Source organism: Paenibacillus sp. GM2, assembly GCF_900069005.2.
Taxonomy (GTDB): domain Bacteria; phylum Bacillota; class Bacilli; order Paenibacillales; family Paenibacillaceae; genus Fontibacillus.
Map to the genome: position 1 here is coordinate 3,491,557 of NZ_LN831279.1, position 57,671 is coordinate 3,549,227.

Consider the following 57,671-nt stretch of genomic DNA (forward strand, 5'->3'; position numbering starts at 1 on the left):
TATCCTGTTTCGTTAGATTTTACAGCAGCTCTTTTTGACCCAAATAACGATACCCTGTTTCGTTAGATTTTACAGCGGTTCTTTTTGACCCAAATAGCGATACCCTGTTTCGTTAGAGAGCTTCTATTGGCCCAACCGATCTCTAATGAAACTACTAATCGCTATTTCCCCCTTAATCGGCAGTAAAATAATTCTAACGAAACTACGGATCGTTATTTGAGGAAAATAGGAAGCATATGCTCAAATTTGGCTCCAATAGCGATATCCTGTTTCGTTAGATTTTGCAGCGGCTCTTTTTGACCCAAATAGCGATACCCTGTTTCGTTAGAGAGCTTCAATTGGCCCAACCGATTTCTAACGAAACTACAGATCGCTATTTCCCCTTAATCGGCAGCAAAATAATTCTAACGAAACTACGGATCGTTATTTAGGGAAAATAAGGGGTGTATGCTCAAATTTGGCTCCAATAGCGATATCCTGTTTCGTTAGATTTTGCAGCGGCTCTTTTTGACCCAAATAGCGATACCCTGTTTCGTTAGAGAGCTTCTATTGGCCCAACCGATCTCTAACGAAACTACTAATCGCTATTTCCCCTTAATCGGCAGTAAAATAATTCTAACAAAACTACAGATCGTTATTTTGGGAAAATAGGGAGCGGTAGCTCAAATTTGGCTCCAATAGCGATATCCTGTTTCGTTAGATTTTACAGCGGCTCTTTTTGACCCAAATAGCGATACCCTGTTTCGTTAGAAAGAATTGGCAGCAGCTTCAGCAAACCCAAGACCTGCATTTTGCCGATTGATCCACAAAGCTCGATAGTTGCGCTATCTTCAGGTTCATCACAATGAGCATGGTTGGCATAAAGAGACATCTCAATTCTATCCCGCTACCTAAACATCCAAACCAGCAACCCCACGATCGTTCTCCATAATCCTGGATATTCCTGATAGATCAACGACCTGACATCGTCGGCATAAATATCGCTAAGTTGACCCTCCTGCGCAATCAAAGTATAGGCTCCCCTCACAGTATCGCCGATAGCTATGTGCCCACTGGCATATCCCCCAATAGCAACCCGGGAAGCGATCGCAGCCCCGCCGAGCGAGAACATTCCCAAAGCCAGGCCTCCAAGGGCAAAAATGCCTAGAGCCAATCCGCCTATTGCAATCGTCCCGATTGCGCCTCCTCCGATAGCTAGCAGCAAGCCGAACGAAAACCCCGCCAATGAAATGAGGCCCGCTGACAAGACTCCGATGCTTATACCTCCCAGAGCAAGAAGTCCCAACGATAGGGCGCCAATGGCAATATTCCCTACTGCAATGATCCCTTTGGCAACATAAGGCTTTCCACGGCCGTAATTAATATGAACTATCGGTACCCCGTTGAGTGTTGCCCTGCTCTTATATTCATAATGGTATGAATATCCTCTTACCCAGCGCATGCTTGAAGATACTCCCTCTTCCGGAACAGGTTTATAGTGCGGGGAAGCATTAGTTTCCTGAATACGGCTATCCTCCACAGCTACTCCCTTCACCAGATGATCAATGCTTACCTGAAACAGTTCGCTGAGCGCAACCATCTTCTCCATCTCAGGGTACGATTGACCCGATTCCCATTTGGACACGGCCTGTCTGGATACCCCGATTGCCTCCGCCAAATTTTCCTGCGACATTCCCCTCTGCTTCCTATAACTTTGCAATTTATCTGCAAAATCCATTATCCATCACCTCAACGCCATCATATAAAGTCAACGGGCCGCTAGCTACCAAGTTAAGCTGACAATATGTCAACCAGCGGTTGCATCCCTTATTCCACAAGCATATCAGGGCATAGGTCTCAGGGCTGTTAAGTAAATCCTGCAGAACGAAAACGAAAAAAGAATCACACGAACAAAAACAACCCGCAAACGGGCCGATCCTCCGGCTTCGCTTGCGGGTATCTTTAATCATAGTCTTGAACCTAGTTACAGACGATATCGAAGCCCATCTATGACCTTGTTATCGGTGAGATAGCGATAGGCCTGTCTTTGATCTTGTTATTGGCGATACCAAAGCTCGTCTTCGACCTAATCACGGCGGTATTAAGGTCGCTCTTAAACCTGGCCATGGGTGATATCGAACCTATCTTTGACCTTATCATCGGCGATACCATAGCCCATCTACAACCTAGTCTTAGACGGTATCAAGGCCTGTATCCAAGCCAGCGTACACCCCAACCCGCTTCCGGACCAGCGGAGCCCGCCGTTAGGTTAACACCTGATCGTTGCTTAATTTTCCTGAATCCACATATATCCGTAAGGGCCGAGCTCCAGCATGTCGCCGGTTTCCTTATTGGTTAGCAGATCCCTGCCTGATTTCGGGGCCTTTATCTGCACCGGTCTGCCCGTCACATTAATGATTGCCGTAACCGTGCAGCCTGTCTTGGCATTATTCCGGCGTACTGCAAATACCCGGCTGTCCAGCTCAAGAATTTCCTGGCTGGCATAAGGGGAGAATGCGCTGGCCTTTCTCCGGGCAGCAAGCATGGCTGTAATGCCGCTGAATATAGTACGTCGCCGCTCATCGCCAGTTAGTTCCGCGGTCAATCTTCCGGCATCCAGCTTCTCGCGGTTTATCCGACGATTAATGCCGCTCTCCTCCAATCCCTTATAATCATTAGAGGAGCCAAACAGAGAATGATAATAAATAGCAGGAACGCCAATGACCGAGCAAAGAATACAGTGAGCGGCCAGCGCTTTTTGCGTGACAAGATGAATATTGTTTTTCTCTTCGGCATTGGCGAGCGCATCAATATAGTTGATATTTAGCTCGTATACCGATTTTGTGCCGTCAGGGTTATTTTTGTAGGAGATGCGCCCGCCGTTGGCAACCGTCTTCTCGGCCAGCAACTGTCGTTCTTGTTCATTCAGAATGCCTTCTGCGGGACGCATACCGATTCCGTCATGGGAAGCCAGAAAATTAAAATAGGTAGCGGTATCGGACACTCGCTTAATCCCTTTCGCCCATTGCGTCAGCTTTGTTGCATCCTCAACAGTGAGGGTAAACAAAACGAGCGGAGGCAGCGAAAACTGGTAGACCATGTTGGCCTCGTTCATGCCATCCCCAAAGTAACTGATGTTATCGGCGTGTGGAACATTCGTCTCGGTAATGATTTGAGTTCCTGGCTTAAAATAATCCAATAGCCGACGCCATGTAGAAATGATCGCATGTGTACGCGGCAAATGCATGCAGGTCGTTCCTGAATCCTTCCACAAGAAACCGATCGCATCCAGTCGAATAGCAGAGGCCCCGCGCCGGGCATAGTCCAGCAATATATCGCTCAATTCGCATAATACTGGAAAATGGCTCGCATTCAGATCCACCTGATCCTCGCTGAACGTAGTCCAGGCTGTTCGCTGTCCGCAGCTTCCTTCATATTCATGGAACAAGGGCGAGGTGCGGGGGCGGATTACCTGCGATACATCAAATTCTTCTTCCCTGGGAATAAAATAGTGCTCATACCGCTGATTGCATCGAAGATAACCTTGAAACCACTCGCTTGATTTCGATACATGATTGGCGACAAAATCAAACATCAGTCGGTAATCATCCAGGAACCCGCCGATATCCTCCCAGCTTCCCAGGTCCGGATGAATCGCACGGTAATCTGTCACCGAAAACCCGTCGTCTGAAGTATACGGGAACATCGGAAGCAGGTGAATATCGGTGATTGCATCGCGGCCAACCTGCTCTTTGAGGAAGGTGTGCAGGGCGGCAAGCGGCGTCTTCCCCGGCATACGGATAGCATCTCCATAAGTAATCAGGAAGGCATTACACTCGCTCAGCTCCCCGCTTTGCCCGAAGTCAACGGATTCCCACCGTTCTACAAGCGAGAGCATCGCTTCATAGGCCGGCAAGCCCTGACTCTCCCCATAGATGAACAGCATTTTCTCTCGCAGGTCCTGCTTCAGCTCCTGTTTGTTCATACGATCTACTCCTTCTCCGTTAGACATTTGAGTGTCATATATCCTCTGGCAGCTATCGAGTTGACGGAATCGGGTGTAGGAAGCTCCGCCAAAGTAGTCCGCTGAATTTCAGCGAAGAGTTCAGAGTGAAGCATAACCGGCTCGTCTTCATCCCCGGGGTTAAATAGCCTTAGTACTATACCGTCCCCCTCCTCGCTCCGCTTCAGCGCCGAGAAGAGAACCTTTCCCTCGACCGACAGTAAGGAAAATTCAACCGGCGCCTGGTTTATCGGCTGCGGCAGCTCGAACCGCTCCAGCCGTTCTTCAAAGGTATTAAGCGTCTGAAGGTGGTATGCCGTAGCGTGTCCGATATATTCCTCCGCCATTTTGCTCCATTCCTCCGCACGGAACGGGCCCTCAGCAATATGAAGCGCATAGGCAAAAGATAGCGGCTTTAGAAGCTGGGCATCCGGGGTTTCTACCACCTTGTTATTAATGCCGGAAGCCCGCCCTGGCCGCCAGGCCAAGTCATCCTTACCCAACTGCCCGACGGAGCGAAACAACGTCAGCGCCAGTTCCTCTTCCAAGAGCTCATACTCCTTGAGTCCTTCGGTAATAACGCCAAGCTGACCATCCTGGCCTTCCGCGACTACATAATTCTCCAAGGGATAAATAGGTACCGGCGCTTCAGCAAAGCCTTTCTCCCGCCAATTCTGCCAATGAGGGTTGACCTTCTCCCGCCGCAGCGCAGTAAATGCCTGATCAGCCCAGGTATGCTCTCCTTGATGCCGGAGCAGCACGCGCAAACGGTGATCGCGCACGGAGTTATCCACTACATGCTTCACGCGTACGTAAGCTTCGCCCTGACGCAGCTCGAAGGCCGTTTCTATAACAAGTTCCTGCTCAGCCTTGCCTAATGCCCGCTCATCGATATGATTCGGGACCTTCATCGTATGGCGGACCGTCAATAAACTGCTTAATGCTCCCTGTTTGACATCCACCAGCTCGCAGGTGCTGCCAAAAAGAGAATCCGCCCCGGCAAGCGGCGAGAAGTCGTAAGAATCGCCGGCATCGCCAGCATCCTCAAAGCGCAGCAATCCGGAAATTCTTCTGCCGCTTCTGAGGTCTTCCAGTATCATTTCACCATTCTCCCATTCCAGCCGATACATCTCGTTCTGGATCACCGGCTCTCTGACCGGCGCCCAATGCTCCAGTCGCTTGCCTTCTTTAACCCGCAGGGTTGTATACCCCATGGCCGGCACCTCGGTTCTAACCAGAAGTTCCGTCCGGTAATAACCGGGGGCCTTCACTTCTTGCTCGCCTTCCGCGGTGACAAGGACCTGACGCCCCCCGTCGATATAATCCTGTCTCACCACCATGGCTTCCAGAGATGCTCCGGACCTGTCCTGTAACCAAAATTGGCTGTCCCTGGTAAATACTACGATCGGCTGGAGTATTTCCCTATGGCGCGGCAACAAATTGAATACCAGGAGGTCTCCGCCTTCCTCATTGTGTAATGCAGCTCTGGCCAGTTGTTTCTTGAGAACGTTGCACAATCCGTCGATCATCCGTTCGCTTTGGATCAGGCGCATTTCGATGCTGCGGTTCGTATCGTCCGAATTGCAGCCGCCGATGGAATCATGAGCATGCACATCAAACAGCAGCTTCCAGATCCGGTTCATCCACATGACCGGGTATTTGAAGCCAAGCGCTGAAGCGATACAAGCTAATGGCTCCAGCACATACAGGAGCTTGTTCTCCACATGGTAGTTAAGCATCTTCAGATCCACGCGCTGCGAACGGATCGTGCTGTGGATTCGAGCCTTCTGGCCCGCGATAAGCTCGCCTTCAAGGCGTTCTTTGAAGCCTGCTCCACACCATGTCTCTTTCATAAACGCCTCATAATCAGACAATACATATTCCCGGCTGGGATCATGCTGGTTCAGCCATTGCACCGTCTCCGGGAAAGCCGCCCGAATCAGCACCTGATCGCCGCCCGCTGGCAGCAAAATTTGATTCGTCGAGGTATTTTTCTGTTCCAGTGCTTCCAGGATCGGGTTTAAACGCTCGGTGAAGTAAGCAGCCGAAGGTTCCAGAAACTTCCCAGGGCCATAACCAAAATAAATATAGTTGGTCTTCACTTCCTTACCGTCCGGCGACACCCACGTAAAATTAAGATCGCGCGGGACTTGATCGTCATAAACCCCCCGCTGCAAAACGCTGTACTGAATACCAAACTCCTGAAAAAAAGACGGAAGGTAAGCATTTTGACCGAAAATATCCGGCAAATAACCCACTTTCATAGAATGTCCCATGGCTTCTGCGCCGCGTACACCATACAGCAAGTTACGGATGACCGACTCCCGGTTGACCAGCAGCGAATCCGTCTGTGTAAACCAGGGGCCAATAAAAATCCTCCGCTGGCTTATTAGCGACTTAAGACGCTCGCGGTTTTCCGGACGAACCGCCAGATAATCCTCTATGACGGAAACCTGGGCATCAAAGACATACCCTGGAAAGGATGTCTTTTGCTCCAGCACTTCCAACAGAGCATCCAGATTCTCAACAAGCAATATATTCGAATCTTCTATTGTAAAATACCACTCTCTGTCCCAGTGGGAGTGCGGTACAATATGGACTTTGGATTTGCAGTTCATGATGCGTACCTCCAATGAAATTGAGAAGGCTGTGCTGCCGCACAGCCTGATGTATCTTGTTAAACAGCTCAGCTATCCTTCAATTCTTCACGTTTGATCATGGCATAACGAATAAAGATGTTGGAAAAAGCGATAATGGCGATACCTACCACCAAACCGATAAAGTAAGCCAGGAAATGTTCCACCAGCGGCCAGCCCCAAATAGCTGGCAGCGGGTACCACTGAACGGCGCCAAGTGCGACCGCAGTACAGGAACCAGCGACCGCTCCAATCAGATTAATCGGGATGGTGAGCAGCGGGTTTCTCAGCATGAAGGGAATTGCCCCTTCAGAAATAGCCAGAAATCCGAGCAGAAACGAAGTATTCCCTGCAACACGCAAATCCGGACTAAATACACGCCGCCCTACAACAAACTTGTCAATAATAGTCGCCAGGCCAATGCCGAGCGGCGGAATAACGATGGCCAGCACGCGTGGGGTAAGCGGAAAAATATGATCTGCAGCCATCCCGATCGCGATCGCCCCGGCTGCCTTATTGACAGGCCCGCCAAGGTCAAAGGCGGTTGCCGCCGCGATAACCGCCGACAAGGTAAGCTCGCCGGTCCCCGTCATACCCTGAATAAAGTCGGCAATCCAGCGGTTCAGCTGGCTGAAGAACGGATCCACCAAGTACTGGTTCAGAATGAATAATAGAAGAATGCTGATACCTGGAATAAGGAGCATCGGCTTCATGGCCGCAAAATTTTGCGATAAGCGGATTTTTTGATTCAAGAAGCGGGCCATGTATCCAGCAGCTAACCCCAATACGAGCGCTCCAAGAAAACCGCTTGGAATTCCACCCTCCACACCCCAAAAGGTGTAATGCATACCGCTGGCGAATACTCCCCCAAGCAGGCCGGACACAATACCAACCCGGTCAGCCAGAGCATAAGCGACAAACATACTGAATACCGGGTACAGGAACTTGAAGATCAGGTTTCCGAAGGCGTCCAGATTGTGCAGGAACTCCTTCAATCCTCCAACTGCCGCGTAGTCCGCGCTGCCGATATCCGCGATTGGAAGCCCCAGACCGTACAGCCAGGTCAATTTGGCGATCCCGAGCATAAGTCCGGCGGCCACCAGCACCGGAATCATATAGGATATCCCGGTCATGACCGCCTGCGCCATTTCACCGATGAGGCCCTTAAATCCCTTCGGGGCTGTTTTGACCGCTGCTTCCTGCACTTCCTCCTTCTCAACAATACCGGAAGGATTCTCAAGCGCCTGCAGCAGCAATTCCTTGCCGTGCCGGAGCGGTTCGGCCACCTTTACTTGAACGTACGGTTTGCCGGCATAACGTCCCCGTTCTTTCACCTTGGTGTCCACGGCAAACAGCACGGCGTCCGCTTTGGCTATCTGCTCTGCCGTATGGCGATCCTCTTGTCCATTGGCTCCCTGCTTCTCAACCAGCACCGTCACGCCCAGCTCATTCCCCGCTTTCTGCAGAGCTTCAGCTGCCATATAGGTATGGGCAATCCCAGCGGCGCAGGAGGTTACTGCAAGCACAGTGCGTTTAGCGACAGCGCTGCTCTGCTCCGGCGTGCTGTTCTCCTCCGTCCCGTCCAAACTGTTCAGAAAGCTCTCCGGCGACTTGGCTGAATACAATCGCGCACGATAATCCTCATCTACCAGTTTGGCTGACAGCTGAGCCAACAGCCGCACATGTGTCGAGCCCGACTCCGCTGCAGGAATCGCCAGCAGGAAGACCAGGTCTACTTTATTATCGGGATCAATCGACTCCCAGCCTTCAATCGGCGCCTTCAATCGGGCGATCGCCACTTTGGCTTCCTTAACAAGAGCCGATTTGCCATGAGGAATAGCAAGACCATGCTCAAACCCCGTCGGCGAATGTCCCTCCCGTTCGAAGACAACCTGTTTAAATTGTTCTTTAGATTCGACAGCCCCGGCATCTGCCAAAGCGCCAACCAGATGATCAATCACTTCCTCTTTGCTTGACCAGTCAACGTCCAGAAACAACAGATGAGATCCTGTCATTGTTTGAAGCTTCATGTCGTTAAACCTCTCTTCCCCGTAAAATCAGTTATATTACGGCTGTTAACAGCGTTTTCATTTATATAATAACCAAATTTGTTTTTGTATAAGATACAGATCATGTATAATTGTACAATCGTAATAAAGTCGAAATAGCAGGGAGGCCAAACAGCAAAAATGGGACAGGTACTGGAGCGTTTTGGGACTTACATTGAGCAGCTCAGCAATGCGGAGAAATATGTACTATACTACATTGATAATCACTTTGAGACGGCAAAAAGACAGTCGCTGGTAGAGATGGCGGAAGCTATCAACGTTTCTACCACCACAGTAATCCGTACCTGCAAAAAGCTCGGTCTGACCGGTTTTGCCGATTTACGCTATATTTTGCGTACCTTGAACGATAATAATGCCTTGGACCACCTTCATGTCGTTCAAAAATACGTTCAGCACCTGCACCAGTCGCTTGATAACATCGATCATGAACGGATCAGTCAGATGGCACAGATTATGCTGCACTCCAAAACCATCGTTGTAGTCTCGGTAGGACTTACTAAAGCGCTTGGTGAATATTTTGCCAAAAGGCTGCTGCAAGTACATAAACAGAATATGCATGTATATGAATCACACATCATTGACTTGCTCCCGAATATGCTGCAAAACGGCGATATTGTCGTATTTATTTCAATGAGCGGACAGACGGCCACGCTGGTTAAAGCGGCGGAGAAAATTCGCTTTACCGGCGCACAGATTTTTACAGTAACCAATAACGCCGGAAGCCGCTTGTCCCAGCTGGCCACCCATAACATCAGCACCAGTCTGCCCACGGAATCGTTCTCCGGCTATGATATAACCCCTCGTTCTCCACTCGTTGTGCTTTTGGATATTTTGCTGGAAACCTATATGAAGAAGCTGGCAGAGCGAAAACCGTCTAACAGATACCCCTAGCTGACCGGAAGTTACTGCGAAGGTGCGGCTTTTATTGGGGGAATCTTCTCAGCACCGCCTTGCTGGCCGGGCCATCCCAGCTCGAAATGATTCGCTGCTGCCGTCAAGCTGTGACCACTAATCACCCGCCATTCCCTGCATAAATGCTGCTTTCATCAAGCTAAACGATTTACGGTTCACAAAAAGCAGTCTTTTCAGGTTAAAAGCCTAAAATCCAAGTATATACATATTAATCCTTGCGTTTTTGCAGGGATTTTGTTTGAGATCGGCAATTTCATTTCAAAAAAACCGCACTTTTACAGATTGGGTCCATCCGCTCCCCTCTCTTCCGGCAAGTAGTGCAGACTCGCTGGAGCTTACATATGATAAGAAACTTACTTCCGACAAAGAGGAACTCTCTCTGAGGCTTACAATTAGTGCTATTGTTGAGGCTCAGTAATATAAATAAATAAAGACAGCCAATACCAACCAATAGGCTGCTTGGGTTTGGTGCATGACTGCCAAGCAGGCTGTTGAGCAATTATCAACAATAGGCAGATTCAAAAGGAAGAATATGAACAAGGCCACATACTTTCTTCATATATTGATCTAAACAGGTGGATGATGATCAAGGGGAGGAGTGTTCAAAATGGAGGCCAATTTTGGCGTTATACTTAAATCGCTGCTGCAGGAGAACTCGCTATCCATGCGAAGGCTGAGTGTATTGACGGGAATTGATACGGCGACAATATCTCGTATTGTAAATGGCAAACAGTCGGCCAAGCCGAGCCACCTGAAGTTATTTGCTGAACATCTGCATGTACCGTTGGCAGTGCTCATCGAAGCAGCCATGCTGGACGGCGAAGAATTGGAAAAGGAACGGCTCACCGATCTTCATCACTCCATTAATACGATTCAAGACGTTCTGACTTCCTCCACTAGCTTCGACCCGCAGTTTACAACAGAACGCGTGCAACAGGAATTAGTGAAATACGAGCAATACGCCCAAACGGCTGAAGGCAAGCAAATGATTCGCGATGACTTTCATTCCAAGGTAGAGCAGGTGAATGGTGCCGGACCCTTCATCGAAAAGCTGAATCGAATGTTCGAGCAATATTGTCATGAGGATATATCTCCGGAGGAACAGGCTGTACTCGGCAGCGGACTATTGTATTTCATCTCTGCCGTCGATATCATACCTGATTATTTATTCCCGATTGGCTACGTCGATGACGCGATTGCAGTCCAGCTCGTAATGGAACGGCTATCGCGAATTGATGATTCTGCTTCTTAAATTTATAGCCCCTAAGATAAGCAATGGCTGACCCTTGTTTATCCTAGGGGCTTATGTCTGCCTAAATCATTAAAGCGGAGAAAATATAAGCAAACAATATTGCAGAAGGCTCAAAATTCGTTGCACTTTTCTCAACACTCCCGAATAGACTGCAACATAATTAACATCCAAGAGGGAGTGAGAACGCTACATGAGTCAAGTTCAAGCGGAAGAGAGTCGTTCCAAGTTCAAAGAAATGGTGGATCGACCAAAAAGAGGACCACGCCGCTTTCTATGGGTCCTATGGGCGCTGCTGGGGCCCGGGTTGCTGGCGGCCATTGCTAATAATGATGCCGGAGGGGTGATCGCCTATGCGGTTACAGGAGCCCACTTCGGCATCGGCCTGTTTGTACCGCTCGTGATTTGCCTGGCCCCGCTGGCATATACGATTCAGGAGATGAGCATGCGGCTGGGGGCAGTCACCCAGGAAGGCTTCTCCAGACTGGCGCTGAGACGGTATGGACGGTTCTGGGGATACTACCATATCTCTACCTTAGCTTTTGAGAATCTGTTAACGCTGATCACCGAATTTATAGGAATGACGGCCGGATTAGTACTGCTGGGTTTTCCGCTATGGCTAAGCTCTCTGGTCTGCCTGGCGCTTATTATTACCTTTGTTCTGTTCACCGGCTATTGGACTAAAGAACGGATGGCCTTATTCATCGGCGCTCTTAATATTATTTTCCTCGTCGTTGCCGCCATGACTCATCCTAGCATGGCCGATATAGGCCGCGCCTTCATCACTTGGAATGTACCTGAATACTTAAAGGATGGACTCGTCTGGTTCATAATCGCTACGATTGGCAATGCAATCGCCCCCTGGATGATCTTCTTTCAAGGCAGCGGGACGATCGATAAAGGCGTTACCGCTAAGGAACTGCGCTTCAGCCGGATCGATACAGCCATTGGCTCAATCATACAGGTGATCATTGCAGCAGGCATTATCATTTGCGGAGCCGCATTGTTCGGTCATGTTCAAAATATGAATGATGCCGGACCGGCCGAGATGATTAGCGCAATAGACCAAGTCGTCGGAAGATGGCCTGCTATTTTATTCGGACTTGGCCTGTTTAATGCAGGGTTCTTAGCCTCTATCACCGTATCTCTCTCTTCATCCTGGAGCATTGCCGAACTGTTCGGCTGGTCCAAGAGCTTGAATGACAAGATTACCGAGGCCCCGAAGTTCTATGCCGTATATATCGGAAGTCTGGTCTTCGCAGCTGCGGCAATTCTGATTCCGAATTTACCGCTGAACCTTATTTCGATTATCACTCAGGTCATCGGCGGCATCCTGATGCTCCCCTTGCTTATATTTATGGTGCTGATGACCAGCGATAAGCGGCTGATGGGAGACTACCGAACCAAGCTGTTCGGGAGAATCTGGGGGTGGTCCATGGTAGGTCTTCTGATCGGCCTGACGGTAGCGACGTTCTGGCAGACCTTCTTCTAAATAAGAAATAAGCTATGAACAGCTTATTTTGCTCAAACTCAAACAGCGCGTACCGTCATCAGGTACGCGCTGTTGTATTGAACATTTTATTAGGTCTACAACGCCTTATCGTCCACTTGGTCCAGCCAATTCTCGATGCTGCCAATAACCGAAGTCACACAACCATCCTCAAATGGAGAGATCAGATCGGCTACCTTGACCAATTCAGTGAAGGATAAGCTGCCGCCTTGACGGCAGAGGCGCAGATAATCCTCCCACGCTTTTTCGCGGTTCTCGTGCATTTTCTTCCAGAATTGAAACGCGCAAATCTGGGCCAACGTGTAGTCAATATAGTAGAATGGGGTCGTATAAATATGACCCTGTTTCTGCCAGAAGCCACCGCGCTCGAAATAATCATTGTCCGCATAATCACGGTGCGGCAAATATTTGCGCTCGATATTGCGCCATGCTTGCTTACGCTCCGCTGGCGTAGCATCCGGATTCTCGTACACAAAATGCTGGAACTCATCGACCGACACGCCGTACGGAATGAAGATTAACCCGCTGGCCAGATGATCGAAGCGGTACTTGTCGGCTTCCTCCTCAAAGAAGAGGTTCATCCACGGCCAAGTGAAAAATTCCATACTCATGGAATGAATCTCACAAGCCTCATAAGTCGGGAAGCTGTACTCCGGTACCTGCAGATGTCTGCTTGTGTACACCTGGAAGGCGTGACCCGCTTCATGGGTCAACACATCGATATCCCCAGACGTTCCATTAAAATTGGAGAAGATGAACGGTGCCCCATACTCGCTAATATACGTACAATAGCCGCCGCTTTGTTTGCCTTTTTTGCTGACCAGATCCATCAGTCCATTATTTTGCATGAAGCTGAAAAATTCATCCGTCTCGGGAGAAAGCTCGGCATACATCTTCTCGCCGCCCTTTACGATCCAGTCCGGATCGCCCTTCGGCGTGGCATTTCCGGACTTGAAGCTGATGTTCTCGTCATAATAGAGCAATTGATCCACTTCAATACGCTGCCGCTGCCGCTCCTTCAGCTTCGTAACGACAGGTACGATATATTTCTGCACTTGATCACGGAAATTAGCGACCATCTCGGCATTATAGTCTGTTCGGCTCATTCTGGCATAAGCCAGCTCAACGAAGTTGTTATAGCCCAGCTTCTTGGCAATTCGCGTCCGTACCTTCACCATATCATCATAGATACGATCGAGCCGATCCTCGTTCTCAGCCAAAAAGCCAGCGCGCGCTTCCTCAGCCCGCTTGCGCAAATCTCGATCCGTAGACTGCATAAAAGGAATCAATTGGGCCAGAGTGCGTTCTTCCCCTTCGAACGGAATTTTCGCCGAGGCGATCAATTGTGTATACTCCGTCTGAAGCTTATTCTCTTGCTGCAGATCCTCAATAATCTCGGGGCTGAATGTCTTAAGTGACAGATCGGCCAGCTGGAATAGCTGCTTGCCCCATTTCTGCTCCAGTTCCGCTCTGAATTTCGATCCTACAAGCGCGCGGTAATAGTCATTAATAAATTCCAGGACGACGGGATCAACCTCGTCATAATAATCGTTCTCCGCCTTATAGAATTCATCGTTCGTATCAATCGAATGGCGAACGCTGGCGATCGTATGCATCGTATCATACTCGCTGCGAAGCTGGTTGATCGCCGTCATCGCCGCATCCTGCTCCTCATAACTTTCTGCAGAAGTGAAGCCGTTCAGGAGCTCCTTGAATTTCACTTCGAACTCTTTGACAACAGGACGCTGATAAGTATATTCGCTGAATTTCATAATCCGACTCTACCCTCTTTCATTATAAGAATAGTGCTATATCTTTAGTTATATTCCACGGTATCCCATGATTTCCTTCACTCGGATTCACCTTACTGGGGCGATTCTGGAAATTAGGTTTGAGACTAAGTTATAATAGATAAAGCTGAGTGATATAGCTAGGCTATCATTATATACGAAAAGGACGACAGACATGATAGATAATCCAATAGAACAAATGAAGCTGATGCAGAAGAAGATAACTCGATTCCTTATGATGTATAAATTTGCTCTGCAGGAAGTAGAGACGAAGATCGATATTTTACAAGAAGAATTCCAGCTGTTGCATGACTATAATCCAATTGAACATACCAAATCCAGATTAAAATCCCCTGAAAGTATTATGAAGAAGCTGTACCGTAAGGGTGGAATCGGCTCATTGGAGGATATCAAGCATACCATTAAAGATATTGCCGGTATTCGCATTACCTGTTCGTTCATATCGGACATTTACCGGATCAGCGAAATGCTGCAAAATCAGCAGGACCTGACAACCGTATCCGTCAAGGATTACATTAAAGATCCGAAGCCAAACGGTTATAAGAGCCTGCATCTGCTGGTAGAGGTTCCTGTCTTTATGTCCGACCGCGTAGAGCCGGTCTGTGTTGAAATCCAGATCCGCACAATTGCCATGGATTTCTGGGCCAGCCTGGAGCATAAAATCTTCTACAAATGCAATGAGACAGTACCCGATGAGCTATTGAAAGACTTGAAGCTTGCCGCCGACACCGCCTTTGAGCTCGACCAGAAAATGGAGCGGCTTCACAATGAGATCAATGAAATCAAGCTGGCTCACCATTCAGAGACAAACGTTCTTAATGAGCTATTTATAAATAACGAAAAGTTCAAAATCCCCGATCATCTTCTGAAGCTGGCGCTGGAGGCAGGAAGTGAAGATGAGGATTCGCAGCCTGATTCCGAATTGTAACGGTAACATTTGGCTGCTGGAATCGCCAACTGGAGCTCTTGCATGTGACTGAATTTAGTTATGCTTAGTTATACTTAGCTGCCCCTAAGAGACAAGTCCCATTTATTCAGCGATCTATGCAAAGTCTCCGGCCCAGACAGGGCCGGAGACTTTGTCCCTCATTGATTGTCCTAACCTCCATTATGCAGCCTGGAAATGCCAACTTGTGTTGCGGTATTGCCAGGCTGAACAACGCTGTCCATTCTTCCATCAGCTATCAAGCTTATATCCCGTTCCTGACCGGATACCGGATTTCACGGATTTTACCGTGCTCCAGACGAATCTGCCGCTCAGCAAGATCCCCTACCTCCGGCGCATGGGTCACCATAATGATCGTATGCCCCTCCTGATGAAGCTCCCGGAACAATTCGAGCACAATCTTCTCATTAGCCTCGTCCAAATTTCCTGTTGGCTCGTCCGCCAGGATCAAAGAAGGATAATTGATAAGCGCCCTGGCGATGCACACGCGCTGCTGCTCACCGCCGGACAGCTGGCGCGGCAGATGCCGGGCACGACCTTCCAGCCTCACCCGCTTCAGCGCGGCGAGCGCCTCTTTCTCGTCAGGCATGCTGTGGTAATACTGTGCGACCATTACATTTTCAACCGCTGTAAGGTGTGGAACGAGATGAAACTGCTGAAAGACGAGCCCAATCTTGTCTCTGCGGATTTCCGTCAGCTTCCTGGCGCTAAGCGAGGTAGTGTCGGTGCCTTCAATACGGATCGTGCCGGAGGTTGGCTTATCCAGCAGTCCGATCATGTTCAGCATCGTGCTTTTGCCGGATCCCGAGGAGCCCATAATGGACAGCCATTCGCCTGGCCCCACTGAAAAGGTGATATCTTGAAGCGCATGCAGATGGCCATAGATCTTGCTCACTCCGGTTATATCCAAAATACTCATTGCATTGCCTCCTTACTTTGCTTACTCTCCCTTAAGCACCACGGCCGGCTCAACGCCGATGACCGATCGCAGCGGAATCATGGACGCAAGGCCGGCAACGGCGAGCGACACGAATACGACGAGCGGGATCACCGCAGCGCGGAAGGAGATTGAGGACTGGAACACGCTGTGTCCGATCACCTGGGCAAGAAGATAGCCGCAACACAGGCCGGCCACGCTGCCGATAAGTCCAAGCACAGCGGCTTCACTCAGGAACTCCAGGGATAATGCTCTGTTACCCGCACCCAGCACCTTTTTTAGTGCGATTTCCTGCCTGCGCTCCATAACCATCGTCATCATCGTTGTGGCCACACAAAGCAAGGTCGAGAGCAGAATAATTACAACCACGATATAGACAAGCGAGCGGATCTTATCAAGCAGCGACGCTTCGGAGCCGGAAATCTGCTTGATCGGATGAAGCTCCATATCTGGGAACTGCATATTAATCGCGGAAGCAGCCTTCTCCAGCCCTTCTCCGGCGACGCTAAGGTAAGCAGCATTCGCAGACGATTCCTGGGCAAAGAGCTTCTGCGCATCCCCAAGGCTGATGAATATCTGATTATCCTCTCTGCCACCGCTGTTGATGACAGCCTCTACCGTCACATTCAACTCGTTCCCGCTGATCTCGTCTTTCAGTGGTAGAACCGTGCCAGCTTTATAGCCAAGCTTCTTCGAGACTGCCTTGCCGACCAGAGCGATTCCTGTAGCGTTGCGATCCGCGGAATATTCGCCAGTAACCTCCCAATATGGAGTGATGTTCGGAATTTGATCCAGCCAGGTACCTACGATAACTAACCGCTGGGAATGAATCTGCGCCAGTCCGTAAAGATTAGGCGTATATCCGACTACACTTTTTTGGGGAAACTGTTCAACGACAGCCTGGGCTGTACTGAGCGAAAAAACCTTCTGCCGGGATTCCGTCCCCGGCGTCAGGATCAGGTTGGCCCCATAGGAGCGGAACTCCTTCCCCATCTTAATGTTGATATCGTAATAAACGTTTAGCAGCCCCGAAATAACGGCCGTTCCTACCACGATAGCAAACAGGGCAATGAGCATTCTTGATCTTCTTTGCCGGAAGGAGCTTCCCAGCATGCGATAGAACATTCGCGATTTGTTCATCATCCCCTAGCTGCCTCCTCTCATGACATGAGCCGGTTGGAGCCGGATAACCATGCGTATTGCCGAGATGCTTCCAGCCAGGGTCAGCAGCACGGAGAGAAGCAGGACAAGCGGGAGAACTATTCCCTTGTAGGAAAGCGTGGCGTTAAATACAGTCCGGTCAATGATATGAGCGAAGCCAAGTCCGGCCCCATAACCCAACATCCCTCCAAGTATTCCTGAGATCAGCGCTTCAGCCAGAAATAACAGCAGGACCGCTGAACTGTGAGCGCCTAGCGCCTTCATCAGACCGATCTCCTTCGCCCGCTCCAGCACCTTGGTCGTCATCAGGCCGGAAATCCCCAGTCCCGAACTGGTCAGGGCCGCCGCGGTCAGGATGAACATCAGAAGCTGGATCTTCGTTAAAATAATACCTTCGGACTCCGCCACCTGGCGGATAACCTTGGCTTCCGAGCCTGGCAGAGCTTTCTCGATCTGGTGCGCAATCGCACTTACGTATGCAGTGCAGTACCAAGTCTCGTAATCCTTGGCCGACAGCCGGTCCGGGTTCTTTGCCGCCCGTCGCGCCAGCTCGTTCTCCGGAGTGGTCAATGCGCTTACCTCGACCTTGGCCACTTTGCCCGACAGACCGGTTGTCCGCTGCAGCGTATTTAAAGGAACAAAGATTTTCTCATCGTCCGTTCCCCCGCTGCTTACAACCCCGCTGACTTTAAGCGGCAGCTCCCGGCTTCCTTCACTCGTCTCAATCGATATAGATAAGGACTGTCCAGCGCTGATCCCGAGCTGATGAGCCAATGAAGCGCCCACAATAGCCGCGTCGCTCGCCTCATCTGTAATCCATTCTCCTTCGACCTGCCACCATGGCTTCAGTTCCCGAATCCCCGTCTCGATGCGTTCCCCTGTTGGCAAATCCAGCGTCTTGTTGAACCACGTGCCTACTACCGCAATTGGTTGGCTCCGCCCCTCGGCTGCGGCAGACACTTCAAGATAAGGCGTAAAAGCTACAATATTGTACGCCCAGAAGATCGTCTTGATCTTGGGCAGCTCAGCTTCCTCAATAAATTGCCGGTCTGCGAGCGGATTAAAATCAACGCCGTCAATCTCGGCAGGCAAAGCGTCCGCTTCGGGTACGATAAGCATATTCGCACCATACGTCTTCAGTTCACGGTTCATTTTGTCGCCGACATCAAGCGAAACATTTAACATGGCCGTAGCGAGCGAGGCACCGAAGGCAATGGTAAGAATTAGCAGAACCTTGCCTTTGAAGCCAACCGTAAACGCCTTGGCGAGCATTCTAAAAAACATCTTCCCATCCCCCATCTTGCGAAGCCAAGCTAGTTATTCAAACAGACTCTCCTGATGGAAAGTGGCGGTCTCTTTCTCCAAATCGGCGCTGGCGATGACCAGATTGCCTTCGTTCATCTGGTAAGGGAGCGGAATCGGATTACAGCCGCCTTCAAAGCCAATCGTCGGAATATTCATAATAACATCGCATTTCCGGCAGATGACTTTGCCGTTCTTCTGGTAATATCCCGTGGAGCCGCATATTTTGCAGGCATCAAAGCCGACGCCATAGGTCGTCTCTGATTTGCGGATAATGATGAACCGGACCATCGTGCCATCGGCCGCAGTATAACCGAAGCGATGAAGGTTCCGGTCATCAACGGAAGCGCGCGGAATTACGATATTATGGTTATGATCGGGCGCAACGGGTTCGGCCGGAGACAGCTCCACCGTCTTGCCGGCCAAGTACGCATCGAGGCCGATTAGGCCGGGAAGCATAATCAACAGGCTGACGATGGCGGCGGCCCAGCGCTTCCTGCTGCGCTCACCGGCCTTGAACTTGCGCTGTACCGCTGGGTTCCAATCCGTGGAGAGGCGCTCTCTGCGCCGCAGGAAGGATGCAACAGCCAATAAAGTCCATACTAAAGATACAGCGATCAGCGCATAGATGTACTTGTCCATGTTGTTAATTAACGGCACCAAAATCTTCATAGCCCGCGGAGTTAAAGGAAAAACACCCCGAGCAAACAAAATCTGTACGATCGTCGAAAGCTGGTTCGCCATCAGAACGATGATTAGAGCGGTGCTGCCAATTGCAATGCTTCCAACCGATAAGGTACGGGTATTCTTGAGGAAGGCCAGCGCAAACAGGAAGCACAAGACACCTCCAAGCACACCGCCGGCAAACTTAAGGATCAGCTCGGTATTAACCACGCTGTAGGTTTGAATAAAAATATTGCTGGGAAACTGCAGTATTTTCATAAACGGCAGAAGGGTCAGCGTGCCTGAGGTCAGAAAAACTATGGCGATCTCCAGCGTTTTTCTGCTGAATAATGGTCCGGATGCTTCGCTTGATGCGCTGCCCCGGCGAAGACGTCTCAGTAACCAGACGTAGCAGACCAGTTCCGTTATAAGACCTGCTGCCATCGCCCAGCCTGTAAATCTTTCCTTTTTAGGGCCGGACAGAACCATTACGTATAATACGAGCCATCCGGTTAGCAAGGCGGCAGCTGCACCGCAGGCAAGCCATCTGGACAAATACATCTTGGCTGTACGGCGCAGCCAAATGATCATGATTGCGAGAATCAACGCTGCTTCGAACCCGCTGCCAAGAATTAATGCAACAGCTTTTAACATTTATCTCTCACCACACTCTTTGGTCTAAACCCCTTGATCCGCTTTGAAAACAGCGATCTTACCAAGTTCTAGGTACCCATGAGAATTCCCAAGTCAATTCGATCGGTTCCTGCCAGAAACGGCCTTTCACGCCAGTGGCATCATCCGTGTGCAGCAGGTAATCCATTTTCTCCGGAGATTCGATCACATACGTCAGCACGTATTCCCCTGCGCCCGCCAGCTTGACGTTAGCCCCGTAATGCGCGCCATCGGAGGCATTCATCGGCATAAAGGTTCCTTCAGACACGACCTTGTCGCTATCCTTGGCTTTGATCTGATAATGAACCGTCAGGTAAGGGATGAATTCCCCAATTCCGAAGCCAGTCGCATTGCCCTCTAAGGCGGCGATATCTGCTTCCAGGTGGAAGTCCGATTGGGAAGCGGGAAGTCCAGCTTTATCGGAAGGCTCCATGTCTACCGGCTGCAAGTAAATGGCTCCAACCTTGATTCCTTCGACCTCCTGCTCTTCACCGATCGGAAACTCCTCAAACTCCGCTGCCTCTTCGTTGGCCGCTGAATTTACTGCCGAATTGTTGTTTCCGGTATGAGTCGCCTGATTATCGTTGCTGCTACCGGTGCCGCATCCTGCCACAACCAGGGAGAACACCGCTGCGAATATTGATAACATCAGAACTTTGCGTATTTTTTTCATTTCATAACACTCCTGTATTTTTATTTGAATTTATGAACACTTGAATTAGCCAGCTTTTCGCTTGCCACCCGCCACGGCCGCGCTCCGACGGGAGGAGAGCGCATACCATACGAAGCCGATGGCCGTAGCAACCAGCAAAATGCCTTGTGCAACCAGGCTTTCTACCGTCGGGTATATCCCCAGCAGTCCGATCACCGGGAATCCCGGAATGGTTGACGCACTGATCATTTGGCCCGCCTGCAGCTCCGTGATGGCTTCTCCGGCAAACATGAAGGCCAGATAATACATCAGGATACTTGTCCCTATAAAGAACGGCTTGAGCGGGACACGCATGCTTCCATAACGGATGATCAGAAAAACTGCAACCAGCGCCACCGCGCCGCCTAAAAAGCCAAAGCCGATCATGCTGACACCGGCCCGGTCTTGTCCGGTCACCAGCGCCTGATAGAACAGCACGGTTTCCGCGCCCTCTCTATACACGGCAAGGAATGCTGCAAGCCATAAGGTTAATGTGTTGCCGGAAGTCACCGAGGTTTGAACCTTGCCTTCTATGTAGTTCTTCCATCGTTTGGCATCGGCTTTGCCGATGAGCCAAAAGCTTACGGAGAACAACACAACTACAGCGATCAGCATTGTGATTCCTTCAAGATTCTCCTGACTTGCCCCGCTGATATTAAACAGGTACTTCAGCCCGATGGCGGTAAGTGCGCTTGCCCCAAGAGCGAACAATGCGCTCTGATAAATGACCCGTACCTTGTCCTGATTGCCGGATTTAATAAGATAAGCGATAATTGCCGCGATGACCAGGATCGCCTCGATACCCTCACGGAGGATAATGCCAAAGGAGGACAGGAATAAGCCAAACGGACCGCTGCTGGACTTGCTCAGCGTCTGCGCATCATCCCGGAGCATACTCACCAGCTCCGACATCCTCTGCTTAACGTCCGCCTCAGATGCGCCTGCAGTCATCGCTTTCCGGATCTGGCGGAATTCCTCCTCGATAATCGCGTTGCGCTTTGAGGAGATATTGTATTTCACCGCCTTCTCCATTTGTCCGCTCTCATACGGCCCATAATAGGCATTGTTCACCTGAGTCTTCGCCTCAGCGACGTCCCCATTGACATAGGTCTTCAACGCCTGCTGCAGCGTATTCTCAATCTGGTCCACTACCTTATTCCAATTGCTGTCCGCCGCATAAACCCGGCCTGGTATGATCCATACCAGCAGCATCATCAAGATCAGTCCGGTTCTCCAAAACCGAATCTGCAAGTTAATCCCCCCTTTGCTGGCGAGCATATAACTGCCTCTCACCTAATTGATAATGATAATCATAATCATTTATGGGGTTATTTTAATGAATATGTACAAGAAAAATATGTGAAAAACATCACATTAATGAGCTAAAGCAGAAAAAAATAACAATCGCTGAACTATAACACGAAAAAAAGAGCGTCCGCGGTCCGGCATACTCGCCGTTCTTATGGGCACTCCCTGTTCATTTCAAAGCATTCCTTCGAGTTTATACGGTTCTCCCCCGCCGAATGGCAATTTCAAGTTTGGCTGCCTGCATCTGTGGGTTGTTCACTTTATGAATATCTGCCTGTAAATAGGCACCTCAACACAATCCTGTTATGTATGAATCCATGAGTACGCTTGGAACCAAACCGGACTTGGACACCCGTGACAGTAGAGGTGACAATAGGGTATTGTTCAATTAAGAGTATGCCAGAGGAAGATAAATTTCGAATATCGTCCCCTCCCCTATCGTACTGCTTACTCCAATTGTTCCTCCATGGTCATTCACGATCTGTTGGCTGACCGCCAACCCCAAACCGGTACCTTTCTCCTTCGTGGTAACAAAGGGTTCAAACAGTCTCTCACGCACCTCTGCGGCAATACCATTGCCATTATCACCAATCGCAAACTTGGCGAATTCCCCTTCTTTCTCCATTCGAATTTGGATTATTCCGGGGCGTCTTCCTTGCAGATCAGCCACGGATTCAGCAGCATTTTTGATCAAATTCAACATAACCTGCTTAATCAGCTTCAGATCGATCAGAAGCGGCAGACTCTCTTCGGCAGCTATAAGCTCTATCTCACAATTCATCACAAAGGCCTGGCTGCTCGCTAAAGTCCCTAATTCTCCAAACAGTTCTGAGCCTTCTATCATTATTCTCTCTGGGGGCCTCAGCCTGGAATAAGTCATGAAGTCCTGCAGCATTTCACAAGCCTTATCAATCTCCAGCAAAATGACGCGGGCATATTCTTCTCGGCCGATGGTTCTGAAATGGGGCTGCAAAAGCTGAATAAATCCCCGAGTTACTGTCAATGAGTTACGCACCTCATGCATGATCACTGCCGACATATTGCTGTTCAGCGCGGGATTACCATCCACACAGACCACCTGCTCCGTTTTTTTACAGTCATATAGAATTTCCAACGCAACTTGAAACATTAAGGATTCCTCCCCGTCTTAGAAAATGGTTTCCAAAAATAGAAGGAGTTTCAATAGATATGCACCTTCACTTTAGCATCCCTCGGCCCCCTAAAATTACAACTTGTTCCAAATCAATTCATATTGGTACTCAATTAAGATTTTTGGACAATAAACAGCTTATGTACCTATAGAAAAAGCCTCGTAATCTTCCGAATCCTGAATCCGGTCTTCCATCCATCTTGGAATATGGAGCTTAACCGTAAATACTCTAGTCGGCTGATCCACTTCGACAAGAACCACTCCGCCCATCCCCTCGATTATTTCGTTAACAATGCCCATACCGAACCCATGGTTATGCTCATCGGACTTGGTCGTGTACAATTTGCCCTGCACCAGTTTGACCTCCCCATGAAAGGAATTCATCACCTCAACGTATACCCAATCCTGGCTCGTATGACCTCTAATTTTTAGAAAACGCTCAGAATGACTGGAGATCTTGCTGCAAGCTTCAAACGCATTCCGGAACAGATTGGAGAATACACGAATTATATCCACATTTTTAAGCCCGATATGCTCCGGTACAGGCAGCAGTGCGGAAAAGTCAATATGATTCTGCTCGCAAAGCTGGGCTACCTCCTGGAGCATTGCATCGAGAATCAGGTGATTGGAATAGGACTTATAGTTCCTTCTGGTCCATTTCTCGGTCTCTTCAATCTCATTGATTAACTGAACGGCCTTCTCGGTCTCCTGATTGTTCAGCAGCAGCTTTACCGAGTTCATTAGGCTGGCATAGTCATGTCTGAAAGTGCGGAATTCTTCAATAAAGGTCTGATAAGCGTTATAGTGCTGTATCTGCCTTTCAAGCTGCTCATGCAGCTCTGTTGTATATTGTTCATATTCAAATAAAGCGGAGGTTCGAACCGCATGTCTCAGAATCATATAAAGTCCAAACTTGCTAATCATACAGGATATGCCATACAGCATATAGAACCAGACCGTCGTCATCTCCATAAAATAGCTGGTCGAAATAAATTTAAGATAGACGATCCAAATCAGCAGGTGAATCAAAAGCTTTTTAAGTTGTTCCCGGTTATTCATCAGTTGCTTCATTCTTGAGACAGGGACAACCTTCTTTCCAAACAGGGAGCATAACAGAGAGGAAGTTAACATCGACAGCCATAATAAGATCTGCCAGGCCGCATCGAGCTGCAGAAGATTGCTGATAATGTCGCCGAATAGGAATACAGAGATGAAATCCAGAATTCCCCGGGTGCTGTTGATCATAAACAGATATAAAATAACCAGGAAAAAAATCTGCAATAGGTTCACCGTGAATAAGAGATAAATTGAGAGAATCATAGAAGCGGTAAACCATAATTCACCGATATCGAATGAATTAAAAAGACTCGATATTGTACCAATACCGAGATTAACAGTAGCAACTAAGGCGAGGCGGCCCCGATATGCAGTTTTAACAGGAAATATTTTTCTGATATATAGCAGTATTAGAGAATTATTGGTAGAGAAAACAACGATCGCTATCCCTGAAAAAAGCATGCAGACCTCCTCGCATCATACCAGCCTGTGGATATTGAATTGAGATATGTACTCTGAAAACATCTGCCTGACCATCTTCATGTAAGTTACGCCCACGGGAATAATCTCCCCCGTTTTAAGCAGCAGATGACGGGGCTGAAATTTGGAGATATACGGCATGGAGACAAGATAAGAGCGATGGACGCGTATAAAGTTTTTGTTCTGAAGCTGCTGCTCTACCTGATCCATTGTCCCGTAGAATTCAGCGGTATCCGTGCCGTTGTAATGAACCATAATAATTCTCTTCCAAATTTCGAAATAAGAAATATCCTTGATGGGGATCAACTGCTTGGTGTTCCCTACCTCGCATAAGAACATGCTGGCAGCTTTTTTCTCTGACAGGGCTACAGCGCGCAAAAAAACCTCCTCAAACCTCTCCACTGAAGTTGAAGACTTCAACAGATATTGAACTGGCGATATGTCAAATGCGTCATATACATAGTCCTCGCTGGTGGTTAAAAAGATGATTTCAGCTTGGCACCCACTTTCACGGAGCTGTCTAGCCGCCTCAATGCCGTTCATCGATCCCATGAGTATATCCATATAGATAATCGCCGCCTGATTTGGCGACTCAGACAAATGAAACAACAAAGCCTCGCTGCTGATAGAGGTGAACAATGTAATTTCTACATTGTGCCTTTTTGCAATATCGGTAATCCAACGGCCATACTTCTCGATTGTGTCCTCGTTATCATCACATAAATATATTGTTATCAAATCCATTCACCACTCTGCTTACTTCCCAAGACGCCTAATTTCCACAAAATAGTACTTAATTTCACAAATAAGGGCTTGAAAGTACGAATCTCGACAACTGTCGCCTTTAATCAATTTGTAATTATATTCTAATTTAGGGATCGCAGATTATTTATATCCTGAATTCGCTATTTTTCGTACTATATAAGTTTGGAGACAGCTCTTTCATCCATTTACAATAGAAAAAAGAGCAGCGAAAACGCTGCTCTTTTTTATTTGCTCAACGGCCTACAAAAGATGTCTGAAACTGCTGCACCAGCAGATCGGTAAAGTGCGCGGCATGGGTGGCGACATCATCGAGATTATCATCGAAGCTGTTGGCCGTCACATCGCCATGCCCCGCGATATCCGATACCGCCTTCACGGCTAATACCGGGATACCGTACTGTGCGGCAGCCTGAACAATACCCAGGCCTTCCATATCCGATACCTTGACCGCTGGGAAGGTTGATTTGATCCCTTCTACCCGCTCGGCTTCACTCATGAATGAATCCAAGGTTAATACCAGTCCGAAATCGAGCAAATACGGTAGCTCCGCCGCTGCTGCAACTCCTTGCGCCCGATCCAGCCAGGCTGAATCGAGATCGTATTTCGCCGGCATTTGCGGGACCTGCCCGGGCTCATAGCCAAAGCAGGTAGCGTCGACATCCCCGTATATATATTGCGTGGCGACAACGACATCACCGACGCTCAACCCGGCGCCAAACGCGCCAGCCGAGCCGGAGTTAAGGATCAGATCCGGCCGATACCGTTCGATCAACAGCGTTGTCGCAACCGCTGCGTTCACCTTGCCAATGCCGCTCTCTACGAGAATGACAGGCTGGCCGCGATAGATAGCTTCTTCCAGGATAACCTTGCCTACTTGCGTCCTGGATGTGATGAGCGCCTGGCTGCGAAAAGGAGCCATTTCCTCCTCCATCGCTGTAATAATAGCAATCCGCATAGGGCCCTCTCTATTCTTGCAGATATGAGATCGGCTTATCTACAGGCACCTTCGTGCCGCCGAACTCCTGCTCAATATATTTCTGCGTATCCTCGTTGTGATACAATTCGCCTAACTTCAAAATACCAGGATCATTCTGTTTCTCCGCGGTAGTCGCCAGTATATTGATACTGTTCTTCGTGTCTACGGAGATTTCCTCATGGAACAAAGAGTCCTTCAGCACATTCAAGCCGCCTTCCAGAGCGACCGTATTGCTGATCAACACCAGATCCACGTCTTGAATGACACGCGGGCCTGTTGTATCATCGATCAGCTTGAAATTCAGGTTTTTAGGGTTGTCGACAATATCGCTTGCCGTTCCCGTCCCCAGATCAAAACCATCCTTCAGCTTGATCAATCCGGCAGCCTGCAGCAGGCTTAAACCTCTGGCCGTATTGGCCGGGTTGTCCGCCAGGGCTACAAGAGCACCGTCCGGAACTTCCTGAATATCCTTAATCTTCTGTGAGTAGATGCCCATTGGTTCAAGATAAGTAGTCGCTACCGCTACCAGGTTGGCATTGCTGTCTTTATTGTAGCTGACGAGGTAAGCCCACGATTGAAAAGCATTCACATCGACTTCGCCCTCTTTGGTCGCGTTATTCATCTCAACGCCGCCATTGATTTCCTTAACAACAATATTCAGCTTGGCGTCCTTGGCCGCCTGGGATTCAGCAATATGCTTCCAAATCTGAGCGTCAGAGCCCATCGAGCCTACCACGATCTTCTCCCCGTCGCCGGACGACTTGCTTCCGCAGCCTGCAACCACCAGCATCAATACCAATCCGAGCGCGAGGCCACCCCACAGCTTTCTTTTACTCATTTGATCTCTCCCCCTTTATATCTTCATAAGTTGAACCCTTCATTGGCGTGGATGAAGTCATCCCGAGTTGATCTATCCTAGTGCATTATCTATTTCTAGTGCATAGTTTATTTCTAGTGCATAGTCATGCCGCCGGTTACGTTGATCGCTTGTCCTGTCATATAGGAAGACAAGGGACTTGCCAGGAACAATACAACATTGGCAACATCCTGAACCTCGGCGGTTCTCCCCAGTGGAACCTGAGAGCAGTCCTCTGCATAGATCTCCTCGGCGGTCATCCCGCGGATGATTCCGCCCTCGATCCGCTCCCGATGTTTCATCGGGGTCTCCACAATCCCAGGACATACCGCATTTACCAGGATGTTATTTCGCGCCAGTTCAATTGCCATGACCTTCGTCAAGCCCAGAACCGCGTGCTTGGATGCACAATATCCGCCCATCGCCCGATAACCGTTCTTACCGGCCTGCGAGGCGATCTGGATGATCCTGCCCGGCTTTTCAGCATCGACCATCGCCTTTGCAAATATTTTGGATACCAGGTATAACCCCGTGGAGTTAATCGAGAATACCTTTTCCCAATCCTCCAGTTTGCTGTCAATTACATAATCCATGGTGGAAGTGCCTGCACAGTTTACGACAATATCCGGAACACCGGCCTGTTCCAGAACAAGCCGGGACCAGCGTTCTATATCCTCTGATTTGGACAGATCCAGGCGGGACTCAAACAACTGTCCATCTACTCCCTTATATTCCTCGTCATAAGCAAGATCGGCGGATATGACTCTGGCGCCGCTTTGCAGCAAAATTTGCACGATGCCACGCCCGATTCCCGATTTTCCGCCGGTTACAACCGCCGTCTGATACGATAAATCCAGCGTAATCATAGGCTTTACAGTACTCTCTCAAACGGGTCTCTACTAATTCCGGCATCCAATACAATCTTTGCATACTCCTGTGCGGAGAAGAGGGAGTGATCCTTGTAATTGCCGCATTCCAGTGCGGATACAGCCGGAACCTCTGTCGTTTCCAGTACACGCTTCAGCGTTCTTTCCAGTGCGGAGGCGATCTCTTCCGGATCATGCTCATTCCAGAGAATCAGATAATAACCCGTTCTGCATCCCATTGGAGAAATATCGATAATCCCTTGAACCTCGTCTCTCATATACGTAGCGAGCAGATGCTCAAGCGTATGAAGCGCCGCAGTAGGAATCGCGTCTTTATTCGGCTGCAGGAAGCGCAAATCGTATTTTTGTACCGTGCTGCCCTTCTCATCATGCTCAAGCCCTGCCGCTCTGACATAAGGCGCCTTTACGATAGTGTGGTCCAATTGAAAACTTTCTACTTTTGCCATTGTTCTTCAGTCCTTTTTTTGTAGTGTTATATATTTCATTCAGTACTCCGCTAGAAGCGGCATACTGTATAAACCGCTGTTAAGCTCTCGTGTTAATGCGTTGACTTTTTGGTAAAATAATCGCCGATGAATTGGCAGACGAATACTAGAATCAAGATCAAAATTGTAGCTACGAGCGTAATATCGGACTGGAACCGATTGTACCCCTTATTGATCGCCAGGCTGCCCAAGCCGCCCGAGCCAATCGCTCCAGCCATCGTCGTAAGTCCGATCAGGTTGATAATCGTCACCGAGGAAGCGCGGATAATTCCGGTCAGACCTTCCTTCAAATATACGCGAAAAATAATCTCAATCGGCCCCGACCCCATGGATTGTGCTGCTTCCACGATTCCGGGATCGACCTCGACCAGCGCATTCTGGATTTGCCTTGCATAGAAAGGCACGATACCGATGACCAAGGGTACGATTGCGGCATTCATGCCGATCGATGTCCCCGTAATAAGACGGGTCAGCGGCACGACAACCGCGATAAGAATGATGAACGGAATGGATCTGAACAGGTTAATAATTTTCTCCAGAACACTGTACACCAGCTTGTTCTCCAGAATCCCTCCCCGGTCTGTAGCGACGAGGACAACGCCGAGCAGTATCCCGAATAACACGGAAAATGACGAGGTAACGACCACCATGTAAATCGTCTCATAAGTACTTATCAGGATATCCTCTCTTAAATTCCAGATGTTAGGGAAATACTTTGTAAAAAACTCACTCATACAGGCTCACCTACCTTTCTGTCCTCAAGAAGTCGGGAATCGATAGTTTCAACATCGACCTGGGCTGCCTGCAAATAGAGTAGAGCTTCCTCCAGATCGCCAGGGGAGCCTGACAGAACCACAATCAGATTGCCGATCGGCGTCTGCTGTAAAATCTCTACATTTGCGAACAGAATATTCGTCTTCACTCGATACCGGGCGGTAAGCTCGGAAATAACCGGTTCGCTTGTGCTATCGCCGATGTAGGAAATCTTGCACAGCATATCGTTATCCTTCAGATGAACGAGAGACGGATGGAGCGTAAGCTTCTCCAGCGTCTGATCGATATGGGTAGCTGTATTGATGAAATCGCGAGTCAGCGTATTTTGCGGGCGGCTGAAGATCGAGACGATATCGCCTTGTTCCACAATTCTTCCGGCCTCCATCACGGCCACCTTGTTGCAGATCTCCTTCACGACCTGCATTTCGTGCGTAATAATGACGATCGTCAGACCCAGCGTCTGATTCAATTTCTTCAGCAGCTCGAGAATAGATAGCGTCGTCTTTGGGTCCAGAGCGCTGGTCGCTTCATCGCATAGCAAGATCTCCGGATCATTAGCCAACGCCCTTGCTATAGCTACCCGTTGCTTCTGCCCCCCTGACAATTGGGAGGGATAGGCATTCAGCTTATCCGATAAGCCTACCAATTCCAGCAATTGCTTAACCTTCCGATCTCTCTCGGTCTTGGATAGCTTGGAGCTTTTCAATGGATAGTCCACATTGTCATAGATCGTTCTGGAGTTCATCAGATTAAAATGCTGAAAGATCATCCCGATCTTCTTCCTTGCCGAGCGCAATTCCTTGGGCTGCAGGGCCAGCAGATCGCGGCCATTCACCTCAACGGTTCCTGCCGTAGGCCGCTGCAGCAGATTAATCACACGGACCAGCGTACTCTTCCCAGCCCCGCTATAGCCGACAATGCCATACACATCTCCCGCATCAACGTGTAAGCTGACATCCCGAACGGCGGTTACTGACTGCGATCCCGTTTCGAAGGTAACTTGAATATTGGATAAAGTAATCATGATGCCCAACCCTTTCTAGACTTCTTTGCACTCTCAGCATTTTCCGAAAAATTTATTTCTGTTATTTTACATCAGATTACTCGGAATTACTACTAAAATTTTTTACTCCCTGGGAAATTGGGCTGTGAGCGGCGCTTTTCTTTTCTCCAACCGCCCCATTCACCCAGCGTCGTTCCAATTCGACGGATGGTAGACAAAGAGCTTCATCGGCAGGCGGGACATCGACATGGCACTCCCCCCGCTGAAGCAGGCTCTCTATCTCCTTTCTGCGGAGGTCTGGCAGCGGGGCATCATCAGAACTTAGGATATCCTGGGGCGCGGGGGATCATCGTATCTTAGTTCTGCTAAGGTCCTTGGGGCGGCTATCATCGAACCTTAGTTCTACGGTAGTCCTGGGGGCGGCGTATCATCGTACCTTAGTTCTACGGTAGTCCTGGGGGCGGCGTATCATGGAACCTTAGTTCTGCTGAGGTCCTGGGGGCGGCGTATCATCAAAAGTTACGGCTCCCTTCTGGCTATCCTCTCCCTAACGGAAATACATGCCGCTATTTCGCCAAAATTACAGCCTAGCAGGATCTAACGGAAATAGAGTACCTTATTTTGCGTTTTATCGCCCTTTTTCAGCTCCATTGAAGCAAATAACGCCTCACATTTCCGTTAGAAAATTAATTACCCTCTTTTCTCGCAAATAAGGGCTTGGAGTTCCGTTAGAAATAAGTGTGCGAGCTGCTTAAGCGACCTATCCTCTGCGAAGATACCGCGGGCACATCATCGATCTTAGTTTTGCGGCAGCCCTAGGGGCGAGATTTCAGCAAATCTTAGTTCTGCGGAGGTCCTGGGGGCGGGAGGTATCATCGAAACTTAGTTCTTCGGCAGCCCTAGATGCGGCGTATCATCGAAACTTAGTCCTGCGGAAATCCCGGGTGCGGCGTATCATCGTACCTTAGTCCTGCGGAGATCCTGGGGGGAGGTATCATCGAAACTCATGGCTTCCTCCTAATTCCCCCCTCTTCCTAACGGAAATACATGCCGCTATTTCGCCAAAATTACAGCCTAGCAGAATCTAACGGAAACAGAGTACCTTATTTTGCGTTTTATCGCCCTTTTTCAGCTCGATTGAAGCAAATAACGCCTCACATTTCCGTTAGAAAATTAATTACCCTTTTTTCTCGCAAATAAGGGCTTGGAGTTCCGTTAGAAATAAGTGTGCGAGCTGCTTAAGGGACCTATCCTCTGTGAAGATACCGCGGGCACATCATCGATCTTAGTTTTGCGGCAGCCCTGGGAGCGAGATTTCAGCAAATCTTAGTTCTGCGGGAATCCCGGGGGCGGGGTACCATCGTACCATAGTTCTGCGGAGTTCCTGGGGGCGGGAGGTATCATCGAAACTTAGTTCTTCGGCAGCCCTGGGGGGCGAGATTTCAGCAAATCTTAGTTCTGCGGGAATCCCGCGGGCGGGGTACCATCGTACCATAGTTCTGCGGAGTTCCTGGGGGCGGGAGGTATCATCGAACCTTAGTTCTGCGGCAGCCCTAGGTGCGGCGTATCATCGAAACTTAGTTCTGCGGGAATCCCGGGTGCGGCGTATCATCGTACCTTAGTCCTGCGGAGATCCTGGGGCTCGGCGTATCATCAAAAGTTACGGCTTCCTCCTGATTCCTCCTCTCCCTAACGGAAATACATGCCGCTATTTCGCCAAAATTACAGCCTAGCAGAATCTAACGGAAATAGAGTACCTTATTTTGTGTTTCTCGCCCTTTTTCAGCTCGATTGAAGCAAATAACGCCTCACATTTCCGTTAGAAAATTAATCACCCTTTTTTCCCGCAAATAAGGGCTTGGAGTTCCGTTAGATGTACGGCACGACGGCGAACTGTTTAAGCGATCTCTATCCAACAATTGGGGCAAAAAACAACTTCTTAATGTGGTTTGGCCGACCGCCGTCATACAGCAATGCACCGCGCGCTGGGAGCTGCGCGCGGTGCGAAAAGTTGAAAGCTCAACCTCAAAGTTGTTTTTATGCTTTCCAGATCATTTTATGGCTTCCAAGTCAGCAGATATCCAATGACGGGATATACAAAGGCAGTGGCAACCAGCCCGAAGGAACGTTCAATGGCCGTGTTGTCTGCTTCCCGTTCGTATATTCGCTTAACGGAGAGAAAAACAGAGCAGTGGCCTCCCGTTTCGTCAGGGTCATTTGCGCCTGGATGTCTGTAGGGTCAGGATCATATTTGTTCACGACGACCTGATTATTTTGCACAACGATTTCTACAATGTCAGAGCCTTCAATTCCAAGTACAATACGGCCGTCCTGCAGCATCATGCTCTGCGCTTTGCATCTCAAGAACGCCTCGATCACCGAGGGATAATCCATAATATGATAATTATATTCAAAGCTAGTTCTATACCAGTCGCATACATCACCTAATAAGGCGATCTTCCCAAGATCATAGGGAGGAACCGTAAAATGAAGCTCGTCGAGCCCTCTCTCTGCACTCAGCGCTTTGCTAACTACCGGCAGCAGAGTAGGGTCAATCATTTCAAGCTCATGTACGCCGTTACCCTCTTTAGACAACACCACATATCCAATAAACTTGCTATTCTCTAAAATAAGCAGCGGCTCTGCTTTCCATGTTCTCAAAATAGTGGCAAACTGCCCCTTGGTTCGAGCCCCGTTGACGACCCCTTGCTGATACAACTGATAAGCATCATCAAGCTGCGAACTATCATCAAACAAAGGTTCAAAGCGAATTCCGCTTGAATCCAGCCCTTTGTATTTATGGCGAATATTATCTGAGGTTAACGTAAATTCAAGCTTGATCCCTGCCGGCTCATAGCCAAAAAACTCATACCGCTGGCGTTGACCACCAAGAACACTCATGGAATAACCCTGCGCCTTCATGTCTTCCACTGCCATGTTCATCAGCTTCTGCATATAGCCTTTGCCACGCGAACGCGGATGCACGGATACGGAACCGATGCATCCAACCTTCAATGGTATGCCTGCTACATTGCAGGTAACCGGCAGTACGCAGACCATCGCCTTGATCTTCCCATTCTCTTTGACCAGATAGTGATACTTCTGCGTATCGGCTCCATCACTATAGAGTTTTGGAACCAATTGGGCAAAATCATGTGGTCCCGAATTTTTACTAAAAACCATATCCGCAAAGTCTATAATATCCTGAGCATCCTCCGGCGCACCCTTGACGAATACCTCCATCCTTATCCCTCCTATTTATCTCTAATCTCTAATGGGTCGACATCTTGGCCGCATAGGCGCGATCGATTTCGCACTTCATAGGCTTGTTTAGCAAAAAGAGCTTAATATCTCCAATTACTGAGCGAGTTACGATCAAACGTCGGTCAATCGTTGGCCCACCCATATGCGGCATTAAAATAGCATTCCTCATTTCTAACAGCTTATGATCAGCCGGCAGCGGCTCAACTTCGTATACGTCAAGTACCGCATGAATCTTCTCCTTCGCAAGCACTCTGCACAAAGCTTCTTCATCGATGACAGCTCCGCGTGCCGTGTTAATAAGAAGAGCACCTTCAGGCATTATATTAAGCAGTTCTTCTGTAATCAGATGATAATTTTCCTGTGTCATGCCGCTATGAATAGAGACGATATCGCAGGTCGAGAATATTTCAGGGAGCTCCGCCTTCTCCATATGATGCTTCGTCAATTCCTCCTGAGAAATATGACGAGAGAACACCTTGATCTTGACGTGGAACGGCTTCAGCATCTCAACAACCATCTTCGCGATCATGCCATAGCCTACCAAGCCTACCGTCTTATCTAACAGCCCTTTATTATAGAAGCCTGATGGCCAGATTCCCCGCTTCAAATCGCCGGAATAACGCGGAATATCCCTCAAAGATGCCAATGCATAAGCAATTACACTCTCTGCTACCGACTCGGCGAACACTTCATTGCCGCTTACCACACGAATCCCGCGATCATATGCGGCATCCGTAACATAGGGTCTAACGGAACCGCCTGTATGTGCAATTAGACGAAGCTTATTGGCGTGATTTAATACTTCTTCGTCAAAAGTCACCGTCCCCCAGCCTGTAACGCAGATATCGACATCCTTGATTTTCTCACATATTTGGAATTTGGTATATTGTGCTGTGCTATCATTCCAGATGACCTCGCCGATCTCTTCCAGCTTCGATTTTAAATCTTCATTGAAGAAGGTATCAAAGATTTCGCCCTTCGGCATCGTGACAAGAATTTTCAATGCTTCCATATTGGAACGCCGCCTTTCTATGATTCATCCACGAATATTCACACTTGAGGTGAGAACACATCCGCCACTATGAACCAGATGTATAACATAATAATTCCAGAAACCTGCATTAAACAGGCTATAACCCTCCTTTGTCATCATAAGAATAAAATATATCATTAATTTCAATCACATAATTATGTTGCTTATCTGGTTCACAACAGATTATAATCTAAGTTAGAAAACGCTGTCAATTGTAATTTGAACACAAGAACCATATTAGTGTCGCGGACGCTCAGCCTTGAATTTGCCTCGATCGCTATTCGTATCAAAAGTGGACTTTTTGACCTTTCTTTAGTAATGATATAATTAATCATTTGATAATAAGGTATTTATTGGAATAGAGGTGTATAGAAATGACGGAAGGTCCCAAGCGCTCTACCTTTAGAAGACGTTATGAGGAAATGCTGGCTTCATTAAGGAACGAAATCATAACCGGAATTTGGGCAGAAGGAAGCTTTCTCCCCTCCGAGAACGATATAGCCGAGCGGTTTCAATTAAGCAAGAACTCCGTACGCAAGGGATTGGATCTACTGGTATCTGAAGGGTTCATTGAGAAAATACCGCGCGTAGGCAATCGTATTCGGCAAGCACCTGCCGGGGTATCCATTAAATTCGGATATTATCCCTCGCTTTTCGAGGAAGCTGATCTCAAGGCATTGGTGGACGAATTTCATAAGCAGCATCCGCTGATCCGCGTCACTATGATCCCGATGCCCTCAAGCCACGCGAAACCAACGATGCGAGATTTTATGGAGACCGATGACATTGATGTAATGGCGATTAACAATCAGAATTTTGAGCTGTTTGCAGAGTCTGACAGCCCGCCTGAGCTATTAGAGCCGCTGCAGCCGATAGAAGGGGTCTATCCGGTCTTGACGGAACCTTTTATGCGTGATGGGAACTTATATGTACAGCCCTTCTTATTCTCGCCGATCATTCTTTGCTACAATAAACAGCATTTCTCTGAGAAGGGACTAGCGGAACCAGACAGCAGCTGGACATGGGATACCGTCAAAAAAACCGCGAAGTTACTCGCCGAAGGTACAGTTCGCCACGGGTTCTTCTTCCACTATTTATCCGATAATCGCTGGCCTATCTTCCTGCTGCAGAATAACGTCCGCTTTCATCGCAGCAACGGTGAGGACAAGCAGCTGAACCTTGATGAAGCCGCGCTTACCGAGAGTTTGCAGATATCTAAGGAACTGCTCGATCAGGTTTTTCCGCCGTTCAGATCGGAGAATGATGACGATGCTGAGATGCTATTTTGCCAGCAGAAGGTGTCGATGATCCTGACGTCTTACTTCTGCCTGAACAAGATCAAGGACGTCGATTTCTCCTATGATATATCGCCGCTGCCCTATCTGGGCACGCCCCGGACTCTGGTCATTGCCATCGGCCTGGCGATTCACAGGAACTCCAAGAATAAGCAGGCAGCTCAAGCCTTTATTAACTTCATGATGTCTGACAACACCCAACTGACCATTCGGCAAAATACATTAAGTATCCCTAGCCTCAAAAGCGCGGCGGAATGGAATGGACATGGAAAGGTTAAGCTGCCATCACGTTATTTCGTCTATCGCGAGATTTTCCCCAGCTTCTGCTACCACACTGCGCTAAACGTCACTTATTCAGAGCTTGGAGACATCCGCCAGCGCATCAAGCTCTACCTGTCCAGGATGGAAGGGCTGGATGTGTTCTCTTAAGATCATAAAAGTACAGGTTGCTATCCGTTTAAACCTAAAACCCCACCAGAGATATGGTGGGGTTTATTCTAAGCCGGCGTCCCTTATTGATCAGCGCCGTATATTTTATTCAAATTTTAAGCTGTCGAGAATTTCTTGTACGCTAAGTTCGGCACATGCCATCGATGTATCAGATACACCGTAATACATTCTCACAACATCGCCATGAACAGCAGCTCCGCAGGAAAAGACAACATCGCCGAAGAAGCCCTTCTTTTCATAATCAGCTTCTGGCATCATAATCGGCTGCTCAGAGCGGGCAAGCACCTTGGATGGATCGTTCAGATCCAATAGGAGCGCACCCATGCAATAGCGATGATCCAGTGTTGCGCCATGATAAAGTTCCAGCCAGCCCTTCTCCGTCTTAAATGGAACTGCGCCTCCGCCCATTCGGCCGCTATCCCACATGCCTTCACGAAGACCTGCCAGGTGTTTGTGGTTGCCCCAATACAGCAAATTGTCAGATTCAGCGATCCACATCTCCGGATTGCCAGTACTCCTCGTCGTGGGACGATGCAGCGCATAGAATTTACCGTTAATCTTCTCCGGGAAGATCAATACATCCTTGTTGTCAGGTCCAAAAATCATGCCATGGTGAGTCAAGTTTATGAAATCCTTCGTCGATACCATCGATTCGCCAACACCAACCGGAGATACAGCGGAGAAGTATATGTAATACGTATCCCCGATTTGGGTCACACGCGGGTCCTCGATCCCAAACGTCTCAAGGGACTGGGATGGATATACCAACGGTTCGTCGTCAATTGTAAAGCGATGCCCGTCCTTGCTGCGAGCAATACGGATATATGATAAGCTGGTCAAATAATCGAACGTCGCGCTCTTCGATACATTGCGAATAACGCGTGGATCGGAGAAGTCATATCGCTTGTCATCCTTACGCAATTCGATAATATCAAGCTGCTTCGTTTCCACATTATATACAGGAGCTTTCACAATCATCGAATCCTTGCTGATAGGACGTTCTGCCACACGAAGCAACAATAAAATCTCTCCATTGTATTCGGCAACGCCTGCATTGAATGCGCCAATGACCTCAAAATCATCCCGATGCGGCCTAACATCGGCAGGTGTTATCAGTGGGTTCTCTTCGTATCTATAGATATTCATGGTGTCTCGTACTCCAATCCTAAGCTTAATTTTACTCAAATTTCAAAAATGGATCAGCAATTGTCAAGCGATGCGCTTCAGCATCACTGATACCCGCATACAAATCAGCTGTTCCATCCGCTTTTCGCACCAATCCACCACTGAATACAACCTCGACCAAATCCGGACGCTTCGTTGCACCTGGAAGGAACTTGTTACGAGTCGCTATCAGTTCAATGTCAGAATACTCTCCTGTTGCAGGATCGAGCGCAAATATCATCGGATAATAATAACGATTTCCTTCATCATCAAACGAGGCAAAATGACCAAGAACGCCAACAAGTCCATTTTTCAAGATATGAAGTTCATTGGCTCCGCCCCATTCCTCATCAACAAATTGATCTTGAAGCAGCGGGGCGTCATTCACCAGTGCGATCGACAGCTCTTGGAGGCTTCTGGCTGTTGTGAAGCCAATCTTCCCGCGTCCACCTTTCTCTCCTTGAGGGCGAGTAAATACGCCGATTTCTCCATTGGAAAGCTCCACTAGACGAAGATCCTTCATGGCATCCGGACCAACAAAAAATGGGGTCAATTGCTGAATGCTTCTCCCTTTGTAGAACACCGTCCGCCACATCAACGCATTTTTTTGTGTAGGATGCGGAAATATCTGAACACCGCCTAGAACAAGCTCACCATGAATAAAAGTGAAAAATGGATCCTGAAGGGTAAATACAGGCGCACCTTCGCGGGGCACCCAATCCCCGCCCTTTTCAACAAAGAAATGAATTTCAGAATGTTCGCTGTCCCTGGATTCCACACGGCCTGCAATAACCAGTTCGCCCTGGTCTTCAAAAGGAGCCGTAATGTTATATACATCCTTGTTACCTACGCCAGTAAAGCTCAGTTTTACTGGGTCTTTGGCCAGTGAATCCTTCGCCTGGTACTCCTTCAATAACGTTTCACATGTTTTCACATCGGATTTATACAATGCCATGGTGGATTTCTCCCTTTCCTATCCTGTTTTCGTTGCTCTTTACCCTTGCTATATCAATGAAATAACTAAAATAAGATCAATATCAATATAAAAACTTATTTACGGCTGATCCATACTGCGCCAGTATGACCCTGCAATATGATCTTGCTATCTGTTTGGTCATCCTCCAGAGGCTGTGAGGCAATTGCAAATTGAAGCGAAAGGTTCTCCACTTCGGCCAGGCTTATTTCCACAGACTCTGCTCCAAAATTGAGCGCAACAAATGATACGTCTTCTGATATATTTTTCGTATAAATCAACGTATTACCTCTACACTCGATATTGGAGTAGCCCCCTTCAGCAAGCGAGGGATGATCTTTCCGAAGCATTAGCAGTTGCTGATAATAAATATAGATCGAATCCAATTTTGTCCGCTCAGCCTCTATATTAATCTGATTATGGCCCGGTCCCATCGCGATCCACGGCTTCACATTAGAGAAGCCTCCATATTCGCTTCCGTCCCACTGCATCGGGGTACGCGATTTGTCACGGCTCTTCTCATTCGCGCGTCGAAGCGCTTCTTCTTCCGACAACCCTTCTGCTTTTGCCAACTGATAATGCGTTAGCCCTTGAATATCCCTCATATCCTCAATACAAGGGCAGTAATAATCCCTCATCCCGACCTCTTCTCCGTAATAAAGGAAAGGGACACCCTTACCTGTCAGCATAAAGGTTGCCATCAGCTTTGCGCGAAGCACTTCAAGTTCAGGATTCCCTTCGCCAAAACGGCTAATATGCCTTGCCATATCGTGACTGCTGAAAAACAAGGTCGGAACCTGATCTGGGCGATGTACCTGTTCCATCAGAAGAATTTGATCCATCAGCTGGTTCGGCTGATAGTGCTCCTGACTACCCAGGTTGAAGTTAAACACAACATCAAGAAGACCATTCCCACTATACCGCTTCAGGAGCGACATATCCTCAGAACCTACTTCACCAACCATAAAGACCCCTTCACGCTGATGAACGAATTCGCAAATTTCTCGAATCGTATCCAGAATTCCGTCCTGATCCTTGTCATATCGATGATCCTGCTCTCCATTGTCCTGATATGGATTGTCTGGGAATTGAGCGGACACTTTCAAAAAGTTAATGACATCAAGGCGGAATCCATCTACGCCCTTATCCAACCAGAAGCCCATCACTTCCTTCATGGCTTCTCTGACTTCTGGATTTGCCCAGTTCAAATCGACTTGTTCCTTTGCGAACGCATGATAGTAATACTGTCCGCTTGCTTCGTCATAGTCCCAGGCCGGACCCCCAAAGAAAGACTCCCAGTTGTTCGGCATGCCTTCATCTACAGGGTCTTTCCAGATATACCAATCACGCTTGGGATGGTCCTTAGAAGATTTGGACGCTTGGAACCACGGGTGTGCGGAAGAAGTATGGTTCAATACAAGATCCACGATGACGCGGATATTACGCTGATGAGCGGCTTCTATAAAAGCATCAAAGTCCTTCATCGTTCCATAGTCAGGATCCATGTTGTAATAATCCGCAATATCGTAGCCGTTATCCACTTTTGGCGACTTGTAGAACGGGGTTAGCCATATGCCGTCGATCCCTAATGTCTTAGATCATCCAGCTTCGAAGTTATCCCCACAAAATCACCCACGCCGTCTCCGTTGCCATCGCAAAAGCTTGGCATGTAAATCTCATAGAAAACAGTACGGCGCCACCACAAAAACCTTGGAATCTATCTCCGCTGCTCCCACAATACCACCTCATGCTATGCTCATCAGGATGAAAAATAATGGCACCCTATTATTTAAGACTAAACTGCATGCCTTCCTTGAACTTCTTACCAAAGATCGCAAACATGATGATAATCGGAACCGTAAGAATTACGGATGCTGCATACAAAGGACCCGGATAGCTTCCATAAGGTCCGAACATTTGGGATAAGAGTACGTTCAGGGTCAGCATATTATCACTGCGCACAACAAGCATATCCCATAGGAGTTCTGTCCAACGTTCCATCAGCAAGAATAAGAAGATGACAGCTGTGATAGACCTCGACATCGGCATCATAATTCGATACAGAATCTTGAAATCAGAGGCCCCATCAAGCTTTGCCGCTTCAATGAATACAGTAGGAATTGCCTTGAAGAAGTTGGTGTACATAAAGATCGCCCATAAGCTGACAGCCTTTGGAATGATCATAGCCCAGTACGTATCATACAGCCCCACCTTTTGAATCACGAGAAACTGAGGGATGAGCAGTATAATCGCCGGGAAGAACATATGGAACAATACAAAGTTATTCACCGTATCGCGTCCTCTGAAATTCAGCTTGGACAGCGCATATGCTACCATGACACCAAACAACATCATAAGAGCCGTAGATGCCAAGGACACAAGAATACTGTTAAAAAATGAGTTCACCCATGGTCTGGCAATACCAACTTCTCCACCCGTGAACAACCATCCATATGATTTCAACGTAAATTTCGAGGGTACAAGCTGCTTATCAATCTGTGTCCAATCTGCAAAGGAGTTAAGCACCATATACAGGTAAGGGTAGACCATTACAAGCAACAGCGCTGTCGCAACAATATATCGGATTGATAGACGAAGTTTGCTTTTTCTTTTAGACCCAACCATTTCGCTTACCCCAGCTTTCCAGAAGTTTTCTAATCACGAAAATGGAGATAAAGGTCACTACAGACGCCAGGATAGCAATTGCGGATGCATATCCTGCTTGCAGATTCGTAAAGGCCTGATTGTAGATCTCCATCTGCCATGTATTCGTTGCATAGTTTGGCCCACCGCCTGTTAACTGGTACACCTCTGTAAATATTCCGAAAGTGACCCCAAAGGATAATATTAAGGTTGTATAGAGAGCTGGGTATAACAGCGGCAACGTAATTTTCCAGAACCGCTGACGATCCGTAACACCATCAATCGCGGCAGCTTCATACACTTCACGATCAATACTCTCAAGACCTGAGGTTAGTATGAGCGCATAATAACCGGTAAATTTCCAGGCCAGAATAATTCCTACAATAGCAAGGGCTGAGATAGGTGATCCAAGCCAGTCAATATCCCAACCAAAGGTATTGCGCAAAAATTGATTTACAGGGCTGTTATAAGACAAAAAGCCTTTGGCAATCAGAGAAGATACAACCCCTGAAGATAGATATGGCAAGAAGAAGCCAATCAGATACAAGCTCTTTAACTTTGTCAACCCCTGTACCAATACAGCTACTGCCAAAGACATCACAGTAACAAGTGGCACAAATAGCAGCATGAACTTATACGTAACCCAGAACGAAGATTGTACACCCGGTGATGCCAATGCCTTCGCAAAGTTTTTGAACCCCACAAAATCATACGTCGGTGCTATCAAGTCCCAATTTGTAAAGGCAAGATAGAACGACCAGACGAGCGGGCCCAGGAAAAATATAAGTCCAAAAATAAGGTAGGGACTGGCAAAGAGCCAGCCCAACCGATTATTTTGTTTATTGATCATTGCTGAAGTTCCCCTTCAATGGCTTTCTTCATATTATTCCAAGCCGTCTGCGGATCAATTTCGCCACGAACAATTTTGTTAAAAGCTTCTGAACCAATCAACGTTTGCAGTTCATTAAAGCGTGGATTATCAATAGAAGGAACTGCCTTGGATACAGCTTCTGCAAAAGGTCCAAGCTCTGGCTTCTCTGCTATGACATTTTTGAACTCTTCAAGCTCCATCAAGTCGTCACGCGCAGGAGGCAAGTTTGTTTTTTGGAACCAAGCAACATCATTGGCACTATCGGAATATACCCATTTGAGGAATTCTGCAGCAGCCTCTTGTTTATCTTTCGGAGCGCTTGCAAAGATCACAAGCCCCTTCGCATCGGCATAAGTCTTGGAATCAGCCGGATCCATATTGTCTGGTACCGGAGGCAACGTAAGATCATAGTTTTCTTTGTATTTCAATTCAGGATATTTTTCTTTCCACATATCAAACGTCCATGGACCGATATCGGTGAACACACCCAAGCCTGTTTCAAATGGGTCTGTTGCCTGCTTGGTAAGGACCGCTTTCTCCTTCACAAGATCACTTACAAACGTAAGCATCTCTATACCGGCCTTCTCATCACCTACAAAATTGGAGCCTTCGATAAATTTGTTGCCATCGGAAGCAGCGTTATACATGATGAAGAAATCAAACCAACGCTTCCAGGCCGTAGGATCAGCCAAGTCAGCACCTTTCCCCCACATGAATTTATCAGGGTATTTTGCTTTTAGCTTCTTTGCTGCATCAAGTACTTCGCTATATGTTTTTGGCGGCTCATTATAGCCGATTTCCTTAAGAATATCTGTACGCCAGCCGATCAGCATCGGATTGGAGTAGATCGGAAGCACGTATTGATGACCATCAGCAAATTCCCAAGGCTTAATCGTTTCTGCCATGTTGCGTTTTTCAATGATTTCCTTGAATTGTGGCAGTTCTTCAAGTGCGACAAGCGCTTTACTGTTAGACAGCTGAGCGGCGAAGCCACGGTTGATATTTTCGGAAATCGTAGGCGCATTGCCGCCTGCAATTGCCGCCTGAATACTTGCTTCGGAACTTGGAGATTCTTTGATGGCACTTACATTAACTTTCACCTTAGGGTTAACGGCAGCATATTTATCAGCCATTTCCTTCCAGAATACTTGTTGGGGTGGATTTGGCGCTGCCCAGAAATCGATGGAGATTACTCCATCTGCACTTTCAGCACCTCCGCCTTTCGAACATCCTCCAAGTACACTAGCAACCATCGCAGTTAGAGCAAGAATTAGCAAAAGTTTCCTTTTCATGATAGTATAGCCTCCTCATTAATAAAATGCTCTCACTTCATTCCTTTTATCCCTGTATTACAAACAAGATATAGTAACGTTACAAAATTAATTACTATAAATTATTGTAAGCGGTTAAAAACATTATTAAACATAAAATTCCGCTTGTCAAACGTAAATTACCACCATTAATACTTCTCCAACAAAATATTTTAGTTAGTTTAGACCACCTTCTTATCCTTTTTCATTAAAAAAATTTAGATTATCCATCTATTAGATTATGATCCAAATCCTCATTGTAACATTAATTGTACATTATCATCAAAATAAATCAAGTTACTATAATCACATTCGTAATGTTCCCTGTCATTATTTTAAGATAACATTTTAAAGTTAGCAGGGCTTATTATAGCTATATTTCTATAAATTTTCCTTAGCAATAGCCCAAAGATAACCTTAAACATTACAAAGGATTATTAATAATTACAGTAAAAGAGCACAAAAAAAGACCGCAGGAATAAATTCCATGCAGTCTGTTCCAAAGCATTATATCAAAACATTTGACTCTCTTGGTCTCGTTGTCGATTCTCTAGCAATCAGCATAGTTGGCAGCAATATTTCCACAAATGGCTCGTGCTTATGATCCATTCTCCAGAATAATTGCTCCACAGCCTTGCGTCCAAATGTCTTCAAATCAATTCCCATCGTCGTAGTTAGTGGTGTAGATAATTGGGACAATTGCCCATTATCGAAACTGCAAATCGATACCTGCTGCGGAATTTGAAAGCCCTGTTGCTGTAACGTCGAATTTAAAATGAAGCCAAGACCATCGTTAACGCAAAACCAAGCCGTGGGTTGATCAGCAATTGATTTGATGGCATTCATCATATATTCAGTTTGTTCCGTTGCATCCAGCAAGAGCCATTCCTTGCGCATTTCAAGCCCAGCTTCCCGCATCGCGAGTCGGAATCCCTCATATCGTTCATAATAACTTGGAGAAAAATTGATGTCGCCCACAAAACCGATATTCCGATGACCCAGCTCAGTCAGATAATGAATGGCTTCATAGGCTGCGAAGCGATTGTTCGTCAATATGCAATCTGCCTTTACAGCCGGATAATGATGGTCGATCAGTACGGTTGGGAGCCCTTTGGAAATCACCTTATTCATATAAGGTGTACTTAGATGAGAGAGGATAAGTATACCTTCTACACCTTGATTCTCTAATATGGGTGGCAGGATCAGCGCTTCTTCGGATTCTTGGCTAATGGATTGAATTAGCAATTGTTTACCACGCTGTCTCGTCTCTTGCTCCACGCTTAAGTAGATTTCACCAAAAAAGCCCTTTTGGGCAAAAGCAAAGTCGGATGCAATTAAAGCAATATATCCAGACTGATCCGTCTGACTCTTCTTGCGTCCCGCCTGGTAGATATAACCCATTTGTTCCGCTGTATCAAGAATTAGCTTTCTCGTCTCTTCGCTTACTCCATCCTTGCCGGATATAGCCTGTGATACAGAATTTTTGGAGAGATTGAGCTGATCAGCAATATCTTGCATTGTTACTTTAGATTTCATCAGAGAGTCCCTCCTTTCCAAATTCAAATTTAAACATTACAAATAATTATAACGTTACAAAAAAAAGCGGTCAATATTAGTATTAATGGTACTGTTAAAAACTATACTCCCTTTGGCAGCAATTTATTTGACATTAAATTAAGGCTAATCAATAATGTTTTAGTAATGAGATTACTAATCATTTGTAATTTAAACTCATTTACATTATCAATTTTTGTAATGTTATTATGACAGTTTCAATCATGGAACTATAAGTATAGCCTCAGGTTTTTGGCTTGCTTCGGAATGGAGAATTATATGGAACTACAAGAGAACTGGAAGCTGCGGGATTTCGATGTAGGTGAAGCTCGCGATTTGGAGGTTGCCTCTCCCGAGTATATTGACTATTTCTGGATGACTGCCAAAGTACCTGGCGATGTGCACAGCACGTTGATCGAGCGGGGGATTATTGCAGATCCTTTCTATGGACATAACGATCAACAGTCGCGCTGGGTCGAGGACAAGGTATGGTGGTATCGCAACACCTTTGAGTGGTTTGGCGAACAGGATGACCAGGAACGCATTGAATTGGTCTTCGATGGGTTGGATACTTATGCAACTGTGTACCTGAACGGGGTGGAGCTTGACTCCACTGACAATATGTTTATTGCCCATTCATTTGAAGTTACACGTGAATTGAAGAAAGGCAAGAATGTCCTTGCCGTCAAAATTGATCCCGTACATCTGCATGCTCAAGCCAAAATGCAATATTATTGGTCCGGTTTCAGCAAGAAGCGAATTTGGACACGCAAGGCTCAATACCACTATGGATGGGACTGGGGTCCACGGCTTGTATGTGCAGGTATTTGGAAGGGGGTACATCTCCTCAAGCGCCGCAACGCTTATATAGATAGCGTATTCGCCCGCACATCAACAATAACGGACAAGGCAGCAGCTGTTGAAGTAACAGTAGACGTATTGTCATTCAACAAAGACAAGCCTTGCTCGGCTTATGTGGAATTGATCGATACCGAAAACAACCGGGTCGCCTCAGAAATAATCCCATTCGATCGTTGTAATGGACTGGTCCAAGACGGTGCAATTTGTGCATATAGCTTAAGCAGCGAAGCATGTCTAAACATTTCAAACCCATCCTTATGGTGGACGCACGACCTAGGTGTACCGTATTTATACCATTTGAAAGTAACGCTTCTATATAACGAAAAGTCTGTTGACGTACATGAGCAGCCATTTGGCATCCGTACGGTTGAACTTATGCAGCGGGATGAACATGGACAGCAGACCTTTACCTTCGTATTAAATGGTATAAAGCTGTTTGCCAAAGGAGCCAACTGGATTCCTATCGACAGCTTCATGGCTGCTGTGCCAGATTCTCGATACCAGCATCTCATTCATATGTCAAAAGACGCCAATATGAACATGCTGCGTGTCTGGGGAGGCGGCATCTATGAACGCGATATTTTCTACGATGAATGTGATCGGCTTGGTTTACTGGTATGGCAGGACTTCATGTTTGCCTGTGCCTTATATCCGGACTATAATCGCAACTTCATGAATAATGTGCGGCGGGAGATCGAGCAAGTCGTAAAACGACTGCGTAGTCGAACTTGCCTGGCTTTATGGTGCGGGAATAACGAGAACGATTGGCTGTACGAGGCGCTTCGTTCAAGCGGAGAGATCCCTCATCCATTTTATGGCGAGAAGATTTACCACGAGCTGATGCCAGCTCTGCTGGAGACGCTAGATCCAACACGGACTTTCTGGCCAAGTTCTCCTTACGGGGGGAATGACCACAACTCGCGTGAGGAAGGCGACACTCATAACTGGCAAGTGTGGCATGGCAATATTGAACCACGGGAGTTCGGTCAGCCGCAGTTGCAGGACTATAGCATGGACGGTTTATCCTTCAAGAAGTTCAAAGGCGACACGACCCGATTCGCAAGCGAATTCGGCATGCATGCATCATCCAATCGCTACACTTTGCAGCGCAACATCCCCGAGAATCAATTCTTCTGGGGCAGCGATGAGATGAAGTACCGCAATAAGGATATCCATCATGCGAAGGGAATTCTGCTCATGGAAGGATTTACAGGTGCTCCGGGGAATATAGAAGAGTATCTGGACTACTCTATGCTAACCCAAGCGGAAGGATTAAAATACGGCATCGAACACTACCGCCGCAACAAACCGGAGACAAGCGGGGCTCTGTTCTGGCAATTGAACGATTGCTGGCCGGGAACAAGCTGGTCTGTTATCGACTATTATGGACTCGCGAAGGCGGCGTATCACTATGCGCGCAAGTTTTTTGCCCCTGTGCTGATCACTGCGGATCATGATGCGGGGAAAGACCTGATATTGTGGGTAATTAACGACAGGCTGGATGACTACAAAGATACAGTACGGCTAACGGTGTATCGCATGGATGGATCGGTGTTGTCCATCCAAGAATTCGACGTATCGGTACCTGCAAATAGCAAGCTTCAGATTGCTGCGCTAACGGAAATGGAATTGACAGCCGAAGCCAATGCCGCAGATGTTGTATGTGTAGCCAGTTCTGCAAGCTCTATTACCGAGGATAACTTCATCTACTTGCGCGATTATAAGGACATGCGATTCAATCCAGCGCAGCTGCGGGTAAGCGTTGACAAGTCAGCCGATCTTGTCCGGATATCGACAGATCAGGCAGCTCGTATGGTCAAGCTTGAACTCGACGAGGAATGGCTCGTCATGAATGACAACTTCTTCGACCTGCTTCCAGGCCAGATCAAAGAGATTCAAGTTAAGCAGGTCAATGGCAAGACGATCCCTTGGGAGACACTTCGCGTGTCCGCCTTAAATACTAATGGGGATAGCATCACACGGTTTTAATATTATTGAGAAATGAGATGAGGAGCATGAAGGCTGCAGTTCTTCACGGAGCATTAAATATGAAAGTTGAAGAGTGGAGTGAACCAGCACCCGGCAAACATGAAGTTCTGCTTCAAATTGCTTGCTGCGGCATATGCGGTACAGACCAGCATATTTATCACGGTCACCCAGGCTCAGCTGAGGTAAATCCCCCGATTGTGCTGGGCCATGAACTCTCGGGAGTCGTCTTGGCCGTAGGCGAAGCTGTATTTACTCTACAGCAGGGAGACCGGGTATCCGTTGATCCGAATATCTATTGCGGGGCATGCGAGTATTGCCGTAATGGGCGGGCTCACCTGTGCGACAAGCTAAATGCCGTTGGTGTGACACGGGACGGCGGAATGGCTGAGCGATGCATCGTTCCCGCTTCCAACTGCTACAAGCTACCGAATCATTTAAGTATGCTTGAAGGAGCAATGGTCGAGCCGCTTGGCTGTGTGCTGCACGGCTACAAGAAATTGGAGCTGCGGGCGAATCATCATGTGTTGATCGCAGGCGGCGGCTTCATTGGACAGTTGTTCCTCCAGCTTGTCAAGGCAGCAGGCGTTGCGCACATCACCGTGAGCGAGCCAAACCCGAACAAGCGGGAGGCACTGCTGAAGCTTGGCGCTGACAATGTCGTGTCACCATTTGATCCAACTGAGGCTGCGGGACTGCTGAGCTCGGCAGATCTCGTCATCGAATGTGTCGGGCGAACTGAATCAGTCGAGTTAGCCATTAAAGCAGCGCGTAAAGGAGGACAGGTGTTGATCTTCGGAGTTGCCTCGCCAGATGCGCAAGCATCCTTCTCGCCCTTCGATGTCTTTAGCAAAGAGCTGCGAATTATGGGCTCTTTTATCAACCCGTACACCCATGAGGAAGCAATTACACTCATTGCGCAGAATATTGTGCAAATTGAGCCGCTTATCAGCCATCGTATTGACCTTGAGGAACTGCCGGAATTTATGACTTCCTATCCTAAGCTAAATGTAACAAAAGCCATCATAATGCCTTCTTAATTAGAAAGTTAGAAAGCTGATCCTTAGTCCTGAGCAGAACAATAAGACGTATCGCTTAACCTGCATGCAGAATAAAGCGATACGTCTTTATTATTTACTCTCTATTTTACAGATAATGAACGAATTCCCTACAACAATTAAACAAGTCGTTATCTATATTCGTCTTTTGTTATGGACTAATCTGTTTTAACGGATTATAATAGCTTTTATCATATGAAAATACGAACATTAAGGCGGTAACTATGGAACAATATATGCAATTATTTCAAGGAACTGCTTTTTCCAGTACTTCTGCCAAAGAAGTTCAAATATTAAAAGACTATCTGTTTGCGATCAATGCAGAGGGCGTGATCAAGAAGGTCATCGCTCCGGAGGATGCGGAATACCAGCCTTTGCTGGAGGCCTATCAAGGCAAGAGCAACTTCCGTCGTTTGGCTGAGGGCCAGTATTTGCTGCCCGGGTTCATCGATCTGCATGTGCACGCACCGCAATGGGCGCAATCCGGGACAGCCCTGGACATTCCGCTCTATGACTGGCTGAATACGTACACTTTCCCGCTGGAATCCAAATTTGCGGATCTTGATTTCGCCGAGAAAGTCTATGAGGATCTGGTCAGCACTTTGCTCGCGAACGGGACAACGACCGTACTTTATTTTGCTACCGTGCATAAAGAGGCCAGTCTATTGCTGGCTGAGCTCTGTGTGAAGAAAGGACAACGCGGACTCGTCGGCAAGGTGGTGATGGATGATCCGGCGCAAAACCCGGAATATTACCGTGATGCAGATACCCATTCAGCACTGGCGGATACGGAGGATTTTATTCTCGCCGTTCGGGAACTAGCCAAAACCGCAAAGCAGGGCGTCTATCCCGTAGTAACACCACGCTTCATTCCCAGCTGTACGGATGAAGCTTTGCGAGGCCTGGGCAAGCTTGCTGACAAATATGACGCCTATGTCCAGTCACACTGCAGTGAAAGCGATTGGGCGCATGGTTATGTTCGGGATCGATTGGATAAAAATGATGCCTTTGCATTGCGCGATTTCGGCCTGCTACGGGAGAAGTCGGTTATGGCGCATTGCAATTTCCTGGACGAGCCTGATGCGGATTTATTCGCAGAGACTGGAACCGCGATTGCGCACTGCCCGATCTCGAATGCCTATTTTGCCAATAGCGTTATTCCGGTTGCCCATTTCCATGGCAAAGGCATTGATATCGGGCTGGGCACGGACATATCCGGCGGTTTCTCGCCGAGTCTGTTCGATAATATAAGACAAGCCGTCATCTCTTCGAGAATGCTGGAGGATGGTGTTGATCCTTCCCTCCCCGCACATAAGCGCGGTGTTCCGGAGTCGCGGATTACGGTCGATGAAGCGTTCTACCTGGCGACAGCCGGAGGCGGTGAGAGTCTAAGCCTGCCGATCGGTCGCCTTGAACAGAATTATGCGTGGGATGTACAGATCATCGATACGAAAATGCCTTCTGCCAAGCTGCCGATCTTTGATGAGAATGAAGACTGGCATGGGATTTTTGAGAAGATCATCTATCTGGCCAGACCTGAAAACATCCGTGAAGTATGGGTACAGGGTATGAAGGTTCATTCTCGTTAAAATACAAAAAAACTATAATATTCGAGGTGTACATCCCAGTGAAAACAGAAGCAGTCAACCAGGGGCAAGCTCAAACCCATTCATCGCAGCTAACAGTTCTGCCCGATCAGAAGGTATCATTTGGCAAGTCCGCCCTTCTGGGCTTGCAGCATGTATTAGCAATGGACGTCTATGTGGTTCCTTTCCTGATCGCCATGCTGATCGGCTTGCAATCCAACCAGTCCAGCGCACTGATCCAATCTACCTTTATCGCTGCGGGGTTAGCCACGATTGTGCAGAGCTACTTCTGCATGAAGCTGCCGATCGCTCAAGGTCCTTCGTATGTTCCGCTTGGCGCAATTGTCAGCATCTATGCCGCCAGCGGAGGCGGGCAGCTAGGCTGGAATTCCGTGCTGGGCGCCAGCCTTGTCGGTGCGGTTCTCGTTATTATTTTGGGGATGAGCGGCGTGTTCAATAAGATCGTCAAATCCTTCATTCCGCCGATTGTGGGCGGCACGATCATTTTTATTGTGGGTCTGTCTTTATTGCCAGTGGGGATCAGGGACAATATTTATGAAGCCGCTGATGCGACGATCAATCAGAACGTGATGCTGGCCCTAATCTCAGGCGCAGTGCTGCTGCTCTTTGTAATCCTCGGTTCCCTGCTAGGGACCAAAGGATCATTATTCCGGATTATGTCCGTCCTGTTCGCATTAATCGGCGGATGTATCGCTGCTAATTTTATGGGAGTACTGGACTTCTCGGCAGTTAGCCAAGCCAACTGGTTCAGCATGCCGCAGATCCCCTTTGCCGACTTCGGCTTCTCCTTCAATTTCTCGGCTATTATCACGATGGTCATTATTTATCTGGTGCTGCTCGCTGAAACAACGGGGACCTGGTTCGCTGTCAGCAATGTCATCGATCAACCGTTAACCGATCAAAATATTAACCGAGGGGTCATCGGCGAAGGCATTAGCTGTCTGATCGCCTCTCTGCTCGGCTCTACTCCGGTTACAGGCTATTCCACCAATGCCGGCATTATTTCCATTACCGGGATTGCCAGCCGCCGAGTCTTCCTTGCCGTTGGTGGCTGGTTCGTTATCTTTGGCTGTTCCGGTAAGCTGGCTGCTCTAATTGCATCGATCCCGACGGCTGTCATCGGCGGCGTATTCTGCATTGTCTGCGGCATTATCGCCATTAACGGCATACAGGTCATGAAGAACGAGCGGATCGGCGAGAAAGAGATGTACATCGTCGCCATTCCGATGATTCTAACTTTGGCATTAGTGCTTATTCCGAAGGATTACTTGTATTCCTTGCCTACCTTCGTGCAATATTTGCTGGGTTCGCCAATCCTGGCCGCTTCCCTGGCGGCTATCTTGCTGAATAAGTTCTTGCCTGGCCGCAAGGAGACGCTAAGCGAAAAATAACAGATATTTTTAAATGAGGGCAGCCCCACAGGAGGTATGTTAAATCATACTTTTGGGGCTGTCCTGCTCTGGTTTATACAGCCAGACTTGAAAGCCGATTCCGTGTTTTTCGATCTTATGTTTCGGGAAGTCTGTCTGCGCTATCAGATCCTCGAACCCTTCGCGGGTATAGGCGCCGTTCTTCAAAAAAGTTTGGAACGACAGTTTGACAAACCAGCGATCAAAGCCTTTCATACCGGATTTTTGAATTTCGTTCTCGATATCCTCACTCGTGGCTTCGTGGTTCATGTCCAGAATAAGCGCCGCACCGCCGGGCTTGATAACACGATACATTTCCTGCAAAGCCTTCAGTGGTTCGCTGAAATTTTTGAACGCAGCGGAGCAAATTATGAAATCATAAACGCCATCGGCCAAGGGCATTGCAGAGGCATTTCCCTGCCGAAAGTCTACATTTACGCCAGCTTCTCTGGCGTTACGCTTCTCAATCTCCACGAAATCCGCGCTGATTTCCAAGCCGGTTACCGAGTAGCCTTGCTTCGCTAGCTCGATGGCCAGATAGCCGGGGCCAGGAGCGACTTCCAGCAACTCCGCTCCATTTTCAACATATCCGCTTACGATATCAGCATATTCCCGCATCTCCGAAAGACGCGACTTACGGGTGTTATTGTCATACCATTTCGCCATCCAGCCGGTGATGCCCAAATCTTTCTTGCGGCGAGCCGTTTTCATATAGGACATAAACAGCACCTACTTTCTCTTCATAGATATAAGCGCATGGCTTATTTCTCCCAGCCCTATGCCAATAATCGCTCCAACCCCGGTACCGATCAGCGTATAGATCCATCCATTTTGCATAAAGGCAGGAACGCCTCCACTAGTGAGAAACCCGATCAGGGAACCGATAGCAACACCTAAAAACAGGAACCCGCCGTAGAATAGTCCGACAGCCTCATAGTCTGCAGGATCACGATTTTCATAATACTGGCGGAAACGCTCATGAAGATCAGCTTGGAAATCAGAATCACCTGAAGCCGCGAGCTTATCCCTTGCCTTTTCAAAAGCTTCCTCTTCCGATAAGCCCTGAGATATCAGATCGCTCATGTAGTCGCTCATGTAGAGGATCATATCATTACGCGCCTCATGCGCCTGATCCGAGCTGCTCTTAAATCTGGCTAATTTCCTGCCGATTTTATGTTTGGTCTGATTGGTTTTGGCCCGCAGCTTTTCCAGATAGGTCATCTCCGCCTCCTCCAGATAATGCTGCGCCTGTTCCTTGGCAAACTGATCTATCTTTCGAAGTGTTTCATTGCTGAAGCTCATCCTTCATTGCCTCCTTTATTTCTTAAAATTTGGATACGTTCGTTTAAGAAATCCCATCGTGCCCAAAATGACATCAATTCATCCCGCCCTCGCTCATTGAGAGTGTAGAACTTCCTTGGCGGACCAATTCCGGACGGCTTTTTCACGATATGAACCAGCTTGTTTTTTTCCAGTCGTACTAACAAAGCATAAACGGTGCCTTCGGCAATCCCTTCAAAACCAAGAGCATTGAGCCGCTTTACAATCTCATAACCGTAAATCTCATCCCGTCCGATGATTTCCAGCACCATTCCCTCCAACACTCCTTTGAGCATTTCACTTAGATTATCCAAACACATACACCTCACAAGAACAATATTGACATGTGTTGAGGTACTTAATATTACTGAGTACCGCTACATAATAACGCAGAGTAGTGTCGTTGTCAACGAGCAAGCAGCTATATGAATATAAAAAAACGCCCCTAAGGGCGCGGGATGAACTCTTATTTCATTACTTTCTCGACTTTCTCCGCAAAATAATCAACCACATGCATCACCCTCAGACGATCCTGTGCCTGCTCCCGCTCAACGCCAATCTTCATCTGCAGCAGACAGCCGGGATTGCTGGTCAGAATGATCGATGCTCCTGTCTCATTCACTTTATCCATTTTGTGATCCAAAATATCATTCGCCATCTTCGACTGCATCAGATTATAAATCCCGGCTGAACCGCAGCAGCCTTCCGCACCTTCAAGCTCTACATAATTCAAATCGGGCAGAAGGTGAAGCAGCTGCCTTGGTCCCCGGCCTGCCTTCATGACATTCCTCAGGTGGCAGGAGTCTTGATAAGTAACTGTATCTTGAGGTGTGTGATCGGGACGTTCTTGGGAAATGAATTCTTGATCGTCAGGCCCTGCACCTACAGATTTTAATGAGTTCCATCGCTCTGAACGGAGCAGCAGCTCGCTTATATCCTTGATCTGCTGTGAGAAATGCTCCGCTTGCGGTTTCCACAGCGCATCATCCTTCAGCAGATGATCATATTCAATCAGCATGGCTCCACAACCTCCAGCGTTAGAGGCAATATAATCGACCTTGGCCTCGGCAAAGGCCTGGATATTCCTCCTGGCGAACTGCCGGGCGGTCTTCAGATCGCCGCTGTGAGAGAACAATGCTCCGCAGCAGCCCTGCGCTTCAGGAATGACCACATCATACCCGGATTCTCTCAGCAGGTTCACCGTATTCACATTCGTTTCGGTGAAGAGCACATCCATGATACAGCCGCGGAACATGCCCACAGTTCCGATCCGCTCTCCCTTGGCTGGCAGCAAGCTGGCCTTCACCCGTTTTACTACGCCTTGACTGTCAGCCTGCGGCAGGATACGCTCCAAGGTCTGAAAATGCTCTGGCAAAAATCGAAGCAGCTTCTTCTTCGCCGCATAACGCTGTAATCCGGAGCGCTGATATTTCTCTAGCAGAGCGCTAAGAGACAACATGCGATGATGGCTCTTGAAGGCAGGCTTAACCAGCTTATGCAGCCGTTTCATGTTCGGAGGCCGATCCGATTTAGAGCTATAACCGGGCCCGGGTGCAGTTTCCGTCTGCCCACTCATCTTCTTGGTCTTGGCAGAGTGAAACGGCTGTTCGAACAGCACCGACTTGGTCTGTTCCAGCAGCTGACCGTACTTCACATCGGATGGGCATACGGGCTCACAGGCCCGGCAGCCCAAGCATAGATTGATCTGCTGGCGGAACGACTCATCCGGCTCCATTACACCGTCAGCTACCGCCTTCATAAGCGCAATTCTCCCCCGCGGCGACGCAGCTTCGATGCCGGTCTCTTGATAGGTCGGACAGGAAGGCTGGCAGAAGCCGCAGCGCATGCAATTCATTAGCTCATTATAATCCAGCTGCTTCGTAAGCTCCTGCTGTAGCGTTAATAAGGATGAATCTCGCTCTTTTTTGGGATTAGGGCTGCTCATTTTGAGATCACCAGCCTTTTACGGGACGGCTTGGCGAAGATCTTGCCCGGGTTCATAATGCCGTTCGGATCGAAAACCTGCTTGATGCCCTTCATCACGCTGATCCCCGCAGTCCCTACCTTCCATTCCAGATAAGGAGCCTTTACCGTTCCGACCCCATGCTCGCCCGTAATCGTCCCGCCCATCGAGATCGCCTCCTCGAAGATCTCCGCAAAAGCTTCCTCAACGCGGTGTATTTCCTCTTCATTACGAGCATCTGTCGTACAAGTAGGATGCAAATTGCCGTCCCCGGCATGCCCGAAGGTGCATATGTTGACACGGTACTTCTCAGCAATCCGGTTAATTGCCAGGATCATATCGGCGATGGCAGATCGCGGAACGGTCGCATCTTCCAGGATCGTCGTCGGCGAGATGCGGGCAAGCGTAGATAATGCGCTTCGACGAGCCATCATCAACTGCTCCGCTTCAGCCTCGTCCTGTGCCATACGAATTTCTGTTGCCCCTTCCGACGCACAGATATTTTTGATATCAGTCATCTCCCTCTTCACCTGCTCCGGTTCCTGACCGTCCTGCTCAATCAGCAATATAGCCTGCACATCCGTGGGCAGACCGATATGATTATAATCCTCTACCACACATATCGTGGCCTGGTCCATAATTTCCAGCGTGGCCGGAATAATCCGCGCGCCAACAATCCGCGAGACCGAGCGAGCCGCCCCATAAATATCTGCAAAAGCAACCAGCATCGTCTGACGTACTCCTGGAGCAGGCAGAAGCTTTAAAGTCGCCTCCGTAATTAACGCCAGAGTTCCCTCGGAACCCACTAACAGCTTCGTCAGGTCATAACCGGCTACATCCTTGTACAGCTTGCCGCCTGTACGGATTATTTCCCCGGAGGGAAGCACCGCTTCAAGACCGATCACATAATCCTTGGTTGTGCCATACTTAAGACCTCGCAAGCCCCCTGCGCCCTCCATAATGTTGCCGCCTAATGTAGAGATGACCATGCTGCTCGGATCTGGCGGATAGAACAGTCCCCGCCGCTCCACTTCCTGATGGAACTTCCTCGTATTCAAGCCAGGCTGTACGGTAGCCGTTAGGTTGTCCGTATCCAGCTCCAGCAGCTTATTCATCCGCGATATGGCTACGACGATGCCTCCCTGCACAGGGACAGTGCCGCCGCATAGATTGCTCGCAGCGCCTCGCGGAACGATTGGGATGTGATGTTCATTGGCAAGCCTTAATATAGATTGCACCTCAGCCGTCGTCTCCGGATAGACCACCGCATCAGGCAGCGATTGCAGCATAGGGGTAGCATCATAAGAATGGGTGACCAAAGTTTCCTGATCCTCTCGGAACCGTTCCTGGCCAAGCCATTGAAGCAATGACTGTCTTACCTCAGAATCCAGCATATCATTTACACCTCTCCTCTTCCTGTCTTCATCGTAGATGAAGTCGAATCCACACAAATCGATGATTGCCATGAATTGATCGGTAACCAATAGCAATTATTCTGGACAGAAGCAGCTTAGATTCGGATAACTGTTCAGGTCATCTGATGACTTTTGGGATATTATACCTTATAATGAAAGCGTATGTATAGACTTAATTTAAAATTTGAAGGAATATAGAATTTGAGGATTATACAGCTTATCCACATCAACAAGCAGGGAGAAATCCATCATGTACCCTATCCAAATGAAAAAAGGGGCCGAACTCGTTACAGAGCATCTGCTCCAGCTATTAAAAGACGGCAGCTATGCCGAAGGGCAGCGTCTTCCCTCGGTGGAGGCGCTGGCCAAGCAATACCAAGTGGGGCGGTCCACGATTCGCGAGGCCCAAAGCGCTCTGAAAGCGATGGGCTGGCTCGATATTCGTCACGGTGGAGGTACCTTCGCACGCAGGCCGGAGCACAATCCGGCCGAGCAATTGCTCAGCTCCCTCGCCGATATGGATTCGCTCCGCTCCTTGATCGAGGCTCGCAAGCTGGTTGAGATCGGCTCAGCCGCACTCGCGGCGCGAAGAAGAACGGAACAGGATCTCACACGAATGTCCACTTGTCTGAAGCTGATGGAAAAATATCTGGACGATGAAGAGAGAAGTCAGCAGGAGGATTTACAATTCCATGTCTATCTGGCTGAAGCCAGCCACAATCCGATTCTGGTCCCGATGCTTGCCCTGTTCCATCAGGAATGTGCCAAGCATATAGGCAGCACCCGGCGCATGTGGCTGTTCGGCGAACGCGCCTCTGCACTGCAGCTATGGAATGAGCATCAGCTGATTTATGAAGCTATTTCCGTTCAAGACGAACCCCTTGCCTCCCAGCGGATGGAAGAGCATCTCACGAAGGTAGAGATGGTGCTGAACGTATAGGTGGTTAAAGGGAGGGACTTGCGTGGGCCAGCCCGGATGACCAAAAAAGGCCGCAAAAAATCGGGAACAGCTCTGTTTCAGAGGAAACCTGATTCCCGATTTCGTTTGCAGCCTATCATTTTGCAATAACTATTCAAGCTTGCCAGTCGCCAGAGTCCGTGTAGGATTATTTCAATCGACTAAAGCGATTATTGGATGCATTGCGTTGATTTCGCTTAAAAGAACATGCCTGCAATTGCCCCGCTCAGCAAATTAGCCAACGAGCCTGCAATGA

General features: G+C 48.2%; 46 protein-coding genes (1 of these 46 running past the window's edge). 10 read left to right on the forward strand and 36 right to left on the reverse strand.

Features of this window, described 5'->3' with window-relative positions; genetic code table 11:
* Nucleotides 1-703 precede the first annotated feature (703 nt).
* The 5 genes from BN1360_RS25315 to BN1360_RS25335 form a co-directional block, all read right to left on the reverse strand.
* Complete coding sequence (locus tag BN1360_RS25315) at nucleotides 704-871, reverse strand: hypothetical protein (RefSeq protein ID WP_157259366.1); 168 nt, start codon at nucleotides 869-871, stop codon at nucleotides 704-706.
* A 15-nt stretch (nucleotides 872-886) separates the two neighbouring features.
* Nucleotides 887-1,717 carry a helix-turn-helix domain-containing protein gene (locus BN1360_RS25320; protein ID WP_068782639.1) on the reverse strand — a complete coding sequence of 277 codons (831 nt, stop codon included), beginning with the start codon at nucleotides 1,715-1,717 and terminating at the stop codon, nucleotides 887-889.
* A 549-nt stretch (nucleotides 1,718-2,266) separates the two neighbouring features.
* Nucleotides 2,267-3,964, reverse strand: coding sequence for an alpha-amylase family glycosyl hydrolase (locus tag BN1360_RS25325; RefSeq protein ID WP_068782640.1), 1,698 nt, complete (start codon nucleotides 3,962-3,964; stop codon nucleotides 2,267-2,269).
* A 5-nt stretch (nucleotides 3,965-3,969) separates the two neighbouring features.
* A complete protein-coding gene (locus tag BN1360_RS25330; RefSeq protein WP_068782641.1) occupies nucleotides 3,970-6,600 on the reverse strand; it encodes a glycoside hydrolase family 38 N-terminal domain-containing protein in 2,631 nt (876 codons plus the stop codon).
* A gap of 68 nt (nucleotides 6,601-6,668) precedes the next feature.
* Nucleotides 6,669-8,648 carry a fructose-specific PTS transporter subunit EIIC gene (locus BN1360_RS25335; protein WP_068782642.1) on the reverse strand — a complete coding sequence of 660 codons (1,980 nt, stop codon included), beginning with the start codon at nucleotides 8,646-8,648 and terminating at the stop codon, nucleotides 6,669-6,671.
* A gap of 159 nt (nucleotides 8,649-8,807) precedes the next feature.
* Between BN1360_RS25335 and BN1360_RS25340 the strand changes: the two genes are divergently transcribed.
* From BN1360_RS25340 to BN1360_RS25350, 3 genes are all read left to right on the forward strand, one after another.
* Nucleotides 8,808-9,578 (forward strand): MurR/RpiR family transcriptional regulator, encoded by a 771-nt coding sequence (locus BN1360_RS25340; protein WP_068782643.1) that lies wholly within the window; start codon nucleotides 8,808-8,810, stop codon nucleotides 9,576-9,578.
* A 628-nt stretch (nucleotides 9,579-10,206) separates the two neighbouring features.
* Nucleotides 10,207-10,851, forward strand: a complete 645-nt coding sequence (locus tag BN1360_RS25345; protein WP_068782644.1) for a DUF1232 domain-containing protein — start codon at nucleotides 10,207-10,209, stop codon at nucleotides 10,849-10,851.
* A 190-nt stretch (nucleotides 10,852-11,041) separates the two neighbouring features.
* Nucleotides 11,042-12,340, forward strand: a complete 1,299-nt coding sequence (locus BN1360_RS25350) for an NRAMP family divalent metal transporter (RefSeq protein WP_068782645.1) — start codon at nucleotides 11,042-11,044, stop codon at nucleotides 12,338-12,340.
* A 95-nt stretch (nucleotides 12,341-12,435) separates the two neighbouring features.
* Here BN1360_RS25350 and BN1360_RS25355 read toward each other — a convergent pair whose 3' ends face one another.
* Entirely contained in the window at nucleotides 12,436-14,130 is a 1,695-nt protein-coding gene (locus BN1360_RS25355; protein WP_068782646.1) for a M3 family oligoendopeptidase, read from the reverse strand.
* 193 nt (nucleotides 14,131-14,323) lie between these two features.
* Between BN1360_RS25355 and BN1360_RS25360 the strand changes: the two genes are divergently transcribed.
* On the forward strand, nucleotides 14,324-15,097 hold the full coding sequence (locus BN1360_RS25360; RefSeq protein ID WP_068782647.1) for a GTP pyrophosphokinase: 774 nt from the start codon (nucleotides 14,324-14,326) through the stop codon (nucleotides 15,095-15,097).
* Between the two features lie 262 nt (nucleotides 15,098-15,359).
* Here the strand turns inward: BN1360_RS25360 and BN1360_RS25365 are convergent, their stop codons facing one another.
* The 17 genes from BN1360_RS25365 to BN1360_RS25445 form a co-directional block, all read right to left on the reverse strand.
* Nucleotides 15,360-16,034 carry an ABC transporter ATP-binding protein gene (locus tag BN1360_RS25365; protein ID WP_068782648.1) on the reverse strand — a complete coding sequence of 225 codons (675 nt, stop codon included), beginning with the start codon at nucleotides 16,032-16,034 and terminating at the stop codon, nucleotides 15,360-15,362.
* Nucleotides 16,035-16,055: 21 nt separating this feature from the next.
* A complete protein-coding gene (locus BN1360_RS25370) occupies nucleotides 16,056-17,195 on the reverse strand; it encodes an ABC transporter permease (RefSeq protein ID WP_068782649.1) in 1,140 nt (379 codons plus the stop codon).
* A 3-nt stretch (nucleotides 17,196-17,198) separates the two neighbouring features.
* Nucleotides 17,199-18,497, reverse strand: a complete 1,299-nt coding sequence (locus tag BN1360_RS25375; protein WP_068782710.1) for an ABC transporter permease — start codon at nucleotides 18,495-18,497, stop codon at nucleotides 17,199-17,201.
* Between the two features lie 33 nt (nucleotides 18,498-18,530).
* A complete protein-coding gene (locus BN1360_RS25380) occupies nucleotides 18,531-19,832 on the reverse strand; it encodes a Fe-S-containing protein (protein WP_068782650.1) in 1,302 nt (433 codons plus the stop codon).
* A gap of 58 nt (nucleotides 19,833-19,890) precedes the next feature.
* Entirely contained in the window at nucleotides 19,891-20,523 is a 633-nt protein-coding gene (locus BN1360_RS25385) for an iron transporter (protein ID WP_068782651.1), read from the reverse strand.
* Between the two features lie 45 nt (nucleotides 20,524-20,568).
* Nucleotides 20,569-21,792, reverse strand: coding sequence for an FTR1 family iron permease (locus BN1360_RS25390; RefSeq protein ID WP_195714312.1), 1,224 nt, complete (start codon nucleotides 21,790-21,792; stop codon nucleotides 20,569-20,571).
* Nucleotides 21,793-22,237: 445 nt separating this feature from the next.
* Entirely contained in the window at nucleotides 22,238-22,978 is a 741-nt protein-coding gene (locus tag BN1360_RS25395; protein ID WP_068782652.1) for a sensor histidine kinase, read from the reverse strand.
* 159 nt (nucleotides 22,979-23,137) lie between these two features.
* The gene (locus BN1360_RS25400; RefSeq protein ID WP_229521110.1) at nucleotides 23,138-24,244 is read right to left on the reverse strand and encodes a sensor histidine kinase; all 1,107 of its coding nucleotides are present in this window, start codon (nucleotides 24,242-24,244) and stop codon (nucleotides 23,138-23,140) included.
* A gap of 288 nt (nucleotides 24,245-24,532) precedes the next feature.
* Nucleotides 24,533-25,279, reverse strand: coding sequence for a LytR/AlgR family response regulator transcription factor (locus BN1360_RS25405; RefSeq protein ID WP_218652961.1), 747 nt, complete (start codon nucleotides 25,277-25,279; stop codon nucleotides 24,533-24,535).
* A gap of 253 nt (nucleotides 25,280-25,532) precedes the next feature.
* Complete coding sequence (locus tag BN1360_RS25410; protein ID WP_068782654.1) at nucleotides 25,533-26,255, reverse strand: 5'-methylthioadenosine/adenosylhomocysteine nucleosidase; 723 nt, start codon at nucleotides 26,253-26,255, stop codon at nucleotides 25,533-25,535.
* A 10-nt stretch (nucleotides 26,256-26,265) separates the two neighbouring features.
* The gene (locus BN1360_RS25415; RefSeq protein WP_068782655.1) at nucleotides 26,266-27,114 is read right to left on the reverse strand and encodes a MetQ/NlpA family ABC transporter substrate-binding protein; all 849 of its coding nucleotides are present in this window, start codon (nucleotides 27,112-27,114) and stop codon (nucleotides 26,266-26,268) included.
* A 113-nt stretch (nucleotides 27,115-27,227) separates the two neighbouring features.
* Nucleotides 27,228-27,998, reverse strand: coding sequence for an SDR family NAD(P)-dependent oxidoreductase (locus BN1360_RS25420; RefSeq protein ID WP_068782656.1), 771 nt, complete (start codon nucleotides 27,996-27,998; stop codon nucleotides 27,228-27,230).
* Between the two features lie 5 nt (nucleotides 27,999-28,003).
* Nucleotides 28,004-28,465, reverse strand: coding sequence for an S-ribosylhomocysteine lyase (locus BN1360_RS25425; RefSeq protein ID WP_068782657.1), 462 nt, complete (start codon nucleotides 28,463-28,465; stop codon nucleotides 28,004-28,006).
* A gap of 92 nt (nucleotides 28,466-28,557) precedes the next feature.
* On the reverse strand, nucleotides 28,558-29,238 hold the full coding sequence (locus BN1360_RS25430; RefSeq protein WP_068782658.1) for a methionine ABC transporter permease: 681 nt from the start codon (nucleotides 29,236-29,238) through the stop codon (nucleotides 28,558-28,560).
* Nucleotides 29,235-30,302 (reverse strand): methionine ABC transporter ATP-binding protein, encoded by a 1,068-nt coding sequence (locus BN1360_RS25435; protein WP_068782659.1) that lies wholly within the window; start codon nucleotides 30,300-30,302, stop codon nucleotides 29,235-29,237. Before BN1360_RS25435 ends, BN1360_RS25430 begins: the two co-directional genes overlap by 4 nt.
* 2,049 nt (nucleotides 30,303-32,351) lie before the next feature.
* Nucleotides 32,352-33,524: a GNAT family N-acetyltransferase gene (locus tag BN1360_RS25440; protein WP_068782660.1), complete on the reverse strand. Its 1,173-nt coding sequence runs from the start codon at nucleotides 33,522-33,524 to the stop codon at nucleotides 32,352-32,354.
* 28 nt (nucleotides 33,525-33,552) lie between these two features.
* Nucleotides 33,553-34,557, reverse strand: coding sequence for a hydroxyacid dehydrogenase (locus BN1360_RS25445; protein WP_068782661.1), 1,005 nt, complete (start codon nucleotides 34,555-34,557; stop codon nucleotides 33,553-33,555).
* Nucleotides 34,558-34,952: 395 nt separating this feature from the next.
* Between BN1360_RS25445 and BN1360_RS25450 the strand changes: the two genes are divergently transcribed.
* Nucleotides 34,953-36,302: an extracellular solute-binding protein gene (locus BN1360_RS25450; protein WP_068782662.1), complete on the forward strand. Its 1,350-nt coding sequence runs from the start codon at nucleotides 34,953-34,955 to the stop codon at nucleotides 36,300-36,302.
* 105 nt (nucleotides 36,303-36,407) lie between these two features.
* Here BN1360_RS25450 and BN1360_RS25455 read toward each other — a convergent pair whose 3' ends face one another.
* The 7 genes from BN1360_RS25455 to BN1360_RS25485 form a co-directional block, all read right to left on the reverse strand.
* Entirely contained in the window at nucleotides 36,408-37,469 is a 1,062-nt protein-coding gene (locus BN1360_RS25455; RefSeq protein ID WP_068782663.1) for a BtaManbiosPhlase, read from the reverse strand.
* Between the two features lie 31 nt (nucleotides 37,470-37,500).
* Nucleotides 37,501-38,442 carry an MTP-1 family protein gene (locus tag BN1360_RS25460; protein ID WP_068782664.1) on the reverse strand — a complete coding sequence of 314 codons (942 nt, stop codon included), beginning with the start codon at nucleotides 38,440-38,442 and terminating at the stop codon, nucleotides 37,501-37,503.
* 95 nt (nucleotides 38,443-38,537) lie between these two features.
* The gene (locus BN1360_RS25465) at nucleotides 38,538-40,001 is read right to left on the reverse strand and encodes an alpha-amylase family glycosyl hydrolase (protein WP_229521111.1); all 1,464 of its coding nucleotides are present in this window, start codon (nucleotides 39,999-40,001) and stop codon (nucleotides 38,538-38,540) included.
* 244 nt (nucleotides 40,002-40,245) lie between these two features.
* A complete protein-coding gene (locus tag BN1360_RS25470) occupies nucleotides 40,246-41,085 on the reverse strand; it encodes a carbohydrate ABC transporter permease (RefSeq protein ID WP_068782665.1) in 840 nt (279 codons plus the stop codon).
* Nucleotides 41,072-41,950: a carbohydrate ABC transporter permease gene (locus BN1360_RS25475; RefSeq protein ID WP_229521154.1), complete on the reverse strand. Its 879-nt coding sequence runs from the start codon at nucleotides 41,948-41,950 to the stop codon at nucleotides 41,072-41,074. Before BN1360_RS25475 ends, BN1360_RS25470 begins: the two co-directional genes overlap by 14 nt.
* Entirely contained in the window at nucleotides 41,950-43,266 is a 1,317-nt protein-coding gene (locus tag BN1360_RS25480; protein ID WP_068782667.1) for an ABC transporter substrate-binding protein, read from the reverse strand. Before BN1360_RS25480 ends, BN1360_RS25475 begins: the two co-directional genes overlap by 1 nt.
* Before the next feature lie 525 nt (nucleotides 43,267-43,791).
* Nucleotides 43,792-44,820 carry a LacI family DNA-binding transcriptional regulator gene (locus tag BN1360_RS25485; RefSeq protein ID WP_068782668.1) on the reverse strand — a complete coding sequence of 343 codons (1,029 nt, stop codon included), beginning with the start codon at nucleotides 44,818-44,820 and terminating at the stop codon, nucleotides 43,792-43,794.
* Nucleotides 44,821-45,117: 297 nt separating this feature from the next.
* On the opposite strand from BN1360_RS25485, the gene BN1360_RS25490 reads away from it, so the two are divergent.
* From BN1360_RS25490 to BN1360_RS25505, 4 genes are all read left to right on the forward strand, one after another.
* Nucleotides 45,118-47,688, forward strand: coding sequence for a beta-mannosidase (locus tag BN1360_RS25490; RefSeq protein ID WP_068782669.1), 2,571 nt, complete (start codon nucleotides 45,118-45,120; stop codon nucleotides 47,686-47,688).
* 26 nt (nucleotides 47,689-47,714) lie between these two features.
* Nucleotides 47,715-48,725, forward strand: a complete 1,011-nt coding sequence (locus BN1360_RS25495) for a zinc-dependent alcohol dehydrogenase family protein (RefSeq protein ID WP_068782670.1) — start codon at nucleotides 47,715-47,717, stop codon at nucleotides 48,723-48,725.
* Nucleotides 48,726-48,967: 242 nt separating this feature from the next.
* Entirely contained in the window at nucleotides 48,968-50,332 is a 1,365-nt protein-coding gene (guaD, locus tag BN1360_RS25500) for a guanine deaminase (RefSeq protein ID WP_068782671.1), read from the forward strand.
* 38 nt (nucleotides 50,333-50,370) lie between these two features.
* A complete protein-coding gene (locus tag BN1360_RS25505; protein ID WP_068782672.1) occupies nucleotides 50,371-51,741 on the forward strand; it encodes a uracil-xanthine permease family protein in 1,371 nt (456 codons plus the stop codon).
* A gap of 39 nt (nucleotides 51,742-51,780) precedes the next feature.
* On the opposite strand, the gene BN1360_RS25510 is transcribed toward BN1360_RS25505, so the two are convergent.
* The 5 genes from BN1360_RS25510 to BN1360_RS25530 all read right to left on the reverse strand — a co-directional run bounded on the left by BN1360_RS25510 (nucleotide 51,781) and on the right by BN1360_RS25530 (nucleotide 56,436).
* Entirely contained in the window at nucleotides 51,781-52,470 is a 690-nt protein-coding gene (locus BN1360_RS25510; protein ID WP_068782712.1) for a class I SAM-dependent methyltransferase, read from the reverse strand.
* 18 nt (nucleotides 52,471-52,488) lie between these two features.
* Nucleotides 52,489-53,061: a hypothetical protein gene (locus BN1360_RS25515; RefSeq protein ID WP_068782673.1), complete on the reverse strand. Its 573-nt coding sequence runs from the start codon at nucleotides 53,059-53,061 to the stop codon at nucleotides 52,489-52,491.
* Nucleotides 53,058-53,399: a PadR family transcriptional regulator gene (locus tag BN1360_RS25520; protein WP_420707927.1), complete on the reverse strand. Its 342-nt coding sequence runs from the start codon at nucleotides 53,397-53,399 to the stop codon at nucleotides 53,058-53,060. Before BN1360_RS25520 ends, BN1360_RS25515 begins: the two co-directional genes overlap by 4 nt.
* Before the next feature lie 146 nt (nucleotides 53,400-53,545).
* Nucleotides 53,546-55,024: a (Fe-S)-binding protein gene (locus tag BN1360_RS25525; RefSeq protein WP_068782674.1), complete on the reverse strand. Its 1,479-nt coding sequence runs from the start codon at nucleotides 55,022-55,024 to the stop codon at nucleotides 53,546-53,548.
* Nucleotides 55,021-56,436, reverse strand: coding sequence for an FAD-binding oxidoreductase (locus BN1360_RS25530; protein ID WP_068782675.1), 1,416 nt, complete (start codon nucleotides 56,434-56,436; stop codon nucleotides 55,021-55,023). The genes BN1360_RS25525 and BN1360_RS25530 overlap by 4 nt, the downstream gene beginning before the upstream one ends.
* A 271-nt stretch (nucleotides 56,437-56,707) precedes the next feature.
* On the opposite strand from BN1360_RS25530, the gene BN1360_RS25535 reads away from it, so the two are divergent.
* A complete protein-coding gene (locus tag BN1360_RS25535) occupies nucleotides 56,708-57,397 on the forward strand; it encodes a FadR/GntR family transcriptional regulator (protein ID WP_068782676.1) in 690 nt (229 codons plus the stop codon).
* Between the two features lie 215 nt (nucleotides 57,398-57,612).
* Here the strand turns inward: BN1360_RS25535 and BN1360_RS25540 are convergent, their stop codons facing one another.
* On the reverse strand, nucleotides 57,613-57,671 hold the end of the coding sequence (locus BN1360_RS25540; RefSeq protein ID WP_068782677.1) for a NupC/NupG family nucleoside CNT transporter. It continues 1,165 nt past the right edge of the window; only the last 59 of its 1,224 coding nucleotides appear in the window; its start codon lies beyond the right edge, outside the window; its stop codon occupies nucleotides 57,613-57,615.

Excerpts from the sequence above, each read along its gene's own strand:
- BN1360_RS25345 (WP_068782644.1), top strand. The coding sequence starts at position 10,207 with ATGGAGGCCAATTTTGGCGTTATACTTAAATCGCTGCTGCAGGAGAAC.
- BN1360_RS25455 (WP_068782663.1), bottom strand. The coding sequence starts at position 37,469 with ATGAATATCTATAGATACGAAGAGAACCCACTGATAACACCTGCCGAT.
- BN1360_RS25445 (WP_068782661.1), bottom strand. The coding sequence starts at position 34,557 with ATGGAAGCATTGAAAATTCTTGTCACGATGCCGAAGGGCGAAATCTTT.
- BN1360_RS25410 (WP_068782654.1), bottom strand. The coding sequence starts at position 26,255 with ATGCGGATTGCTATTATTACAGCGATGGAGGAGGAAATGGCTCCTTTT.
- BN1360_RS25370 (WP_068782649.1), bottom strand. The coding sequence starts at position 17,195 with ATGATGAACAAATCGCGAATGTTCTATCGCATGCTGGGAAGCTCCTTC.
- BN1360_RS25415 (WP_068782655.1), bottom strand. The coding sequence starts at position 27,114 with ATGAGTAAAAGAAAGCTGTGGGGTGGCCTCGCGCTCGGATTGGTATTG.
- BN1360_RS25395 (WP_068782652.1), bottom strand. The coding sequence starts at position 22,978 with ATGTTTCAAGTTGCGTTGGAAATTCTATATGACTGTAAAAAAACGGAG.
- BN1360_RS25335 (WP_068782642.1), bottom strand. The coding sequence starts at position 8,648 with ATGAAGCTTCAAACAATGACAGGATCTCATCTGTTGTTTCTGGACGTT.
- BN1360_RS25320 (WP_068782639.1), bottom strand. The coding sequence starts at position 1,717 with ATGGATTTTGCAGATAAATTGCAAAGTTATAGGAAGCAGAGGGGAATG.
- BN1360_RS25530 (WP_068782675.1), bottom strand. The coding sequence starts at position 56,436 with ATGCTGGATTCTGAGGTAAGACAGTCATTGCTTCAATGGCTTGGCCAG.
- BN1360_RS25400 (WP_229521110.1), bottom strand. The coding sequence starts at position 24,244 with ATGATCAACAGCACCCGGGGAATTCTGGATTTCATCTCTGTATTCCTA.
- BN1360_RS25525 (WP_068782674.1), bottom strand. The coding sequence starts at position 55,024 with ATGAGCAGCCCTAATCCCAAAAAAGAGCGAGATTCATCCTTATTAACG.
- BN1360_RS25375 (WP_068782710.1), bottom strand. The coding sequence starts at position 18,497 with ATGTTTTTTAGAATGCTCGCCAAGGCGTTTACGGTTGGCTTCAAAGGC.
- BN1360_RS25420 (WP_068782656.1), bottom strand. The coding sequence starts at position 27,998 with ATGATTACGCTGGATTTATCGTATCAGACGGCGGTTGTAACCGGCGGA.
- BN1360_RS25425 (WP_068782657.1), bottom strand. The coding sequence starts at position 28,465 with ATGGCAAAAGTAGAAAGTTTTCAATTGGACCACACTATCGTAAAGGCG.
- BN1360_RS25365 (WP_068782648.1), bottom strand. The coding sequence starts at position 16,034 with ATGAGTATTTTGGATATAACCGGAGTGAGCAAGATCTATGGCCATCTG.
- BN1360_RS25315 (WP_157259366.1), bottom strand. The coding sequence starts at position 871 with ATGTCTCTTTATGCCAACCATGCTCATTGTGATGAACCTGAAGATAGC.
- BN1360_RS25470 (WP_068782665.1), bottom strand. The coding sequence starts at position 41,085 with ATGGTTGGGTCTAAAAGAAAAAGCAAACTTCGTCTATCAATCCGATAT.
- BN1360_RS25520 (WP_420707927.1), bottom strand. The coding sequence starts at position 53,399 with ATGTGTTTGGATAATCTAAGTGAAATGCTCAAAGGAGTGTTGGAGGGA.
- BN1360_RS25405 (WP_218652961.1), bottom strand. The coding sequence starts at position 25,279 with ATGGATTTGATAACAATATATTTATGTGATGATAACGAGGACACAATC.
- BN1360_RS25325 (WP_068782640.1), bottom strand. The coding sequence starts at position 3,964 with ATGAACAAACAGGAGCTGAAGCAGGACCTGCGAGAGAAAATGCTGTTC.
- BN1360_RS25330 (WP_068782641.1), bottom strand. The coding sequence starts at position 6,600 with ATGAACTGCAAATCCAAAGTCCATATTGTACCGCACTCCCACTGGGAC.
- BN1360_RS25430 (WP_068782658.1), bottom strand. The coding sequence starts at position 29,238 with ATGAGTGAGTTTTTTACAAAGTATTTCCCTAACATCTGGAATTTAAGA.
- BN1360_RS25385 (WP_068782651.1), bottom strand. The coding sequence starts at position 20,523 with ATGAAAAAAATACGCAAAGTTCTGATGTTATCAATATTCGCAGCGGTG.
- BN1360_RS25435 (WP_068782659.1), bottom strand. The coding sequence starts at position 30,302 with ATGATTACTTTATCCAATATTCAAGTTACCTTCGAAACGGGATCGCAG.
- BN1360_RS25340 (WP_068782643.1), top strand. The coding sequence starts at position 8,808 with ATGGGACAGGTACTGGAGCGTTTTGGGACTTACATTGAGCAGCTCAGC.
- BN1360_RS25480 (WP_068782667.1), bottom strand. The coding sequence starts at position 43,266 with ATGAAAAGGAAACTTTTGCTAATTCTTGCTCTAACTGCGATGGTTGCT.
- BN1360_RS25355 (WP_068782646.1), bottom strand. The coding sequence starts at position 14,130 with ATGAAATTCAGCGAATATACTTATCAGCGTCCTGTTGTCAAAGAGTTC.
- BN1360_RS25350 (WP_068782645.1), top strand. The coding sequence starts at position 11,042 with ATGAGTCAAGTTCAAGCGGAAGAGAGTCGTTCCAAGTTCAAAGAAATG.
- BN1360_RS25360 (WP_068782647.1), top strand. The coding sequence starts at position 14,324 with ATGATAGATAATCCAATAGAACAAATGAAGCTGATGCAGAAGAAGATA.
- BN1360_RS25515 (WP_068782673.1), bottom strand. The coding sequence starts at position 53,061 with ATGAGCTTCAGCAATGAAACACTTCGAAAGATAGATCAGTTTGCCAAG.
- BN1360_RS25535 (WP_068782676.1), top strand. The coding sequence starts at position 56,708 with ATGTACCCTATCCAAATGAAAAAAGGGGCCGAACTCGTTACAGAGCAT.
- BN1360_RS25380 (WP_068782650.1), bottom strand. The coding sequence starts at position 19,832 with ATGTTAAAAGCTGTTGCATTAATTCTTGGCAGCGGGTTCGAAGCAGCG.
- BN1360_RS25490 (WP_068782669.1), top strand. The coding sequence starts at position 45,118 with ATGGAACTACAAGAGAACTGGAAGCTGCGGGATTTCGATGTAGGTGAA.
- BN1360_RS25460 (WP_068782664.1), bottom strand. The coding sequence starts at position 38,442 with ATGGCATTGTATAAATCCGATGTGAAAACATGTGAAACGTTATTGAAG.
- BN1360_RS25495 (WP_068782670.1), top strand. The coding sequence starts at position 47,715 with ATGAAGGCTGCAGTTCTTCACGGAGCATTAAATATGAAAGTTGAAGAG.
- BN1360_RS25485 (WP_068782668.1), bottom strand. The coding sequence starts at position 44,820 with ATGAAATCTAAAGTAACAATGCAAGATATTGCTGATCAGCTCAATCTC.
- guaD (WP_068782671.1), top strand. The coding sequence starts at position 48,968 with ATGGAACAATATATGCAATTATTTCAAGGAACTGCTTTTTCCAGTACT.
- BN1360_RS25450 (WP_068782662.1), top strand. The coding sequence starts at position 34,953 with ATGACGGAAGGTCCCAAGCGCTCTACCTTTAGAAGACGTTATGAGGAA.
- BN1360_RS25440 (WP_068782660.1), bottom strand. The coding sequence starts at position 33,524 with ATGGAGGTATTCGTCAAGGGTGCGCCGGAGGATGCTCAGGATATTATA.
- BN1360_RS25510 (WP_068782712.1), bottom strand. The coding sequence starts at position 52,470 with ATGAAAACGGCTCGCCGCAAGAAAGATTTGGGCATCACCGGCTGGATG.